This is a genomic window from Mesorhizobium sp. M2E.F.Ca.ET.209.01.1.1, from assembly GCF_004010375.2.
In the GTDB taxonomy this organism is placed as follows: domain Bacteria; phylum Pseudomonadota; class Alphaproteobacteria; order Rhizobiales; family Rhizobiaceae; genus Mesorhizobium.
The window spans coordinates 1-43269 of record NZ_SADP02000007.1 but is presented as its reverse complement, the minus strand read 5'-3'; the positions used below and the strand labels follow the sequence as shown (position 1 = coordinate 43269).

Genomic DNA, 43269 nt, shown 5'->3' with positions numbered 1-43269 from the left:
CGTTCCATTCGGACGCGCTGATTGCCGAATTGCAGGACGCGCTGGTCGAGACCTGGGATGCGCTCGGCATCCCCTATGCCGGCTCAGGCCGTCCCGCCGTCGCCAAGACCGACCGCATCATTCCGCTGCTTGTTCCGAAGTCAGGCGGCTGAAGCCCGTTTTAATCTCTACTCCGGCGGCCATCCGCTGCAACTTTCTGCGCTTCTACAGCGCCGCGCGTCCATTTCGGACGCGCAAAGGACGCTGTAGCAATTTCAATTTGGCGCATGATCCTTTCCGAAGATCGAATCCGATCTTCGGGGTCATGCGCGTGCTCACCCTGAATGTCCGCTGCGCTCCGGTTCTCGAAAGTCACACCGGCTGACTCACCGGAGCGAGTTTCAATCCGGGCTTCGTCGACGGCTCGGCTACACAGTCTTCATCCACCTCGCCAGGCGATGCGCCGCTTCCTCGAGCTGATCGAGGCGGCGGTGGAAGCATAGTCTGAGGAAGCTCTCGCCGCCGGGACCGAAGGCGGTGCCCGGCGCCAGGCCGACATTGGCATTGTCGACGATGTCGAAGGCGGCTTTTCGAGAATCGGTGAGACCGTCGACCCTGAAGAACAGGTAGAAGGCGCCCTGCGGCACGGTGAAACGCGCCTTGCCGGTTTCGCCCAGTATATCGCAGACCAGATCGCGCGCGGCATGCGCGCGCTCCACCTGTTCGGTGATGAAGTCGTCGCCCTCGTCGAGGGCGGCGACAGCGCCGCGCTGCATGAACTGCGCGACGCCCGAGGTCGAGTACTGGATCAGGTTCTCGAACACCTGCTGCAAGGCTGGATGGGTCTTGATCCAGCCCACGCGCCAGCCGGTCATCGCCCAGTTCTTGGAAAAACTGTTGACGAACAGGATACGGTCCTCGGCCGTGGCGATGTCGAGGAAGGACGGCGCGCGGCCATGACCATAGTGGAACAGCGAATAGATCTCGTCGGCGATGATCCAAAGGCCCCTTGCGCGGGCAAGATCGAGGATCGCCTGGAGCGTCTCCCTGTCGGCCGTCCAGCCGGTCGGGTTCGACGGCGTGTTGATGAACAACAGCTTCGTGCGCGGCGTGATCGCGGAGGCGATCTTGTCAACGTCGCAGGACCAGCCATTGCCGGACTGGTCGAGCGTGACCGGCACCGGCACGGCGCCCGCCACGCCGGCGGCAGCGGCGAAATTCGGCCAGGCGGGAGAGAGGTAGATCACCTCGTCGCCGCTGCCGGCGATGGCGTCGATGGCCAGCTGGATGGCATGCATGCCGGATCCGGTGACGATGAACTCCTCCTCGGCGAAGATCTTGCCGAAATGCCTGGCGTAGTAGCGCGCGAGCGCCTGCCGGAGCTCGGGAATGCCCTTCTGCCAGGTGTAGAAGGTCTCGCCACTGGCGAGCCCGCGGGCAGCGGCATCGCTGATGAAGGAAGGCGTCGGCAGATCGCCCTCGCCGGCCCAGAGCGGGATCAGCCCTTCGCGCAGGCGGCCATGGTTGATGACGGCGACGATGCCGCTTTCGGGTGCGGCGCGGGCTTCGGCGCGCAAGGTCTCGGTAATGGTCATGGCAAATCCGTGTTCGTGTCGTCAGCGCTCTTATCAGATCGCTAAACGAAAAACCCCGGCCGCCTGGAGCCGGGGTTTTGGTCCAGAGGTTCCACTCTGCGTTACTTCTTGGCGAGCAGATCGCGGATTTCGGTCAGCAGCGCGACATCGGCCGGCGGCGGCGCGGCAGGAGCGGCAGGCTTCTCGCGCTCAAGCCGCTTGCGCAGATTGTTCACCGCCTTGACCATCAGGAAGATGATGAAGGCAAGGATCAGGAAATTCAGCACCACAGTGATAAAGCTGCCATAGGCGAAGACGGCGCCTTCTTTCTTGGCATCGGCCAATGCGGCCGAATGGACGTTCGAGGACAGCCCGAAGAAGTAATTGTTGAAGTCCAGCCCGCCGAAAATCGCGCCGACGATCGGCATGATGATGTCGTTGACCAGCGAATCAACGATCTTGCCGAAGGCGGCGCCGATGATGACGCCGACGGCCAGGTCCATCACATTGCCCTTGGAAATGAACTCCTGGAATTCTTTCAGCATTCGACCCTCCTTGCCGTGACGGGCCGCGCTGCCGCCTCACCGATTGTCCTTCGGCGCTGGCCCCAGCCCACAATAACAAAAACCCCCGGCTGCAAAACCGGAAAAACAGCGGAGGCACCGGTTTGTGCTACGCTTCGTCATCGGCCGCATATGCGCCGAAAGCCGCGATGGACTTGGGCCCCGAGCTGTGGTTGCGTCAGGGCGGTCGAGCGTTTCATCGAAATGCCCGGCCGCTTTGGGTATTTGTTCTGACGCAATTCCGGACGGCAAATCGCCTGGTAATTTTGCCCGGAATTGGTTGGGCAGGCCGGATGGGAGACCGGCCAGGGAGGAAGCGCGGGCCGTGCAAGGCTGGTTCGTCGTCATCATCGCGATCGCCTATGTGACGCTGCTTTTCGCCATTGCCAGTGTCGGCGACCGGCGTGCCGTCGCCACTGGGCTCGGCCGGGCGAGGCCGTTCATCTATGCGCTCAGCCTGGCCATCTACTGCACCTCCTGGACCTTCTTCGGCTCGGTCGGCCTTTCCTCCGAGCGCGGCCTCGAATTCCTCGGCATTTATACCGGCCCGGTGCTGGTCTTCGTGTTCGGCTTCCCGCTGCTCAACCGCCTGGTCCGACTGGCGAAAAGCGAGAAGATCACCTCGATCGCCGACTTTCTCGGCGCCCGCTACGGCAAAAGCTTCACCGTCGCGGCGATCGCGACGCTGATCGCCACGATCGGCGCGGTGCCCTATATCGCGCTGCAGCTCAAGGCGATCTCGGGCTCGGTCAGCCTGATGATCGAGCACTATACCGGCTCGCCGCCCAGCTTCGATCCTTTTGTCAGCGATATCTCGCTGGTGGTGGCGATGCTTTTGGCGCTGTTCGCGGTGCTGTTCGGCACGCGCCACGCCGACGCCACGGAGCATCAGGACGGGCTGGTTCTGGCGGTTGCGGTCGAGACCATGGTGAAGCTTGCCGCCTTTCTCGCCATCGGGCTGATGGTGACGTTCCTGATCTTCGGCGGCCCCGGCGATATGTTCGCCAAGCTCGCCGCGAACGGTCAGGTACGCCAGGCGATGAGCTACAACACCTCTTTAGCCACCTGGCTGGTGCTGACCACCTTGAGCGGCTTTGCTATCCTGATGCTGCCGCGGCAATTCTATGTCACCATCGTCGAGAACCGCAGCGAGGCCGAACTGCGCACGGCGACCTGGCTGTTCCCGCTCTATCTCGTGGCGATCAACCTCTTCGTGCTGCCGATCGCCTTTGCCGGCCTGTCGCTGGTCGGCACCAAGACCAGCAGCGACCTTTATGTGCTGTCGCTGCCGCTGCTCGGCGGCCATGACGTGCTCGCCATGGCCGCCTTCGTCGGCGGCCTGTCGGCGGCGACCGCGATGGTGATCGTCGAAAGCGTCGCGCTGTCGATCATGATCTCCAATGATCTCATCATCCCGCTGTTCGTGCGCCGCGTGATCAAGACCAGTTCTTCCGAGAACGAGGACTGGTCGACGCTGATCCTCAACGTACGGCGCGCTTCCATCTTCATCCTGCTGTTCATCGCGTTCCTCTATTACCGCGAGAGCACCAACAGCGCGCGGCTGTCCTCGATCGGCCTGATGTCGTTCGCGGCGATCGCACAATTCGCGCCGGCGCTCATCGGCGGTCTGATTTGGCGCCGCGCCAATGGCCGGGGCGCCGCGCTCGGCATGGTCGCGGGCATCGCCGTCTGGGGTTACACGCTTCTTCTGCCTTCGCTCGCCGGGCCCCGTTCCTACATCGTCGTCCATGGACTGTTCGGCTTCGAGGCGCTGAGGCCACAGGCGCTGTTCGGCACCGTCGGCGAGCCGCTGAACCACGGCGTGCTGTGGAGCCTCTCGGTCAACGCCCTGTTCTTCGTGCTGGGGTCGCTGTCGCGCGCGTCCGTGCCGCTTGAGCGCATCCAGGCGGCGATCTTCGTGCCGCGCGAGGCGGGCCCGATGCCAAGCCTCAGGCGGTTTCGCACCGCCGTCACCGTCAACGATCTCAAGGACACGATCTCGCGCTATCTCGGCGTCGAGCGCACGGAGCGCTCCTTCCAGTCCTTCGAGAAGAGCGCAAGCGTTTCGCTCCACGGCAAGGAGCAAGCGAGCATGGATGTCATCCGCTTCTCGGAGCAATTGCTGGCAAGCGCCGTCGGCTCTTCCTCGGCGCGGCTGATCCTGTCGCTGCTCTTCCGCCGCAACGACCGCGATTCCAGGGATGCCTTCAAGCTGCTCGACGACGCCACCGAAGCGCTGCAGCACAATCGCGACCTTTTACAGATCGCGCTCGACCAGATGGAGCAGGGCATCACCGTCTTCGACCGCGATTTCCGGCTGATATGCTGGAACCGGCAGTACCGGCTGCTGTTCGACCTGCCGGACGAAATGGGCCAGGTCGGCGTGTCGCTCGACCGGATCCTGCGCCATCTTGCCGAACGCGGCGATATTCCCGCCGACCAGCGCGTGACGATGCTCAACCGGCTAACCAGCTTCGCCGGGCCATGGCAGATGGAGCTGAAGACCAGCGGACGCATCCTGGAGCTGCGCTCCAACCCGATGCCCGACGGCGGCATCGTCGCCACCTATGCCGACATCTCCGGCCGCGTCGAGCAGGACCTGGCGCTGAAGCGGGCCAATGAATCGCTGGAACAGCGGGTCAAGACCCGCACCATCGAACTCACCCGGGTCAACGAGGAACTGGCGCAAGCGCAGATGCTGGCCGAGGAGGCCAATCTCGGCAAGACGCGCTTCCTCGCCGCCGCCGGCCACGACATCCTGCAACCGCTGAACGCTGCCCGGCTCTATTGCTCGTCGCTGATCGAGAAGGCCGGCAAGGGGCCGGCCGGCAAGGCGGCGGTCAACATCGAGTCCTCGCTGGAATCGGTCGAGACCATCCTCGGCGCGGTGCTCGACATCTCGCGGCTCGACGCCGGCGCCATGAAGCCGGAAGACACCGCCTTCAGCCTCGGCGGACTGCTCAGCCAGATCGGCAATGATTTTCGCCCGCTCGCCGCTGAAAAGAAGCTCGAGCTCACGATCATCCCATCCTCGCTCGGTGTCATGACCGACCGCAATTTGCTGCGCCGGCTGATCCAGAACCTGGTCTCCAACGCAATCAAATACACGCGCCAGGGCCGCATCCTGGTTGGGGTCAGAAGACGCGGCGAACTGGCCGAGATCCAGGTGATCGACACCGGCATCGGCATCGCCGGCGACAAGCTCAACACCGTTTTCCATGAGTTCACGCGCCTCGATGAGGGCGTGCGCGAAGCGGAAGGGCTTGGCCTGGGGCTCTCCATCGTCGATCGCATCGCCCGGGTGCTGAGGCTCGAAATCCGCATTTTCTCCAACCCAGGCAAAGGCACGCGCTTTTCCGTCATCCTGCCGGTCGCCGCAGTCGCGGCGCCGCCGCGCGAGATCGGCAGGGCGCAGGCCCGCTCCGCATCGACGCTTGCCGGGCTCAATGTGCTCTGCATCGACAATGACGCGCGCATCCTCGACGGCATGCGGCTGCTGCTTGAAGGCTGGGGCTGCCGTGTCGAGACGGCTTCGGGATCGGCAGAGCTCGTGCTGCTCGGCAGGGCGAGGCCGGACGTCGTGCTGGCAGACTATCATCTCGACGGCGGCACCGGGCTCGATGCAATCGCCAGGCTGCGAGCCGCCTACGGCCAGGACCTGCCCTGCGTGCTGGTCACCGCCGATCGCTCCAGCGAGGTGCGCGCCGCCGCAAGCCAGCTCGACATTCCGGTCGTCAACAAGCCGGTGAAGCCCGCCGTGCTGCGCTCGATGATGGCAAGGGTCAGGCCGCTGGCGCCGGCGGCGGAGTGATTTTATGGACTGCCCTCAGCCACGATGGCCGAGACTTTTGAGATAGGCGCAGAGCATGTCGGCGAGCGCGTCGGCATAGGCTTCGATCTCGCCGGCCGTCCGCTCCTTCTCCGAGAAATCCGCTCCCACGGCGCTCAGCGTCCTCATCATCAGTTCGCCGGCCAGAGCGCGATCGGAATCCGGCGCGTCAGGAAGCGTCTCGCGCACGAAGGCCTCGACGGTCCGGTTCGCCGTCGCCCTCGCCTCCTGCGCCTCCGGCGCATCCCGGTAGAGCGGCGCGGCGTCGTTCAGCGCGCCGCGCACCGCCGCCTCCTCGCATTCCGAGCGGATGAAGGCATGGACCAGCGTTCTTATCCGTTCGAGCGGCGATAGCTCGGCGTTTTCGAGGATGCCGCACAAGAGCTCGGTGGTCTGGCGCCATTCGTCGCTCTGCAGCCGGAACAGCAGCGCCGCCTTGTTCGGGAAATACTGGTAGAGCGAGCCGACGCTGACGCCGGCCCTTTCGGCGACGCGCGTGGTGGTGAAACGCTGCGCCCCCTCGCTCGCCAAAACCTGAGCGGCCGCCTGGAGAATGGCCGCGACAAGCTCCGTGGCGCGCGCCTGTTTGGGCTGTTTTCGGGTGGAAATTGAAGGGCTTGGGCGAATGGTCACGGACGCGCTCGGAAATGCGAATTGGAAACCTGAAGGATTATTCGTATTTTTCGAAGCAACACAAGAACCCGCCCGGAGACAGTCATGACCACCTTGACCGCAACCCCTTTGGCTCCGCTGCTCGCGCGCCTGTTCAAGGAAGCCGATGCGGCGACCAGCCCGGCGATCGCCCGCTACTCACGTGAGGAACGGACGCGCCTCACTCACAGCAAGACCGAATACCGCCAGTTCTACGGCAGCCTGAAGGACCTGTGGCTCGCGGTCTCGCCGGAGACCTCACGCTGCTCTACATGCTGGCGCGCAGCACCGGTGCGCGCATCATCGTCGAGTTCGGCACATCGTTCGGCATCTCGACGCTCTATCTTGCCGCGGCGCTGCGCGATAATGGCGGCGGCCGCCTGATCACGACGGAATTCGAGCCGTCCAAGGTGGTGCGGGCCAAATCCAATCTGACAGAGGGCGGTCTCATCGATCTGGTGGAAATCCGCGAGGGCGACGCGCTGGAAACGCTGAGCAAGGACCTGCCGGACCGGATAGACCTCTTGCTGCTCGACGGCGCCAAGGCGCTCTATCCGAAGATATTGAGCCTCGTCGAGAGCCGGCTCAGGCCCGGCGCGCTGGTCATCACAGACAATGCCGACTTCTCGCCCGACTATCTGGAACGGGTGCGCGCCCCGGCCGGCGGTTACATGTCGACGCCGTTCGGCGACGACGTCGAGCTGTCAATGCGGCTCAACTGAACACGCTCCCAACAATAAACCCATGCTGTCCGTCGGGCAGCCGTAGGCGTTTACGTCAACCAACGCGCAATCCCGGCCTTCGGGCCTCCTGGCTTTCGAGCCTTCGACGCGTAGGTGACATCATGACCATCCTCCCATCGTCCTGGCGCGGGCTGCCGCGCCCGGCCCTGCTCGGCCTCTTCCTGTTCTTCTGCGCCGGTTTCGCGGACGGCGCGCTGGTGCCTTTCTTTCCGCTGTCGGCGAGCAGCGAGGCGAACATCCCGATCGGCGCCATCGGCCTCTTGTTCGCCTGCTATGCCGGCGGCGAACTTGTCGCCGCGCCGCTGATCGGCGGCATCGCCGACCGGATCGGCCGGCGGCCGGTGCTGATCCTGTCGTCGCTCGGTGTCGGTTGCGGCTTCATCGCGCTGTTCTTCGTCCATGGCGTCGCCGCCACCGCGGCCGTGCTGCTCCTGACAGGCATGTGCGAGTCGGTGCTCCACCCGACCATCCTCACCGCGATCGCCGACGTGACCGAGCCGTCAGCGCATCCGCGCTGGTTCGGCATGGCAAGGGTGAGCTCGAGCGCCGGGCAGATCCTCGGCCCGGCCTGCGGCGCGCTGCTGGCGCTCGTTTCGCTCGGCAGCGTGTTCCTGGCCGGCGGCGGCATGCTCATCCTTGGCGGCATCGTCATGATCGTCGCATTCGCCGAAACGCATGGCAGCGGTCGTGCCGAAGACGAAGCGGAGGAAGAGGACGGCCTGTCGGCGCTGCTGCCGGCTTTCCGCGACGGCCGCCTGGCGAAGCTGCTCGCCTGGGTCGTGCTGTTCGAGATTTCCGGCAACTGGATCGAGGCAGTCATCCCGCTCTACGCGCAGGATGCAGGCTCGCTCACCCCGTCCGGTGTCGGCGCGCTATTTGCATATGCGGCCGCCCTGACGGTCGCTTTGCAGATGCTGGTCAGCCGCTTTGCCGAGACGCGGTCGGCCCTCTGGCTGGCAGCCGGCGCAGGCATCTCGACCATCGCCGCCTTTGCGCTGCTGGCGGCCTCGCCGGCCATGATCTCGCTCGTCGCCGCGGTCAGCCTTTGCGCGGTGGGACAGATGCTGGTCGGGCCGCTGGTGCCGACGGCCGTCAACGCGCTGGCGCCGTCGGCGCGGCGCGCCTCCTATATGGCGGCTTCTTCCGTGGCGGTCGACCTCAAGGACTCGCTCGGGCCGTCGATCGGCACCGCACTCTATGCGCTGGCGCCGCGCCTGCCCTGGATCGCCGGCATTCCGCTGGTGGCCATCGCTTCGCTTGGTCTCGGCGCGGCGATCGGGCACGCTCGCAATCCTTCAGGCCCGACCGAGGACGATGCCTCGTCGCAGTTGGGCTCCGCCGTCGAAAATTATCGCTGACGGGCGCAGGCCGCCGACCCGACGCGAAGCGACCGCATCATCGCTTCGCGTCGGGTCGGATCCAGTCAGGGTGAAAAAGCTTCGCCTGAAGTGCATGCGGTCAGCCAACCGGCTGCAACGGGTCATTGCCGATCTTGGAAAGCTGGATGACCGCCTGGGTGCGGCTGTCGACGCCGAGCTTCTGCAATATGGCCGAGACATGGGCCTTGATGGTGGCCTCGGAAACGCCGAGCTCATAAGCGATCTGCTTGTTGAGCAGGCCCTCCGCCAGCATGCCGAGCACGCGCGTCTGCTGCGGCGTCAGCGCCTGCAGGCGCTTGATCAGGTCGGAGATCTCCGGGTCGCGCTCGACGCCGAGCTCGATGCCGGCGGGCGCCGCGATATCGCCGGCGAGGACGGCCTGCACCGCGGCGCGGATTTCTTCCATGCTGGCCGATTTGGAGATGAAGCCGGAAGCGCCGAGATCGAGGGCGCGGCGGATGGTGACGGGATCGTCATGCGCCGACACCACGACCAGCGGCACCGCCGGATGGATGCCGCGGAGCGCAATCAGGCCGGAAAGGCCGCTGGCGCCCGGCATCGACAGGTCGAGCAGCACCATGTCGATATCCTCATTGGCCAGCACCAGCGCCTTGGCGCTTTCGAAATCCCCGGCCTCGTGGATGGCGGCAACATCACCGATACCGGCCAGCGCCTCCTTCAGCGCGCCGCGAAAAAGCGGATGGTCGTCGGCAATGACGAAAGTGTGGCCCGACGGCAAATATTCCTCCCCCGATCCCATCATCATTTTCGTGCTTCTTGCGGGGACCGGAATGATTATGCGGCGGCGCGGCGCTTTTTCAAGCGGCAAAGGCCCCGTGCGGGTTTTCCCCAAGGGGCGGCCCGGCTTTTGTTTGCGCAATTCCGGACGGAAAACCGCTGTGCACTTTTCCTGGAATTGCGCCCCGGCTCAGGTCTTCTGCTGGTTCAGCTTGCCGCCGCCGTCGCCGTCTTCCTTGTCCATGTCCTTGACGATGTCCTTGAAGGTCCGAAAGAAGCGCTCCATGTAGCCCATGGTCCTGTTGAAATCCTCTTCGCTCGGCAGTTGCGATTCCAGCCGGGCGGAGAGCGAATTCTCAAGCTTGGCGACCCGCGCGTCGAGCGCCTTGACCGAATTGTCCAGCCGGTCGATCTCGTCCTGGTAGGCGGCGCGCTCGTCCGCCGCCATCTTGCAGACGAGCTGGCCGGTGCGCTCCTCGCAGATCGACATGGCGCCGGTCCTCGTATCCATGCGGACATAGCCGTTGGCCGACTTCTCCAAACGGTAGTGGTCGGTCTCCTCGGAAAAGGCGGAAGCGGCAACCAACGAGCAAAGCGCCGCGGGGATCAGGATGTGCTGCAGACGCATATCGTCCTCCATGAGCCAGTGAAGGCCGGCTATCACAGGTTTGCGCCGGAAATGGGGAAGAGTCGAGCTTCAAGCCTTTCCCGCTCCTTCGGTTCAGACTATAGCGCGAGAATGTCTCAGATTATCTACAAGATCGCCCCCGAGGCGCTGTGGCGCGAGGCCGAAAAGAACGGGCGCTTCACCGGCGCGCCGATCGACCTCGCCGACGGCTTCATCCATTTTTCCACCGCTGCGCAGGTGCGCGAGACGGCGGCGAAACATTTCGCCGGCCAGAGGGGTCTGCTGCTGGTCGCCGTCGACGCGGCAAAGCTGGGCGACGCGCTGAAATACGAGGTGTCACGCGGCGGCGCGCTGTTCCCGCATCTCTACGCCCCACTCGCTCTCGATGCCGTCCTTTGGGCCAAGCCTTTGCCGCTCGGCGCCGGCGGCCACGAATTCCCGGCGCTGGAGGACGAATGAGCGTGCTCGACCGGATCGGCCAGAAGCTGCTTTTCTCCTTCGATCCGGAAACCGCGCATGGCCTGTCGATCGCGGCTTTGCGCTGCGGGCTGCCGGTCGGAGCGACGGCGCCACGCGACGCGCGGCTCAAGATCAGGCTTTGCGGGCTCGACTTCCCGAATCCGATCGGCATGGCCGCCGGCTACGACAAGAACGCCGAAGTGCCGGACGCGCTGCTAGGGCTTGGCTTCGGCTTCGCCGAAGTCGGCACCATCACGCCGCTGCCGCAGCCCGGCAATCCGAAGCCGCGCATCTTCCGCCTGACGGCGGACGAGGCGGTGATCAACCGGCTGGGCTTCAACAATGAAGGTCATGCGGCCGCCGAAAAACGGCTTGCCGCGCGCAAGGGGCGGCCGGGCATTGTCGGCGTCAACATTGGCGCCAACAAGGACAGCGCCGACCGCATCGGCGACTATGAGCGCGGCGTCGCCCGCTTCGCGCCCCATGCGAGCTATCTGACCGTCAACATCTCCTCGCCCAACACACCGGGCCTGCGGAACATGCAGGCGCGCGAGCAGCTTGGCGAATTGTTGGCGCGGGTGATGGCCGCGCGTGCCGCGGCCGCCGCGCAGCCGCCGGTCTTCCTCAAGATCGCGCCGGATCTCGTCGAGGCGGAACTGGAAGACATCGCCGCCGAGGCCGCCGAGAAGAGGATCGACGGCGTCATCGTCTCCAACACGACGCTGGCGCGGACCGGATTGCGGAGCGGCGGCGTGGCCAATGAAGCCGGCGGCCTCTCGGGAAAACCATTGTTCGAGCGTTCGACCGCGGTTCTGGCCCGGATGCGCAAGCTGCTCGGACCGCAGATGGCAATCATCGGTGTCGGCGGCGTCGACTCCGCCGAGACGGCGCTGGAGAAAATCCGCGCCGGCGCGGATCTCGTCCAGCTCTACACCGGCATGATCTACGCCGGGCCGGCGTTGCCGGGGCGCATCATTGCCGGCATGGCGCGCTTCGTGGAGCGGGAACGGCTCAAATCCATCGCGGAGCTGCGCGACAGCGGCTGCGCAAGCTGGTCCGAACGACTCTGACGCACAGCATCAGGAGGACGGAAGATGGCCGAGATTCTGAGTTCCGTCGTGGACGCGATCGGTGGAACGCCACTGGTCCGGCTCGACCGGCTGACGGCGCAGGCGGGCGTCGACGGCGCAATCCTCGCCAAGCTGGAATATCTCAATCCGGGCTTTTCCAAGAAGGATCGTGCGGCGCTTGGAATAATCGAGGAGGCCGAAAAATCCGGCGCCATCAAACCGGGGCAAACGGTGGTCGAGCTTACCTCCGGAAATATGGGCACGGGCCTCGCGATCGTCTGCGCGGTCAGGGGTTACCCCTTCGTCGCGGTGATGTCGAAGGGCAACTCCGAAGAGCGCGCCCGAATGATGACGGCGCTCGGCGCTGAAGTGATTCTGGTGGACCAGTTGCCGGGGTCGGTGCCGGGGCAGGTCTCGGGCGGCGATCTGGCGCTCGTCGAGCAGGCCGCCAGAGCGGTGACGGCGGAACGAGGCGCCTACCGCGCCGACCAGTTCCATCGCGACGGCAACTGGCTTGCGCATTATCACGGGACCGGCCCGGAAATCTGGGACGCCAGCCATGGCGCCGTCGACGCATTCGTCGACTTCATCGGCTCGGGCGGCACCTATGCCGGGGTGGCGAGGGCGCTCAAGGAACGCAATCCCCTGATCAAGTGTTTCATCGTCGAGCCTGAGGGCGCCGCGGCGGCGGCGGGCGAGACGATCACCCAACCCGAACACCCCATTCAAGGCGGCGGCTACGCCATGCCGGACCTGGCGTTCCTGACCGACGCGCCCGTCGATGGCTATCTTCAGGTTTCCGGCGACGAGGCACGCGAGACCACGCGCCTGCTGGCGCACGCCGAAGGCATCTTCGCCGGCTTCTCCTCCGGAGCGAACGTGGCCGCCGCGCTGCGTCTCCTACGCGGCGATCAAGCGGGCAAGATGATCGCCGTCGTGATTTGCGACTCCGGGCTGAAGTACCTCTCGACCGACCTCTGGAGCTGAGGAACGCCAGCGCTCGGCCGGAGCCGACCAATCGGGGCTAAAATGCGGTGCGCACCCTGAGCCTCAGCACCGCAAGCAAGCTCACGCCGCGCACCAGCAGGAAGACATGCAGCGACGCCCATAGCCCGTTGTTGCCGAAGGCCGGCGCCAGCGTGACGAGCGCGGCGCTGAAGGCGAGAAACGACAAAAGCATCATGTTGCGCATGTCGCGCGACCAGGTGGCGCCGATGAAGACGCCATCCATCTGGAAGGCCAGCACGCCGCTCAGCGCCGTGAAGGCCGCCCAGGGGAGATAAATGTCGGCGACTTCGCGGACCTCCGGCGAGGTCGTGACCAGCGCCACCAGGCTCGCGCCAGCAGTCAGCAGGATAAGGCTGGCGGCGGCCGCGAGGCCAAAACCCCAGATCAGCGTCAGCCGCACCGCCTGCCGGAAGGGAGCAGGCGCCTGCGCGCCGATGGCGCGCCCGGCCAACTGCTCGGCGGCGGTGGCAAAACCGTCGAGGAAATAGCCGGCGACGAGGAAGAAATTCATCAGCACGGCGTTGGCGGCAAGCGTCACAGTGCCGAACTGCGCGCCCTGCCTGGTGAACAGCGCGAAGGCGGCGAGCAGCGAGAAGGAGCGGATCATGATGTCGCGGTTGAGCGACAGCATGCGCCGATAGGCCGGCAAATCGAGGATGCGGCGGCGCGACGGCCGCTCCAGCCTGCGGAAGCGGTTGAGCACGATGGCAAGGCCGAGCAGCATGGCCAGGAACTCGCCGGTGACCGTCGCCCAGGCGACGCCGGCAACACCCCAGCCGAGCTCGAGGCCGAGCAGAAAGCAGAGCATGATGTTGATGCCGTTGAGCACCGCCTGCAGCATCAGCCCGAGCCCGCCTTCGCCCCGCCCCAGCACGTAGCCCAGTATGGCGTAGTTGATCAGCGAGAAGGGGGCGGCGAGCAGCCTGATGCGGATATAGATCGACATGGCCGCGCTGACGCGCGGCTCGGCACCCATGAACCATTGGCCGGCCACGGCAAAGAGCGGCGAAAGGGCCGCAAGTATGACGCCCGCGACGACCGCGATCAGCACGGCGCGCCACAGCACCGCCTGCTCTTCCAGCGCATCGCCGCGCCCGAAGGCCTGGGCGACAAGGCCGGTGGTGCCCGAGCGCAGGAAGTTGAAGGTGGTGAAGACGACGTCGAAGACCAGCGATCCCGCCGCCAGGCCGCCGAGAAGGGCCGCGTCGCTGAATTGGCCGACCACCGCCGTGTCGACGATGCCGAGCAGTGGCGTCGTCAGATAGGCAAGCGTCATCGGCACGGCGATCGCCAGCACCGAGCGGTTGGTGACGGCGAAGGACCTGACATCGGCTTCAGTCGCGTCCAAGGGGATTGCTGCCTGTTTGATTGCGGCTTGATCGAGGACCCGATGTGCCCCAGTTTGCCGGCGTCACGCAACCACATCCGCCGGACTGCCAACCGAATTCCAAACCTGGCGCAGCCCCCGATACATGCCGCTACAGATCGTCCATCACCCCGACTATGACGCCGGCTTCGCCGTCAACCATCGCTTTCCGATGAGCAAATATCCGCTTTTGATGGAGGCCCTGCGTATGCGCGGGCTGGCCGCGCCGGGCGCGCTTTCGATGCCGGAACCGGCGCCGGCGTCACGGCTGAAGCTGGCGCACGCAGCCGACTATGTCGACCAGGTGATCGCCTGCCAGGTGCCGCAGGTGATAGAGCGCGAGATCGGCTTTCCGGTCGGCCCGCGCGTGTCGCTACGGGCTCAGCTCGCCACGGCGGGGACCGTGCTGGCGGCCAGGCTGGCGCTGAAACACGGCATCGCCTGCAACGCCGCCGGCGGCAGCCATCACGCCAGGCGCGCGCAGGGCGCCGGCTTCTGCACCTTCAACGATGTTGCAGTCGCCGCGCTGGCGCTGCTGGCCGAAGGCGCCGTCGAAAACGTGCTGATTGTCGATCTCGACGTGCATCAGGGCGACGGCACGGCCGACATTCTGAAAGACGAACCGCGCGTCTTCACCTTTTCCATGCATGGCGAGCGCAATTATCCGGTGCGCAAGATCGCTTCCGACCTCGACATCGCACTGCCGGACGGCACCGGCGACGCCGCCTATCTCGAGCGGCTCGCCACCATCCTGCCGGAACTGTCCAGGCAAAGAAGCTGGGACATCGTCTTCTACAATGCGGGCGTGGATGTGCATGCCGAGGACAGGCTCGGCCGGCTGGCGCTGAGCGACGATGGCCTCCGCGCCCGCGAAGACATGGTCATCGGCCATTTCCGTAAACACGACGTTCCGCTATGCGGCGTCATCGGCGGCGGCTACTCGACCGATGTACCGGCACTCGCCGCGCGCCACGCCATTCTCTTCGAGGTGGCTGCCCGATACGCAGCGGATTGCTAAACCTAGGCAGTAGGCAATAGGCAGTAGGCAATAGGGAAAGACAGTCCCTACTGCCTACTACTTCCTGTAGCTGGCGATCCGAAGCAGGATGAACACCGGAACGACGATCGCGGCGCCGAGCAGGATATAGCCGAGGAAGCGGTCGATGGCGTGGAAGCCGAGATTCCACAGATCCACGAAGAACTGACGGATACCGTAGAAGACGTCCATCGGCGACCAGCCGAAGGCATGCATGACGAGGCCCACGAGAAAGGAGACCACGAGCAGCTTCAGGAACACCCTGAGCGGCGTGTCGCCAAGAAAGCGCGTCAGTGCGGACAAGGCCATTCTCCGGTTCGAGCCGCCCGATTCGGCGGCGCGGTACCAGAGATACGCACTCGGCTGTCTACCATCAAGCCGACGGCATGCGAGAGGGAGCCTGCGTCAGCCGCCGGCCGGCAAGTTGGAGAGCTCCAGCAGTTGGCTGAGCGGAGAACCGGCGGGGATAGGACGGTTGCCGAGCCGCTCCTTGAGCGAGTTGTCGCAGAGATGGATGCAGAGCGTGCGCGGGGTCACGATGTCCCCGATCGAAAGGCCAGGGTCGAGCAACAACGAGACCTGGGCGTAGTGGACCGGATAGAATATGTCGATGGTCGAGGCGTGATCGATGACGCTGGCCTTGCCGGCAAAGTAGGTCATCGCGCAGGGCCCGAGCATGCCCCATCCATAGTGCGAGATATCGATCGGCACGCCTATCGCCTTGCGCCAATGGTAGCGTCGGCGTTTGCGCTCGCCGAGCCAGGGGGCGATGAAGTAGGGATCATCGACCATCTTCAGCGCCTCGCGCAGCATGTCGCTGTCCGAGGGCAGTTTCAGCACGGCGCCGTTGAGTTCGGTGTCGGTCTGGTAGCCGAAAATGTAGGCGGCTTGCGGAATCGGCTTCAGGCAATAGACATCGCAATCGACATAGAGGCCCATTCCGGCCTCAAGGATTTTCAACCGGTAGAGGTTGGAGAACAATGAAGGACTGCCGTTGGATCTATAGGTGACGATGCGTTCCCTCGGCATCAGCCGGGAGGCATCGAAAATCTCGACACCCTCGGGCACATTGTCCGGCTCGTCGTAACAGTGAAGACGAACCTGGTGCCCGGCGAGCAGGAAGGAACGCAGACAGGCAGCATGGATTTCGCCGAGCGCGCGGCCGATCCAAAGGGCGTTTACGACGGGTTCCATCGGTGTCATGCGGCACGCCTAGCCGCGATGGCGCTTGCCTGAGCAATGAATTCGCCGACGATCTTTGGCGGTGATCGCAATTCGCGCATGGCATCGCGATAGGCCACCGCACGACTTTCGAGTTCCAAGATCGGTTCGCGCAGATCGCTCATCAGGTCCAGCGAGCGGGCCGTATACGGTCGAAAACATTGCTTCGCGGCCGCGCTGAGGGAGTTCGCCGGCACGCCAACGGGTACCGAACCCGCATAAGCGCACTCGACATATTTCATCAGTTCGACATTGAACCGCGTGCCGCACAAGAGGAAGTGCGTGAAGCGAGCGGCAAGAGCGACAAAACGCTCATGGGTGATGTCGTGCCGCGGCGGCCGGCCTTGTTCGGGATAGCCTGGATGCTTCAGGTCGTGGACGAGGTGTCTCAGCAACGGAGACCAGCGCCGCCTGCGGCGCAAGGCGTAGCGGACCGGATAGAGCTCTCGTGAATTGGCGCCCGAAAGGAAGAGCCTGCGGCTGCGGCCTCGAAGAGGGGCGTCGATCTCCCGCGCCGAATCGTAAGCGAATGGAAGACGGGCAACGCCGGATGTCTTGAGCCGCCTTGTGAAAGCCAGGAACGGACCTTCGGGGTCGTAGGTCGTGGCGTAATGGACACCGGGAAGGTCGGCGCAATTGAAGATGAAGCGGACGTTGGGATTGACCGTGTCCGGCATGTCGGGGTCGCTGATCCGAAAAAAGATCGGAGGCCGGCTCTTCGCGGGACGTTCGAGGTAACGCCTGAGGCGCGCTACGTCTGTCTGCTCGACACGGTTGTCGACGACGCCGGTGTCGAAATCGCCAGCATCCAGCCCACTGATCGGCCTGACTTCCCAGCCGAGCGGCCGCGCAAAAGCCGGGCCGACGCCCGGATAGATCGCCTTTTCGTAAGGATGAGTGTCGGAATAGAAATAGATGATCCGCAACACGATGCCCCAGACCGCCGCAGTCGCGGGCACCGTTGCCTGGCAGGCAGCGTCCTTCGCGGCAAGCTAAACCCCGGCTTTTGTAATTCATGTCGAGAGATTCGGGCAATGCCGCTCATGCTTTCGCCGGGACAGCGACAGCTTCGGTCCGGTGGCACGGATGACGCCGGCTCCGCGAAAAGCCTAATTTTGCGTAAATCCAAACGTAGCAAATCGCTGCAAACAGTCGCGCGGCGCCGGCCTCGGCCTCAACCTTGTCCGGCAGATCGCTGAGCTGCACGGCGACACGGTCAGGATCCTAAGCGGCTCGGAGCGGGGCGCCCGCGTGCGCATCGAGCTGCCCACCTCACCGTCGTAGGAGGTTCCGTTTTGCCGATTGCTTGAGGCGTCGGCGTCATGGTAACGAGGGGTCGCGCGGGTATGATGTAATGGTAGCCTGTCAGCTTCCCAAGCTGAACGCGCGGGTTCGATTCCCGCTACCCGCTCCACCTTATAGCGCAAGGGTTAGTGCCGAATTCCTAAATGACAATGCAATGGTGGTTTTACAGACGGTTTTACAATTTTTGTTCCAATGATGTTCGACCGCGGTTGGGTTCTACCAGCTAGATAGAACGCGTTCGTGATTCGAAGAGGCCGCCATATGGCTGATTTTACGCAACTGGTGTCGCTCCTTCGGGAGCAGATGAACGCTACGTTGTCTCGGTCGGACGTTTTGAAGCCGCTTGCTTGGCTGATAGCTCTCTTGGTGGCTTCACTCGCGCTTTCTGCGTGGGTTCGTGGCCCGGAGTGGCTTTTAATAGCTGATTCGGTAATGCTTTTTTGCACAGTCATCCTCTATCTCGGCGCCTACACGTTCTGTCTGATCTCAAACCCTGACGCACTCCGCTCAGAGAAATATTCCCTTCAAAAATTTGCGCTAGAGCATCAATTGATCGGAGATAGCACTGCCGGTCTCTTTCGAGCCGATGAGGCGGTCTCGCCCGCCAAGGCGATAGAAGGTGGAACCATAAAGCAGACTAAGGATCGGTCATGAGAAGACGGTTCGTGATCGGTATCGACAGCCTGGATGCAGATCAAGAGAAGCAGTTTCGGGACTATATTGGCCCTAAAGGGGCTTGGTGGCATTGGATCGAGAACCTATGGCTCCTTACAACTAAGAAGGACAACGTTTCTGCCAAGGAAATTAGAGACAAAGTAAGGGCTATTAATCCGACGGCTCGGGTCGTCGTTTTTGAATTTCCCGAAGATATTACCTGGGCCGCGTCCTCGAGCACCAACGCATCCGGGAAGAAATTGGCCGACTGGCTGAATACTCCCTGGGGTGACCCTTAAAGGTCAATTCGTCGCCTCGTTCAGCTTCCGGATCCGCTCCTTGATAGCGGCGCTGCGGCTGACGTAGCGGCGGATTATGCGGGAGACGGTCTCTTCCTCCCAGGCCATGATCTCGGCGATCTCGCGTTCGGTAAGGCCGGCGATGTAGAACTTCGTGCAGGCGGTGCCGCGCAGGTCGTGGAAGTTGAGGTTTTCGCCTTCGGGCCACGCGTCCTTCTTGGCTTTCACGAAGGAGCTGCCGAGCCCGTCCTTTACCCACGGCCGGCCCTTGCTCGACGTGAGGATCACCGGCGAGCGGCGCGGTATCCTGGCCAAGACGTCGCGCAGCGCGTCGTAAAGCGGGATCACCGCCTCTCGCCGGTGCTTGCTCTTGCCGGTCGTGATGGTGATCGCGTCCTCGCCGACATGCGACCAGGACAGGCGGATCAGGTCGCCGACGCGCAGGCCCGTGTGCGCGGCAAGGTCCACCGCCAAGGCCACCTCCTTCGAGCAGACGGCCTTCAGCGGGCCGATGAAGCCGTGCCTTTCAGGCAGAGTGCGGTTCCTGAAGGGCGAAGAGACGCTTCGCCACGCGATGCTGCGCGATTTCTGGGAGGATTACGATGGCCGTGGCTAAGAAAGACCAGGAGCGCATCACCTATGCCTGGATGTACGGCCAGCAGGCGCGCAAGGATGGCAAGGAACGGATCGTGCCGGACTATTCAGCCGGTGGATGAGGCGCTAGTACACTAAAGAAATTACCGTCGCGTGCTGCATCGAAGCACAATTTACTGCGGCTGGTCCCCTTCTTGAACGCTGCTTCGAAAGCAGCAAAACCCCGGTTATAATCCTTTGAGCCTTGGTATTTGATGAATTTGCTCATAGAGCCGTATATAGCTGTTACAGGGCACGTACCATAAGCCGCCATTATGTATCCGCCCTCGTACGCCGCGGACCTTCCTTCAGCATTCGCAATAAATGGAAAAACCGCATTGAACGCGATTGCCACAATAACAGTGACGCCAACCCTCATTCTGTATGTTCCCCCATTAATAGAACTTTGCCCAGCTAAATCTATTGCCTTCAGCGCTCACGGGTCAAGCGCTCTCCCTGCTCTGATCATCGCCCGCGCGATCGCGAGCTCAGCCTCGACCTTGGCGTTTTCCTTCTGGGTCATATTGTCGGCCGCAATCAACCGGCGTAGCGCGCGCTTGGCTTCCTCATGCGTCCAGCCGGACTCGACCATGCAATCGACGATCGCTTGGAAGCCGGGCTCCATGGCTTGCTGGCAATCGATCTCCCGATCAGCGTATTCGTCAGGCTGCTTGGGCGGGCTGATCATGTGTTGAGAAAGGCTCGGTTTCGACATTTCCCAGACCTCGGCCCTCAAACCTCGCCGCGCCTTCCCTTTTCCTTTCGAACTTCTGGCATAATAATTTGACCTATCCTATTGACGACATCGCGTAAAAATTTTCGACGGTTGTCCTCACCGGCTATTTCAAATAGTTTTTCAATAGACTTCATCGTTCTTTCAAATTCTGCCACGTCTTCCTCGTGTTTATAACGATATTCACCGATCCACGTCTTCGACATAGTCGTCATCATCCGCAAGTCTTGTTATATATTTCTGGCGCCATTCGGGGTATATTTCATTCAACTTTTCGATTGCTTTATTGATAAAGTCAACGGGGTAATACTTAAGGACGTATCCGTCAGATTCTTCTCTCATAAGCTACCACCTCCTCCACCTATCAGGAAACAGAACACGATTGTAAACGCAAGCAATGTATACCGGCCGCCGGCGCGCGAATCCCCAGCCGGCATCCTTGCTGCATCGTGCATGCTCACAGACATCCCCGATCGGCCCACTGGGGCGCTTCGCAATCGTCCCTCAGGGAGGCGTCGGTTCCTCGGTCCATGATGAAAAGATTCCATAAACCGGCTTGACGGCCAAGGAATTTGTTCTCTTTTCGTTCCTATTCCGGAACCCTACAGCCCGAAGTACCGCGACTATCCGCTGTCGAAGCTTATCGACACGCTGCGCATGGTCCGTGTGACCTGCCGCTAACAGCAAGAGGCAGCACGATTACCAGCCTTCGGACCTGATCCAGATTTTCGGCGACGTCGACATCCGGCAGAGTGTCTCCGAACAGGGCATCGGGCCTTGCACTTACCTTGCAAGACCCGATCCCATATCGCTCAAATCTTAACGGCCGCCTGAGCTACAGCCAGATATTGATCCAGTAGCGCTCGCGCCAGCAGCGACGGCGCCAACGGCCATGATGCCAGTAGCGGCGGCAGACGTGCCTCCAGCCGCGCCGGCGGCGACGCCGGCGGTGGCGCCAGCGCCAATCTCCGTGATGGTGACGGCGGTGGGAGACCAGCTCCAGTTCGGCCGGATCGTCGCCTTCGAAGACCGCGTTGTCCGGCTTGTCGAGCTCGTCCAGGATCCCGTTGCCGCCGGGAATACCGGCAACAGCCTTGCTAGGCCCCGCCAGGCTTGCAAGTGCCGCGGCCCCCGCAACGCCAAGCATTCCAGTCAGAAACAACCGACGTTCCATCAAAAACCTCCCGAGCTGTTGAGCATCGGCGGCTCTTCCCTCACCCGCAACGGGCTCCAGTGAGCGACCGATCGGTTTGAACGTAGAAGTAGCGTTCTCGTTCCATCACCCCACTTCTCGCAAGATGAAGTCGTGCAGCATTTTCGCGGCGGGCGAGAGCACGCGATTCTTGACCGTGATCAGGCTGTAGGGCCGGACCTCGATATCGAACTCGGTCTGAACCACGTCGATGGCGCCGGCCAACCCGTCGGCCCCCTGGATGAACCTGGCGACCTGGATCGAGACCGGCGCGATGGCGTCGGATTGCGCCACCATCACCAGGGTGAGCAACAGCGACGAGGTGTTGAGGATGCGGTCGGGCAGCGGAATGTCGCGGTTCAAAAAGTTGCTTTCCATCGCTTGGCGCAGCGGCGAGCCGCCGGACTGGAACACCCAGTCATAGGCTGCCGTGTCTTCCAGCTTCACCATCTTGCCGCTCGCCAGAGGGTGGCCGCGGCGCACGATCAGGCAAGCCTTCTCGACGCCGATGACGCGCGATTCGAAGAGCCGCGGGTTAAGGTCGTCGGGAATGCGCGCGATGATGAAGTCATGGCGCGAGGCAATCAGCTCGCGGGCAAGCACGTTGGAGGTCTCGACCTGCATGGTGATCTCGATGCGCGGATAGATGCGGCGGATTTCGCGAATCGCCGGCACGGCCAACTCGATTGCCGGAGCCGTCACCGCGCCGAGGAACACAGAGCCGCCCTTGCCGGCCTTGAGCTCGGAAATCTCGCGATCGGCCTCCCGCATCTCAAGCAGGATCGAGCGGGCGCGCCGCGCGAGCGCCTTGCCATAAGGGGTCAGCGTCACGCCGCGCGGCAGCCGCTCGCACAATCTGACGTCGAGCACCGCCTCCATCTCGGCGATCATGCGGGACGCGGCGGGCTGCGAGATGTTCATGACCTGCGCGGCGGCGCTCACCCGTCCGTGATCGTCCAGCGCGGTGATCATGCGCATGTGGCGGAGGCTCAGGCCGCTGCGCAGCAGCGTCTCGCCGTCTCCCGGCGATTTCTCGTAACCACCTGAAATCGCGCCGAAATCTTGCATTGCCGCCATGATCCTGGACCTCCGCAGCGGGTTTCCGTTCAACCCTCTAAGCCATATCAGTTTCGATATAGCAACCACCAAAGATCGCATTTGACAGTTATGTCAAAGGGCCACACCCTTCGCGCGTTCCGAGGCGCAGGGGTCGGTAACGAGCGAATTCGTATCGATTGAAACTGCGTCGCGGGGCCGATTGGGAGGATACCGGAGATCGATAAAGCCGACAGAGGCGCGCCAGCGCATCTGCCCGGCTGCGCGGCCCGCGAAGCCCCGAGGTCGCGACCATCAACCAGGGAGAGTAATCGTGAAGATCATCAAGACGCTGGCCGCCGTGGCGGCCCTTGGCATTGCCGCTATGAGCTATTCGGCGCACGCGGCCGACAAGGGCCTCATCGGTGTGCTGATGCCGACCAAGACCTCGCAGCGCTGGATCAACGACGGCGATGCCGTCAAGTCCCAGCTCGAGAAGCTCGGCTACACGGTCGACCTGCAATACGCGCAGGACGACATCCCGAACCAGCTCAGCCAGCTGGAAAATGAAATCACCAAGGGCCCGAAGGCGCTGATCATCGCATCGATCGACGGCACCACCATGGCGGACGCGCTGCAGAAGGCCAATGATGCCGGCGTCGTCGTCGTCGCCTATGACCGCCTGATCAAGAAGACCCCGAATGTCGACTACTACACCACCTTCGACAATTTCGGCGTCGGCGTGATCCAGGCGAATTCGCTGGTCAAGGGCCTCAAGGAGCGCTTCCCGAACACCAAGCCGTGGAACGTCGAGCTGTTCGGCGGCTCGCCGGACGACAATAACGCCTTCTTCTTCTACAACGGCGCGATGTCGGTCCTGCAGCCGCTGATCGATGACGGCTCGATCAAGATCAAGTCCGGCCAGATGGGCATGGACAAGGTCGGCACGCTGCGCTGGCTCGCCGCCACCGCCCAGGCGCGCATGGACAACCTGCTTTCGGCCAACTACTCGGACGGCAGCCGCGTCGACGGCGTTCTGTCGCCTTATGACGGCCTGTCGCGCGGCATCACCGCCTCGCTGCGCGCCGTCGGCTACGGCACGGATGCCCAGCCCTGGCCGATCGTGACCGGCCAGGACGCCGAGACCGCCTCGGTCAAGCTGATCATCTCGGGCGAGCAGTATTCGACGGTGTTCAAGGACACCCGCGAACTGGCCAAGTCGACCGTGGAGCTGGTCGACAAGGTGCTCTCCGGCGGCAAGCCTGAGGGCCTCGACACCAAGACCTATAACAATGACGTCAAGGTCGTTCCCTCGATCCTGCTGACGCCGGTTGAGGTCGACAAGTCGAACTACGAGAAGCTGGTCGTCGAGTCCGGCTACATCAAGGCCGAAGAGCTGAAGTAATCCAGTCTTACAGGAAGGGGTCCTGCGCGGCCGCAGGACCCCTTTTCGTTCAAAAACGACCCCGGTATTGTTTTGCCGGCTTCTGTGGCGTCACGCGCCGCAGTATGTTGATTTCGCGCATGAGCCCTTCCGGAGTCCGACCGGAGCCTTGCGCCCAAGGAGCAGACCCGATGGCCTCGACGATTTTGGAGATGCGCGACATCACCAAGACGTTCCCCGGCGTGAAGGCGTTGTCGAACGTCAATCTCAGCGTCGAGGAAGGTGAGATCCACGCCATCGTGGGCGAGAACGGCGCCGGCAAGTCGACGCTGATGAAGGTGCTGTCAGGCGTTTACCCATCCGGGACCTATGATGGCCAGATCGTCTTTCGCGGCCAGGAATGTCATTTCAAAGGCATTCACGACAGCGAGCATATCGGCATCGTCATCATCCACCAGGAGCTTGCCCTGGTGCCGATGCTGTCGATCGCGGAAAACATCTTCCTCGGCAACGAGCACGCCACCTATGGCGTCATCGACTGGGACGCCAACGAGACGCGCACGGCCGCCCTGCTCAAGAAAGTCGGGCTGAAGGAAGATCCCAAGACGCTGATCACCAATATCGGAGTCGGCAAGCAGCAGCTGGTCGAAATCGCCAAGGCGCTCAGCAAGGAAGTGAAACTCCTGATCCTGGACGAGCCGACGGCCTCGCTCTCAGAAAAAGACAGCCAGGCGCTGCTCGACCTCCTGCTCGAGTTCAAGCGCCAGGGCATGACCTCGATCCTGATCTCGCACAAGTTGAACGAGGTGAACCGTGTCGCCGACAAGGTGACGGTGATCCGCGACGGGCGCACCATCGAGACCTTGCCGAGGAAGGACATCTCGGAAGACCGCATCATCACCTCGATGGTCGGCCGTTCCCTCGACGACCGCTACCCGCCGCGCGAGCCGCAGATCGGCGAGGTCATCCTCGAGGTCAAGGACTGGTCGGTCTACCACCCGATCCACGCCGAGCGCCAGGTGATCAAGAACGTCAACCTCAATGTGCGCAAGGGCGAGGTGGTGGGTATTGCCGGGCTAATGGGCGCCGGCCGCACAGAATTCGCGATGAGCCTGTTCGGCCGCTCCTATGGCCGGCACATCACCGGCGAGGTGTCGCTCCACGGCAAGCCGCTCGACCTCTCGTCGGTGAGCAAGGCGGTGGAGAACCGCATCGCCTATGTGACCGAGGACCGCAAGACCTATGGCCTCAACCTCATCGACCACATCAAGCACAATGTGACTTTGGCCAACCTCTCCGGCGTTTCCAGCCGCGGCGTCATCGACGACATGCGCGAGATGAGCGTCGCCAACGACTACCGCAAGAAGACCAACATCCGCGCCTCCAGCGTCTATCAGCTGACCGGCAACCTGTCGGGCGGCAACCAGCAGAAGGTGGTGCTGTCGAAATGGCTGTTCGCCGATCCGGAAGTGCTGATCCTCGACGAGCCGACGCGCGGCATTGACGTCGGCGCCAAGTACGAAATCTATACGATCATCGCCCGCCTCGCCGCCGAGGGCAAAGCGATCATCGTCATCTCGTCGGAAATGCCCGAATTGCTCGGCATCACCGACCGCATCTATGTGATGAACGAAGGGCGTATCGTCGGCGAAATGGCGGCAAGCGACGCCAGCCAGGAAAAAATCATGCGCGCCATCGTTCGCGGAGAAGGAAAAAAAGCATCATGAGCACAGAAAGCGCTCCCGCACCGCAGAGCGGCACAGCCGAGGACGTCAAGCAGGGTCCGCGCATCGCCGTGTCGGCGCTGACGACGAATCTGCGCGAATACGGCCTGATCATCGCGCTGATCGTCATCATGCTGTTCTTCCAGTACACGACGTCGGGCACGCTGTTCAAACCGGTGAACCTCTCGAACCTGGTGCAGCAGAACTCGTTCATCATCGTGATGGCGCTGGGCATGCTGCTGGTGATCGTCGCCGGCTATATCGACCTCAGCGTCGGATCGGTGGCAGGCTTCATCGGCGCGCTCGCGGCGATGATGATGGTGATCTGGCCGCTCGGCATATTCTCGAATCCGCTGGTGGTGTCGATCGTCTGCCTGATCGTCGGCGCGCTGATCGGCGCGGCGCAAGGCTACTGGATCGCCTATCACAAGATACCGAGCTTCATCGTGACGCTGGCCGGCATGCTGATCTTCCGCGGCATCTGCCAGGCGCTGCTTGGCGGCGGCTCCTCGGTCGGCCCGCTGCCGGACAGCTTCAAGGCGCTGAGCTCCGGCTTCATTCCTGACGTGATCGGCCCGCTGACGCTGATCCCGCCGACGGTCAATGCCGCCGGCAAGACCATCGTCGGCAGCGGCTTGACGCTACACATGACGACGATCGTGCTCGGCCTGATCGCGGTGCTCGCTTACGCCTATTTCGGCTTCCGGACGCGGCGCAAGCGCGAGCGTCACGGCTATGAGGCGGAGCCCTTCCCGCTGTTCGTCGTCAAGACGCTGGTCGGCAGCGTGCTGGCGCTGTTCCTGGTGTTCCAGTTCGCGAGCTACCGGGGCCTGCCGGTCGTGCTGCTGGTGATGGGCGTGCTCATCTCGCTGTTCGTCTTCGTCACCAAGCGCATGACCATCGGCCGCCGTATCTATGCCATGGGCGGTAACGCCAAGGCGGCGCAGCTGTCGGGCATCAACACCGAAAGGCTAACGTTGATGGTCTTCATCAACATGGGCGTGCTGTCGGCTCTGGGCGGCCTGATCATCGCGGCGCGCCTCGGCCAGGCCGTGCCGGCCGCCGGCCTCGGCTCAGAGCTCGACGTCATCGCGGCCGTCTTCATCGGCGGCGCCTCGGCAATGGGCGGCGTCGGCCAGGTGATCGGCGCCGTGGTCGGCGGCTTCATCATGGGCGTGATGAACAACGGCATGTCGATCATGGGCGTCAATGTCGACTGGCAGCAGGTGGTCAAGGGTCTGGTGCTGCTCGGCGCCGTGATTTTCGACGTCTACAACAAGAACAAGGCTTAACGGCCGGAACAAGTTCAGGAGGAATACGGGTTCCAGATCGCGACGCTGCCGGCAACCCGTCGGCGCCAAGAAGTCCAGGCAAGGACCGAGCTCGCGAACGCAATCCGGACGAAGAGTTTCAACCGTGGTGGGGATCGCTCCTCGCCGCGCCGGGTAAGGCTTGCCCGCGGGCGGCCGCTAAATGAGAGAGGATTCGAACATGCTGATCTCCCAGATCCTCGACGACGCCGAGACGATCCGCGTCGTCGCCCGCAATGGCGGCGGCAAGACCAGGGTCATCAATGGCGCGCGCAGCGTCTATTCGCTGGCGATGGAGGCCGCGCGCACCGGCATCGGCCTCGAAGCGCTGATCGAGCGCAAGGGCTATGGCGAGACGGTCGATCTCGATGCCGTCTACAAGAGGGGCCGGCTGGTTTCGCCGATCAACCATCCGGATCCGGCGCATCTGCATCTCACCGGCACCGGGCTGACGCATCTCGGCTCCGCGGCGACGCGCGATTCCATGCACAAGAAGCTCAGCGAGGGCGGGGAGGAGGAACTCACCGATTCCATGAAGATGTTCCGCATGGGTCTGGAAGGCGGCAAGCCGGCCAAGGGCCAGGTCGGCGTGCAGCCGGAATGGTTCTACAAGGGCAACGGCACGATGGCGGTTGCGCCGGGCGCGCCGCTGATGTCGCCGGCCTTCGCGCAGGACGGCGGCGAGGAGCCCGAGATCGCCGGTATCTATGTGATCGGCGACGACGGCGCGCCGTTCCGCGTCGGCTTCACGCTGTCGAACGAGTTCTCCGACCACGTCACCGAGCGGGTGAACTATCTGTTCCTCGCCCACTCCAAGCTGCGCAACGCCTCGTTCGGCCCCGAGATCCTGATCGGCGACCTGCCGGCCGACGTCCGCGGCGCATCGCGCATCTGGCGCGACGGCAAGCTGCTGTGGGAAAAGCCGTTCCTGTCGGGCGAAGCGAACATGTCGCACACCATCGCCAATCTCGAGCACCACCACTTCAAATATTCCGCTTTCCGCCAGCCGGGCGACGTGCATGTGCACATGTTCGGCACCGCGACGCTCTCCTTCGCCGACGGCATCAGGACCGAGGCCGGCGATACGTTCGAGATCGAGGCGCCGGATTTCGGCCTGCCGCTGCGCAATCCGCTGGAGATCGAAAAGCCGGTGAAGGTGGCGGTGAAGGCGCTGTAGGATAGGACCGAGATTGGGGGAGAAATGAAACGCATCCGGCCGAGCTTGGCGTTCACAGGCTTGGTACTGGCGCTCGCCTGCTCCTCCTTGACCGCTTACGCCGCCGGAAAATGCAGTCCAATAACCTATCGTGAAGCCCGGTCGGCAATGTCGAGCCGTCTTCTGGCCACCGGATACTCAAGGACGCAGGCGGACTTTCTCGTGCGCAATGCGGATCGCATGACATCCGCGCTGCCCGCAACTGCGCTGAACGACAGCGGACAGGCTTGCGGCATCGACTCCGCGAGGGCCCATGTCCTTGGATGCCTCGACAGGCAACTGTTCCCATTGGGCGCGGGCTCAAGCTCTCCGCTTGATGAAACGAAGCAGACCAAGGGATTTTGGGGCAGGAAGCGTCTGACCGTTCGAGAGCTACTCTTTATCGGCCATTTCCATGCCTGCCTCGGCGCGGCGGAAGAATATCTCTTTCGCCACTGACAGGGCCAGCGAGGATCACCGCGCCGCGCGAAAATGCTTGGAAAGCTTCAAGCCCTGCGCCTGGTAGTTCGAGCCGAGATCGGTGCCGTAGAGCGCCTGCGGACGCTTCAGCATGTGCTCGTAGACGAGACGGCCGACGATCTGGCCGTGGTCGAGGATGAAAGGCACTTCGTGGCTGCGCACTTCGAGCACCGCGCGGCTGCCGCTGCCGCCGGCGGCGGAGTGGCCGAAGCCCGGATCGAAGAAGCCGGCATAGTGGACGCGGAACTCGCCGACCAGCGGATCGAAGGGTGTCATCTCGGCGGCGTAGAGCGGCGGCACGTGCACGGCCTCGCGGCTGACCAGGATGTAGAATTCGTCAGGGTCGAGCACGATCTCGCCGGCGCCGCTCTTATAGATCGGCTCCCAGAAATCGACCACATCCTGCGCGGCGCGCTTGTCGACGTCGACCAGGCCGGTGTGGTGCTTGCCGCGATAACCGACAAGCCCGTCCTTGTCGCCGTCGAGGTCGATGGAGAGCGCAATGCCGCCGCCGGAAATGTTGGGCGGCTCGGTGGCGACCAGCATCTCGGCACGGTGGAGGTCACGCAGCTCGCTTTCCGAAAGCACGGCATTGCCGATGCGGAAACGGATCTGCGACAGCCGCGAGCCGGCGCGGACGACAATCGGGAAGGTGCGCGGGCTGACTTCGAGATAGAGCGGCCCGTGATAACCGGCGGCGATCTTGTCGAACTCGTGGCCACGATCGGTCATGACCCGCGTGAAGATATCGAGGCGGCCGGTCGAGCTCTTCGGATTGGCCGACGCCGAAACCTCAGCCGGCAATGCCAGGCTTTCCAGCAAAGGCACGATGTAGACGCAGCCGGTTTCCAGCACCGCGCCCCCGGTGAGGTCTATCTCGTGCAGCTTCAGCCGTTCGAGCTTGTCGGCGACCAGATGATCGGGACCCGGCAGGAAGGAGGCGCGCACGCGATAGGCCTTGTCGCCGAGCCTCAGATCGAGGCTGGCCGGCTGGATCTGGTTGGCGTCCAGCGCGCGCGGCGACTTAAGCGCGTTTGCCTTAAACAGCGCCGCGATGTCCTGATCCGGAAGAATGCCTGTCTGCCGCAAAGGCTGGCTCCGTTCACGAGGCCGGGCGAGGACCTTAGCAGGCACTTGCCGCCCGGCTGGTACAAACCTCTTAATGAAGCCGGCAATTGACGCAAGCGCGGCGCTCATTTAAAGGGTCGTTATCCCGTGGTGATTTGGCCGGTCGGCTTGCAGCCACGTTAAACAAGTCGCTAAAGGACCGTCGAGCCGCAAGGCTATATGGACCGGTTGCGACTTCGCGGCCGGTTTTTTTGTGTCTGGAAGCAGGGCTATGAGCACCAAGAAGCGCAACTGGAAACCTCAGACGGCACTCGTGCATGGCGGAACATTGCGTTCCCAGTTCGGCGAGACGGCGGAGGCGATGTATCTCACGCAGGGCTATGTCTACGAGACGGCGCAGGCGGCGGAAGCCCGCTTCAAGGGCGAGGAGCCGGGCTTCATTTATTCGCGCTACGCCAACCCGACCGTCGATATGTTCGAAAAGCGCATGTGCGCGCTGGAAGGGGCCGAGGACGCCCGCGCCACGGCCTCCGGCATGGCCGCCGTTTCCGCCGCACTGCTCTGCAGCGTCAAGGCAGGAGACCACATCGTTGCGGCGCGTGCCCTGTTCGGCTCCTGTCGGTGGGTGGTGGAGACGCTGGCGCCGCGCTACGGCATCCAGTCGACGCTGATTGACGGCACCGACGTCGCCAACTGGGAAAAGGCTGTTCGCCCGAACACCAAGCTGTTCTTCCTGGAAAGCCCGACCAACCCGACGCTGGAGGTGGTCGACATCGCCGCGGTCGCCAAGCTTGCCAATTCGATCGGCGCGCGCGTGGTCGTCGACAACGTCTTTGCCACGCCGCTGCAGCAGAAGCCGCTGCAGCTCGGCGCCCATATCGTGGTCTATTCGGCGACCAAGCATATAGACGGCCAGGGCCGCTGCCTCGGCGGCGTCATCCTGTCGGACAAGAAATGGATCGACGAGAACCTGCACGACTATTTCCGCCATACCGGCCCCAGCCTGTCGCCGTTCAATGCCTGGACGCTGCTCAAAGGCCTGGAGACACTGCCGCTGCGCGTGCGCCAGCAGACGGAGAGCGCCGGCAAGATCGCCGATTTCCTGGCCGGACGGCCGGAGATCGCCCGTCTCATCTATCCGGGCCGCGCCGACCATCCGCAGGCGGATATTGTGAAGAAGCAGATGTCGGGCGGCTCGACGCTGATCTGCCTCGACGTCAAGGGCGGCAAGCAGGCGGCCTTCGCCTTCCAGAACGCGCTCGACATCGTACTGATCTCCAACAATCTCGGCGACGCCAAGAGCCTGATCACCCATCCGGCGACGACGACGCACAAGAACCTGAGCGACGAGGCGCGGGCGGAACTCGGGATCGGGCCCGGCACGCTCAGGCTCTCCGTCGGCCTGGAGGACACCGACGATCTGCTGGAGGACATCGAGCAGGCACTGAAGGCGGCCAAGTAGTCCTGTAGATACCGCCGAAGATCGACCGAGACCTTTCAGGCGATCTCCTCGAGCTCCGTCAGCGCGCGGGTTCGGATGGTCATGGCGTTGCCCCGCCATTCGACAGCGCCGCCGAACCAGGCGCGCGCCCAGATGGCGGGCAGCATGACGTCGCGCACGATCATCGCGGTGACGCTGCGCGGCGACAGGCACCAGCCCTTGGCCAAGGCGAGCAGGCATTCCGGCAGGTAGGCGATCGCCGGCACGCACAAGGCCGTGGTGGGAAGGCTGACGCCGGCGCCTGCCGCGGCAATCAGCGCCAGCAGCAGCGGCACCGCGGCGCCCGTCAGGATCTCCGGCGCGAAGAACAGCGGGAACGTGACCCGGCGCAGCCGCGCCCAGCGCGCCTGGCGCGACCAGATCTCGGCGAACCGGCGCTGGCCGAGCGGCTGCTCGAAAGGCGAGGCGACAAGATTGACGCGCAGGCCCAGGCCGTTGACCAGCTTGGTGGCGGCGGCGTCCTCGGCGATCTCGGCGGCCAAGGCCTGGATGCCGCCATTGGCGTCCAGCATCGGCTTGTTCCACAGCATGCTCTTGCCCTGGGCGAAGCCGAGGCCGAGCGCCTCGCCGGCATATTGCCACCGCGCCTGCAGCGTGTTGAGGAAGGCACATTCGACTTCGGCCCAAAAACCGTCAGGACGCGAGCCGATCGGCGTCGAGCAGACGAGGCCGGTGTCCGGCCGCCATGCCGCCATCAGGTGCTGGACATAATCCCTCGGCATCAGAACGTTGGAGTCGGCGAGGATCACCCAATCGTGCCGTGCCGCCTGCCAGCCCTTGACGCAGTTGTTGAGCTTGGGATTGGCGCTGACGCGGTCGTCACCGATCAGCAGCCGCGCCGAAACCTCCGGGTGGCGCGCGACCGCCGCCTCGATGAGCCTGACCACCGGGTCCTCGGCATGCGCGACGCAGAAGATCAGCTCGTAGCGCGGCCAGTCGAGCGAGAAGGAGCGCTGCAAGGTCTCTTCGGTGAACGGCTCGACACCGCGCGAAGGCACGATGATCGATACCGGCGCCCGTGTGCCGGAGGGCGGCGCAATGACATGCCGCCGCCTCAGCCGCGACGAGGCGAGCAGGATGCTGGCGAGATTGGAGAGAAGAAGGGCTGACGAAGCCAGGCCGGCTGCGATAGTCAGTTCCATCGAGATCTGGTCACTCCCGATCGAGAGTTTCACCGTTTCACAGAAACGGCGAACCACTCTATCTCTTTGTTTTCACGCAATTCCGGACGGAAAACCGCTCACACTTTTCCTGGAATTGCTCCTGGCCTAACGCGGCCGTTTCATCAGTCGACAGAGCGCCCGAGTCGCCCGGCACGGTTTGTGCACACCAACATTGTCATGTGTCACTTAAATGACATTGTTTTTCGGCACGTGCGCTACAACGCTGGCAGGCGGACTTCCGCTTTCGCGTAATAACCGCGACGTGTGACAAATGTTTCCCTGCAGCGGCAACCGGAGTAGCCCATGTATCGCGCCGTGACGCGCAATATCGAAGTGCTGGTCAGGCCCTTCTATCTGGAGGATAGATCCGATCCGTCGGAGAACCGCTATGTCTGGGGCTATCAGGTGACGATCGACAACCGCTCCGACGATTTCGTGCAGCTTTTGTCGCGCTACTGGCACATCACCGACGGCCAGGGCCGTGTCGAGGAGGTGCGCGGCGCAGGCGTCGTCGGCGACCAACCGGAGCTCAATCCCGGCGACAGCTATCAATACACCTCGGGCTGCCCGCTCTCGACGCCGTCGGGCATCATGGTCGGCCACTACACGATGCGCAACAGCCGAGGCGAGACGTTCGATATCGCTATTCCGGCATTTTCGCTCGACATGCCGGGGACAAGGCGGACGGTGAATTAGGCGTCGGCGATTGGCGCATTTCTCCCCGTTCTACGGGGAGAAATGCCCGGCAGGGCAATGAGGGGCAGCGCCGGGCTTCTGAGATTTCCTTGGGGCAAAGGACAGCGAGGCCATCTTCACCAACGTTGGCGCCGCCCCTCAACCGCCCTTCGGGCACCTTCTCCCCGTAGAACGGGGAGAAGGAACGGGCGTCACTCCGCCGCGAACTCGGCCGGGTCGAAGTCGTATTGCGTCGAGCAGAACTCGCAGGCGACATGGATGCCGCCCTCCTCGGTCGAGTCCTTGATCTCCTCAGCCGAGAAGCCCTGGAGGATGCCGTGGATCTTCTCGCGCGAGCAGGAGCATTGGTCGTCGACCGGCACGCTACGGAAGACGCGCACGCCGTGCTCGTGGAACAGCCGGTAGAGCAGCCGCTCGGCGCCCACCGTCGGGTCGATCAGCTCCGTCGGCTCGATGGTGCCGAGCAGCGCCAGCAATTCCTGCCAGGAATTGTCGGCCGGATGGTCCGTCAGCTCGCGGTCGTCGCCGTCGCCGCCCGAAATATCGGGAATGCGCATGCGCTCCGGCGCCTGAGGCAGGAACTGCGCCAGGATGCCGCCTGCCCGCCACTGCTCACGTGCGCCGCCCGGGCCGGGCGTGACCAGCTTGGCGACCGACATCTTGATATCGGTCGGGATCTGCTCCGACTGCCGAAAATAGGTGCGCGCGGCATCCTCCAGCGAGGTGCCGTCGAGCTGGACGATGCCCTGATAGCGCTGCGTATGCGCGCCCTGGTCGATGGTCAAAGCCAGCACCCCATTGCCGAGCAGCGCCTGCTGCGAGGTCTCGCCGGCGGCGATCAGGGACTGCAGCCGGTCGGCGTCGAAGCGCGCATAGGCGCGCAGCGCATGCGGCGTGGTGAAATCAGCCACCAGCATGTCGACCGGCCCGTCGGTGCGGGTCTGCAGAATGAACTTGCCTTCGAATTTCAGCGAGGTGCCGAGCAGCACGGTGAGCACGCAGGCTTCCGCCAGCAGGCGGGCGACGGGCTCGGGATAATTGTGGCGGCTCAGAATAGCGTCGAGCATCGGCCCGAGCTGCACGGTGCGGCCGCGCACGTCGAGCGGCGCGACCTCGTAAGGCACGACGTGGTCGTCGCCGGCGAAGCCGAATTCACCGAGTTGGGGTTTATGCTCAGCCAAGGTCTGGGTTTCCAACATGACAAAACTCCGGGGCGCAGCCATGCAACCCGATGAGCCGCATGCGTCGAAGCGCGTTCAATTTACGTGATGGCCCGCAGATAGGCATCACCTGTCCCCAGATCAAGTTGACCCCGATCGGGCCGGAAGCGGTCAGGTCGGCCCTTCTCAAGCGCCCAGGCACCAGGCCAGCACCGCCTTCTGGGCGTGCAACCGGTTCTCGGCCTCGTCGAAGACCACCGAATGCGGCCCGTCGATCACCTCGTCGGTGACCTCTTCGCCGCGATGCGCCGGCAGGCAGTGCATGAACAACGCATCGGGCTTGGCCTTGGCCATAAGCGCCGCGTTGACCTGATAGGGCAGGAAGACGTTGTGGCCGCGAGCACGGTGCTCCTGGCCCATCGAGACCCAGCTGTCGGTGACGACGCAATCGGCCTGGTCGACGGCTTCCTCGGCGGATTTGGCAAACCGGACCTTGCCGCCATTGGCTTTCGACCAGTCGACATATTTCTCGAAAGGCTCGCTGCCTTCCGGCACCGCGACATTCAAGTTGAAACGGAATCGCGCCGAGGCTTCGAGCAGCGAGTGCAGCACATTGTTGCCGTCGCCGGTCCAGGCAAATGTCTTGCCGGCCACCGGACCGCGATGCTCCTCGAAGGTCATGATGTCCGCCATGATCTGGCAAGGATGCGTGTCGTCGGTCAGTCCGTTGATGACGGGAACCGTAGCGTTCTCGGTGAGCTCCAGCAGCCGGTCATGCGAGGTGGTGCGGATCATGATGGCGTCGACATAACGCGACAGCACTTTTGCCGTGTCGGCGATGGTCTCGGAGCGTCCGAGCTGCATCTCGGTGCCGGTCAGCATGATCGTCTCGCCGCCGAGCTGGCGCATGCCGACATCGAAGGACACGCGCGTGCGCGTCGACGGCTTGTCGAAGATCATCGCCAGCACCTTGCCATCGAGCGGTTTGGAGCGCTCGCCCGCCTTGAGCCGGGTCTTTCGCGCCATCGCGTCGTCCAGCATGATGCGCAGGTCGCCCGCCGAAACGGCGGATAGGTCGGTGAAGTGGCGGACGCTCATCGGCAGGTTCCAGAAATTACTTCGCGGCTTCGGCCGCTATCGCGTCGGTCAGGCCCTTGGCACCGCCGCGGATGCGCTTCAGCGCCTCGCCGATCTCCTCGTCGGTGACGGTGAGCGGCGGCAGGAGGCGGATCACGTTGTCGCCCGCCGGCACGGCAAGCAGGTGCTGGTCGCGCAGCGCCATGTTCACCTTGGTGTTGGGCATGGCGCATTTCAGGCCAAGCATGAGGCCGGTTCCCCTGATGCCCTCGATGACATCGGGAAATTCATCCGCGACCGAGGCCAGACCTTGCTTCAACAACAGCGCCTTGCGCTGCACGTCCTCGAGGAAGCCGTCGGCCAGCACCACGTCGAGCACGGCATTGCCGACCGCCATCGCCAGCGGATTGCCGCCGAAGGTGGTGCCGTGCACGCCGGCGGTCATGCCGGTCGCCGCCTCGTCCGTGGCGAGGCAGGCGCCCATCGGGAAGCCGCCGCCAATGCCCTTGGCGATCGCCATCAGGTCGGGCGTGACGCCAGCCCATTCATGCGCGAACAGCTTGCCGGTGCGGCCGATGCCGCACTGGACCTCGTCGAAGATCAAAAGCAGGCCGTGCTGGTCGCAGAGCTGCCGCAGCCGTTTCAAGGACTGCGTCGGCACCGGGCGTATGCCCCCCTCGCCCTGCACGGGCTCGATGAGGATGGCCGCGGTCTCGGCCGTGATCGCCTTTTCCGCCGCGTCGATGTCGTCGAATGCAACCTGGTCGAAGCCTTCGACCTTGGGCCCGAAGCCCTCGAGATATTTGTACTGGCCGCCGGCGGCGATCGTCGCCAGCGTGCGGCCATGGAAGGCACCTTCGAAGGTGATGATGCGAAAACGCTCGGGATGGCCCTTGACGAACTGATAGCGCCTGGCCGTCTTGATGGCGCATTCCAGCGCCTCGGCGCCCGAATTGGTGAAGAACACCTTGTCGGCAAAGGTGGCATCGACCAGCCGCTCGCCCAGCCGGCGCTGTTCCGGGATCTCGTAGAGATTGGAGACGTGCCAAAGCTTGGCGGCCTGTTCGGTGAGCGCCGCGACCAGATGCGGATGGCTGTGGCCCAGCGAATTCACCGCGATGCCGCCCGCGAAGTCGAGATATCGCTCGCCCTTGTCGGTGACCAGCCAGGTCCCCTCCCCACGGTCGAAAGCCAGGGGTGCGCGGGCGAAGGTCTCGTAAAGCGCCGAACCGCTCATTATATGCGTCTCCGGAACCGGAAATCAAAAAAGCCGCCAATGCGGCGGCCTTTGCGGCTTATCATGTTTTTCGGCCATGAAGTCAACGAAAACGTCACGCAGAAGCGCGTGGCAAGCCCTGACGCCACGCCGGCTCATGAGCAGGCCGGCAAGTTGGGGAAAACCGTAAAAACCGAATCGGTGTTGCCTTTGGGACTCTTGTCACCGAGTCAGCGCATAAGGTATTTGTAGTCGAGAAATAACTATATTTCGTGCGGCGGACCTAAATCACCCGGTACATGTGGTGTCGTTTGCCCGGCGAGAGCCGGCTCGGGAAAGGATTCTGGTCGCCGCACGCATTAGCAGGAGCGCGGTCACATGAACTGGACTGACGAGCGGGTAGAACTTCTCAGGAAATTGTGGTCGGAGGGTCTGAGCGCAAGCCAGATTGCCGCACAGCTTGGCGGAGTGAGCCGCAATGCCGTCATCGGCAAGGTGCATCGCCTGAAGCTGTCGGGCCGCGGCCGCGCGACGGCTGCCCCGGCACGCCAGAAGAAGGTGACGCAAGGCGCCTCGATGCAGAAGTCGGTGGCTCGCGCCGCGAGCCCGGCGCGCCATGTGACCGCCACCATCGGCGCCACCGCGCTGCAAGTGCAGTTCGACGCCGAGCCGGTCGCTCGCCACTACGTCCGTCCGGTCGAGAACGTCGTGGTGCCGATCTCGCGCAACCTGCAGCTCGTCGAGCTGACCGAACGCACCTGCAAATGGCCGAACGGCGACCCGCTCTCGGAAGACTTCAGCTTCTGCGGCAACGACGCCGCCGAGACGGGACCGTATTGCAAGTATCATTCCCGGGTCGCGTTCCAGCCGGCGGCGGAACGGCGCCGCGCTCGCTGAATAGCGAATAGCGAATAGCGAATAGCGAATAGCGAATAGCGAATAGAACGGCTTGGCTTCTGTGATAGGGAGCAAGCCGTTTTTTCGTCGTTCCCTACTCGCTACTCCCTATTCGCTATTCGCTATTCATTTTTTCACAGCCATCCGTTCTTCTTGAACCGCCAATACAGGAACGAGCAGATCGAGGCCATCACCAGCAGGATGACGGGATAGCCATACTCCATCTTCAGTTCCGGCATATCGGAGAAGTTCATGCCGTAGATGCCGGCGAAGGCTGTCGGCACCGCCAGGATGGCGGCCCAGGAGGCGAGCTTCTTGGAGATCGCGGTTTCCTGGCTCTGTCCGACCAGAAGACTGGCTTCGAAAGCGAAAGCCAGAACCTCGCGCAGGGAGTCGATCTTTTCCTGCACGGTGCGGATGTGGTCGGTCACGTCGCGAAACAGCGGATGCATGGCGGCATGGATCTGCGGCAGATCGGCGCTGGTCAGCCGGCGGCAGACCTCGACCAGCGGCAAGGCCGCATTGCGAAGCCGCAGCAGATCGCGGCGCAGCATGTAGAGGCGCTCGATATCGGAACCAGTCATCGGCTTCAAAAGCACCTTGTCCTCGATCGCCTCGACCTCGTCCTCGATCTGCTCCAGCACCGGCATGTAGTTGTCGACGATGAAATCGAGGATGGCGTAGAGGACGAAGTCCTCGCCCTTGGCCAGCGAGTGCGGACAGCTTTCCCAATGCTGGCGCACGGCGGCGTAGGAGGTCGACGGACCGTGCCGGACGCTGACAATGTAGCCGGTGCCGACGAACAGATGCGTTTCGCCGAAGGTGACGCGGCCGTCGATCAATTGCGCGGTGCGGGCGACGATGAAGAGGGCGTCGCCATATTGCTCGATCTTCGGGCGCGCATGTGGGTGCTCGGCATCCTCGATCGCGAGGTCATGCAGGTGGAATTGCGCCTGCACCCTGAGCAGAAGGTTGCGGTCGGGCTCGAGCAGGCCGATCCAGACGACATGGCCGGGTTTGGCTGCCCATTCACCCGCCTGTTCGATGGCGATGTCGGCGACGCGCTTGCCGCTCAAATAGACGCTTGACGCTACGATGCCCGACGTTGGGGCCGGGGTCAGGTTTCGAACTTGTTCCATCGCAAACCTCCCGAGACTGCGACTGACAAAATCGCTCTGCCTGGAAGAGCTTAGCCTAAATCAGAAAACCGTTCGAGAGGCGCCCGTTCACTTAGCCGGCACCGCGCCGGGCAGCACCACCTTGTCGGTCTTGTCGCCCTTCGGCCGGTCGGCGGGCATCTGGTCGCCGGTGACGATGTAGTAGATGGTCTCGGCGATGTTGGTCGCATGGTCGCCGATACGCTCGATATTCTTGGCGCAGAACAGAAGATGCGTGCAGGGCGTGATGTTGCGCGGATCTTCCATCATGTAGGTTAAAAGCTCGCGGAACAGCGAGGTGTACATGGCGTCGATCTGGTCGTCCCGGTCGCGCACGAAGCCGATCCTCTCGACCGAGCGCGAGGCGTAGACGTCGAGCACTTCCTTGAGCTGCGTCAGCGCCATGTTGGCAAGCGCCTCGATACCGCGGAAAAGGCTGTTCGGCTGGCGGCCGTCGACCGAGGCCACGCGCTTGGCGACGTTCTTGCCAAGATCGCCGACACGCTCGATATCGGCCGAAATGCGGATCGCGCCGACGATCTCACGCAAATCCGTCGCCATCGGCTGGCGCCTGGCGATGATGATGATGGCCTTGTCGTCGATCTCGCGCTGTCCCTCGTCGAGGACGATGTCGTCCTGGATGACCTTCTGGGCAAGGCCATGGTCGACATTGACAAGGGCCGCGACAGCCTGCTCGACCATGCGCTCGGCATGGCCGCCCATCGCCGCAATGCGCTTGGACAGGAATTTCAGCTCTTCATCATAGGCACTGACAGTATGGACGGACTGCATCGATATGCCTTCCCGGTTTGTGCCGGCTGGTGCGTTCCCTCAATCTGTCGCTGATACGCGAACCGCATGACAGAAAGAAGAAATCTCGGTTGGCAACCGGTACACGATCAGCGAGCCGGCAAATGAACCGTGAACGCCGCACCCTTGCCGACTTCCGACTTGATCGACAATCTTGCGTTATGACGGGTCAATATATGCTTGACGATCGAAAGGCCAAGCCCGGTGCCTTTCTGGGTGCGACTGTTTTCGACATCGACGCGGTAGAAGCGCTCGGTTATGCGCGGGATGTGTTCTTCGGCGATGCCCGGGCCGTAGTCTCTTATGATGACGTCGATGCCTGGGTCCTGACCGTCCTCGACGCGTGCCATGGAGACGGTCACGCGTCCGCCTGACTGGCCGTATTTGCAGGCATTCTCCAGGAGATTTTCGAAAACCTGGAAGAGTTCGTCGCGGTCGCCGGGGACGGAAACCGGGCCATCGATGAAGTCCCGCTCGATGACGATGCCGTTTTCCGCGGCCAGCGGTCCGAGGGAATCGATGACGCTATCGATCGTCTGGCGAAGGTCGACCTCCGTGCCCGGCCGCAGATAAGGCTTCATCTCCAGCCGCGAGAGCGAGAGCAGATCATCGATCAGACGGGCCATACGTCCCGTCTGGTTCTGCATGATCTGCAGGAACTGGTCGCGCGCCGCCGGATCGTTGCGGGCCGGCCCGCGCAGCGTCTCGATGAAGCCGGCGATCGAGGCGAGCGGCGTGCGCAATTCATGACTGGCATTGGCGATGAAGTCGGCCCGCATGCGATCGATGCGGCGTGTCTCGCTCTGATCCTTGAACACCAGCACATAAAGGCCTGTGGCATGGCCGACCGTTGACGCGCTGACCCGGTATGTCCGCTCCACCGGGAGCTTTTCGGTGTAGTCTACCACATCGGCGGCGACCTCGCCCGACAGGATGCCGTCCAGCAGCGCCTGCATTTCCGGCGCGCGAAACTTCAACGCCAGCGACATGCCCGGCGCCAGCCCGCCGAAGGCCGCGAAGGCGGCGGCGTTGGCGTGGACCATCGCGGCGGAATGGTCGAAGATGATCAGCGGATCGGCGACCGCGGCCGCCAGAAACTCGCCGGAAAGCCGCTGCAGTCCGCTGGCCTCGATCGCTGCTCCTGAATCTGCCGATCGGCGTTCGGCATCGACAGGCAGCATCGCGGCAGCCGCCAGCACTACTAAGGCCAGGACCGGCACGTAAACGGACGCGCCGGCGAAGCTATAGACGGCAAGGATCGCGACAATGCCCGCGCCAAGCAGCCAGCGATTGCGCCACAACCGCGCCGCCAGGGCTTGTCCCTTACTGTCCTGCCCCGCGCCCGTCTCAGCCATAGGCCCGCGCCACCCCGCATCCCGTCGACCGGTCAGCAGTCTGCCGGACCGGCCTGGCGCATGCCTGAAAATCAGGATCGATTTTCGCGAAGGTTCATGCGCAAAATCAACACGCTACAGCGTCTTTGCGCTCGGAAGGGCGCTTTGCTGCACAGGCTCCATAGCATGAGTCCGCAAACTGGAAAGGTTCGTCTGGATGAAAAAAGCCAAGCAAACGGCTGAAGCAGTGCCGGCCACGGCACCGATCAAGATCAAGATCGGCGGCAAGGAGCGCGAGTTCGACATCGACAATCCGGTGCTGCCGGACTGGATCGTGGACAACAAGCTGACCGCCGGCGGCTATCCTTACGACAAGAAGATGAAAAGCGAAGACTACGAAAAGGAGCTCGAAGGGCTGCAGATTGAGTTGGTCAAGGCGCAGGCCTGGCTGCAGACGACCGGCAAGCGGGTGATGGCGCTGTTCGAAGGCAGAGACGCGGCCGGCAAGGGCGGCACGATCTTCGTGGTGCGGCAATATATGAACCCGCGCACGGCGCGCAACGTCGCGCTGACTAAGCCGACGCCGACCGAGGCCGGGCAATGGTACTACCAGCGCTATGTCGACCATTTCCCGACAGCCGGAGAATTCGTGACCTTCGACCGCTCCTGGTACAATCGGGCCGGCGTCGAGCCGGTCATGGGCTTCTGCACGCCGGAGCAGCACGAGAAATTCCTCGACGAGACGCCGCATTTCGAGCGGATGATCTGCAACGAGGGCATCCATTTCTTCAAATTCTGGCTGAATATCGGCCGCGAAACGCAGCTGGAGCGGTTTCATGACCGCCGTTGGTCGCCGCTGAAGAACTGGAAGTTCTCACCGATGGACGTCGCAGGCATCAGCAAATGGGACGACTACACCAAGGCGCGCGACCAGATGATCGAGCGCACGCACAAGGAATTCTCGCCCTGGATCATCGTGCGCGCCAACGACAAGCGCCGCGCCCGGCTTGCGGTGATCCAGCGCATCCTGCTGTCGCTGCCCTATGACCGCCGCGACCTCGATGCCGTCGGCAAGCCCGACAAGAAGATCATCGGCGAAGGGCCGGGGTTCCTGAAGGACTAAATCAATTCCGTAAGTTACAGCGCCGCGCGGCTTTCGGCTCGCGCGGCGCTGAGACTTTCATGCGGTCCGCTCAGGCGGCCAGGCGGGCGATCCGCTGCAGCCGCTTCAGCGTGGTGTCATCCTGAAGCGCCTGCTGGAACAGCGTGATCTCGTGGTCGATACGATCGCACAACACCGCCGTATCGCCCTTGAGAAGGCTACGCGTCTGCAGCAATGCCGCCACCGGCTTCTTGGCGAGTTGTTTCGCCCTCGCCAGCGTTGCTTCCTCGGCGCTGCCTTGCGTCACGATCTCGCCGACAAGGCCGAGGGCCTTGGCATCCTCGACGCCGAGCGTGTCGCCCAGGCAGAAGAAGCGGAAGGCGCCCGCATAGCCGAGCTTCTGGGGCGCCAGGATGCTGGTCGCCGCGTCCGGCACCAAGCCGAAATCGACGAACGGCACCCTGAAGGTGCTGCCCTTCGAGGCGATCACCATATCGCAGTGGAACAGGATGGTGCAGCCGACGCCGACGGCATCGCCGTCGACGCAGGCAAGCACCGGCTTGGGGAAGGTCGCCAGCATGCGGAACATGTCGGTGACGGCGGCGATCAGTTCCCGGTGCTTGGTGGCATCGAGGAATTCCGAGAAGTCGCCGCCAAGGCAGAAACAGCCGGCAAGGCCACGCAGCATGACGACACGGACCTCGTCATTGACGGCCGCCTCGTGGAAGGTCCTGGCAAGGCTCGCATAGGCATGCCGGTCGAGCACCGGCCTTCCGTCATGCGAGGACACGGTGACGACCAGCGTGCGGCCGCGCAGTTCCGGTTCGGGATGGAAGCTCATGACCACCTCCCCGCTCACGACGCCTGCTTCAGGCCGAGCAGGCCGGGATAGCCCCGGTTCAGCACCGGCAGGAAGTGGTTGCGGCGCTGGCGCACGATATCGAGCGTATGCTCGGTGAAAGTGAGCAAGGTCGCCACCACCTGCTGGTTGCCATAGGTGCGCTGGTAGCCGAGCGGCTTTGCCAGGAAGTGCAGTTGCAGCGCCCTGAGCACCCACATCGGTTCGAACTCGATGATGACCTGGTCGACGTTGCGCTTCAGTCCCCACTCGACGAAGCCGGCGATCAATTCGGTGCCGACCGTCGAGACGCCGCGCTTGCCGTCGCGAAAGCCCGGGGCCACCGCGTAGCGGGTCAACTCCCAGACATTCGGTCCCGAGGGGGACGGCCCCTCGCAGAGGTCCGACAACACGTCCGTCAGAAGATGCGGCCGTGTCGTCGGCAGCATGCGCTGGTAGCCGGCCAGTTCACCGTTGCGGATCACAAGGTGGTGTTCGGCCTCGTCGTGGTCGAACTGATCGATCTCGAGCTGGTCAGGACGGGCGAGATCGGTCCATCCCATTTCCTCGACGAAGATCTTGTGGCGCAGGCGATGCACGGCCTCCCAAAGGTCGGGGCGTTCCATCAATTCCTGAGTGGTAAGGGCGAAAAGCATTAGCCGTCTCCTGGGCTTAAGAGGATGATACGGCCGGGCTTTCCCGAAAATATTACGCGAACGCGTAGGCAAGAATTTTAGGCCAGCACGGCCGACCTGGCTAATATAGCCACGCCTAATGGCCTCCGCGACTGTCCGGACGCGGTTGGGGATGCCCAGTTTGATTTGGCGTTAAGAAATCATTAGCCCTCTCCCAAGAGGGAGATTCGGCTGCGCTTTTCTGAAAATATCACGCGATCGCGTAAGCTGAAATTTCCAGGTCGGCACGGCCGACCTAGCTGTGAGCTTTCAGGAGGTTGTCCATTCGGCCCCGACCGAGAAAGCTGAGGTTGTCGAAGCTTCAGTGATTCCCGGAGGACCGAATGAACATCCACAAGAATGCCCGTCTAACGCCGCTGCGTCGAGA

Annotated in this window: 40 protein-coding genes, 1 tRNA gene, 4 pseudogenes and 1 riboswitch; of the genes and pseudogenes, 21 read left to right on the top strand and 24 right to left on the bottom strand. The window is 63.3% G+C overall.

The genetic code is table 11. From position 1 onward, the window contains the following. Positions 1–152 (top strand): annotated as a pseudogene (locus EN852_RS42335) (5-aminolevulinate synthase); the annotation flags it as partial. A 255-nt stretch (positions 153–407) separates the two neighbouring features. Here EN852_RS42335 and EN852_RS14985 read toward each other — a convergent pair. Both EN852_RS14985 and mscL read right to left on the bottom strand, forming a co-directional pair. Beyond that, the gene (locus EN852_RS14985; protein ID WP_127876059.1) at positions 408–1574 is read right to left on the bottom strand and encodes a pyridoxal phosphate-dependent aminotransferase; all 1167 of its coding nucleotides are present in this window, start codon (positions 1572–1574) and stop codon (positions 408–410) included. 101 nt (positions 1575–1675) lie between these two features. Next, positions 1676–2098, bottom strand: a complete 423-nt coding sequence (mscL, locus tag EN852_RS14980) for a large conductance mechanosensitive channel protein MscL (protein WP_127876060.1) — start codon at positions 2096–2098, stop codon at positions 1676–1678. A gap of 343 nt (positions 2099–2441) precedes the next feature. On the opposite strand from mscL, the gene EN852_RS14975 reads away from it, so the two are divergent. Further along, positions 2442–5927, top strand: a complete 3486-nt coding sequence (locus EN852_RS14975) for a PAS domain-containing hybrid sensor histidine kinase/response regulator (protein WP_189545967.1) — start codon at positions 2442–2444, stop codon at positions 5925–5927. A 15-nt stretch (positions 5928–5942) separates the two neighbouring features. On the opposite strand, the gene EN852_RS14970 is transcribed toward EN852_RS14975, so the two are convergent. After that, on the bottom strand, positions 5943–6578 hold the full coding sequence (locus EN852_RS14970) for a TetR family transcriptional regulator (protein ID WP_127876062.1): 636 nt from the start codon (positions 6576–6578) through the stop codon (positions 5943–5945). Positions 6579–6662: 84 nt separating this feature from the next. On the opposite strand from EN852_RS14970, the pseudogene EN852_RS14965 reads away from it, so the two are divergent. Together EN852_RS14965 and EN852_RS14960 are read left to right on the top strand one after the other, a co-directional pair. Beyond that, a pseudogene (locus EN852_RS14965) lies at positions 6663–7318 on the top strand (O-methyltransferase). Positions 7319–7440: 122 nt separating this feature from the next. After that, the gene (locus EN852_RS14960) at positions 7441–8697 is read left to right on the top strand and encodes an MFS transporter (protein ID WP_127876063.1); all 1257 of its coding nucleotides are present in this window, start codon (positions 7441–7443) and stop codon (positions 8695–8697) included. A gap of 100 nt (positions 8698–8797) precedes the next feature. Here EN852_RS14960 and EN852_RS14955 read toward each other — a convergent pair whose 3' ends face one another. Further along, positions 8798–9457, bottom strand: a complete 660-nt coding sequence (locus tag EN852_RS14955; RefSeq protein WP_127306323.1) for a response regulator transcription factor — start codon at positions 9455–9457, stop codon at positions 8798–8800. A gap of 189 nt (positions 9458–9646) precedes the next feature. Then, positions 9647–10084 (bottom strand): hypothetical protein, encoded by a 438-nt coding sequence (locus EN852_RS14950; protein ID WP_127867480.1) that lies wholly within the window; start codon positions 10082–10084, stop codon positions 9647–9649. 111 nt (positions 10085–10195) lie between these two features. Between EN852_RS14950 and EN852_RS14945 the strand changes: the two genes are divergently transcribed. Genes EN852_RS14945 through EN852_RS14935 form a run of 3 tightly spaced genes read left to right on the top strand, consistent with a single transcriptional unit; the run spans position 10196 to position 12600 of the window. Further along, positions 10196–10543, top strand: coding sequence for a DUF952 domain-containing protein (locus tag EN852_RS14945; protein WP_189545957.1), 348 nt, complete (start codon positions 10196–10198; stop codon positions 10541–10543). After that, positions 10540–11613 (top strand): quinone-dependent dihydroorotate dehydrogenase, encoded by a 1074-nt coding sequence (locus EN852_RS14940; RefSeq protein ID WP_127876064.1) that lies wholly within the window; start codon positions 10540–10542, stop codon positions 11611–11613. Before EN852_RS14945 ends, EN852_RS14940 begins: the two co-directional genes overlap by 4 nt. A 24-nt stretch (positions 11614–11637) precedes the next feature. Then, positions 11638–12600 (top strand): cysteine synthase family protein, encoded by a 963-nt coding sequence (locus EN852_RS14935; RefSeq protein ID WP_127876065.1) that lies wholly within the window; start codon positions 11638–11640, stop codon positions 12598–12600. A gap of 37 nt (positions 12601–12637) precedes the next feature. Here EN852_RS14935 and EN852_RS14930 read toward each other — a convergent pair whose 3' ends face one another. Continuing rightward, a complete protein-coding gene (locus EN852_RS14930; RefSeq protein ID WP_189546004.1) occupies positions 12638–13975 on the bottom strand; it encodes an MATE family efflux transporter in 1338 nt (445 codons plus the stop codon). A gap of 118 nt (positions 13976–14093) precedes the next feature. Here EN852_RS14930 and EN852_RS14925 point away from each other — a divergent pair, with 118 nt between their 5' ends. Beyond that, complete coding sequence (locus tag EN852_RS14925) at positions 14094–15005, top strand: histone deacetylase (RefSeq protein WP_127876066.1); 912 nt, start codon at positions 14094–14096, stop codon at positions 15003–15005. A 57-nt stretch (positions 15006–15062) separates the two neighbouring features. On the opposite strand, the gene EN852_RS14920 is transcribed toward EN852_RS14925, so the two are convergent. The 3 genes from EN852_RS14920 to EN852_RS14910 form a co-directional block, all read right to left on the bottom strand. Next, positions 15063–15332 carry a DUF6460 domain-containing protein gene (locus EN852_RS14920; RefSeq protein ID WP_181166832.1) on the bottom strand — a complete coding sequence of 90 codons (270 nt, stop codon included), beginning with the start codon at positions 15330–15332 and terminating at the stop codon, positions 15063–15065. Between the two features lie 96 nt (positions 15333–15428). Next, positions 15429–16226, bottom strand: a complete 798-nt coding sequence (locus EN852_RS14915; RefSeq protein ID WP_127876067.1) for a galactosyltransferase Lgt5 — start codon at positions 16224–16226, stop codon at positions 15429–15431. Beyond that, positions 16223–17203, bottom strand: coding sequence for a hypothetical protein (locus tag EN852_RS14910; RefSeq protein ID WP_127876068.1), 981 nt, complete (start codon positions 17201–17203; stop codon positions 16223–16225). The genes EN852_RS14915 and EN852_RS14910 overlap by 4 nt, the downstream gene beginning before the upstream one ends. 196 nt (positions 17204–17399) lie before the next feature. Between EN852_RS14910 and EN852_RS14905 the strand changes: the two are divergent. The 4 genes and pseudogenes from EN852_RS14905 to EN852_RS14890 all read left to right on the top strand — a co-directional run. After that, positions 17400–17528 (top strand): annotated as a pseudogene (locus EN852_RS14905) (ATP-binding protein); the annotation flags it as partial. A 56-nt stretch (positions 17529–17584) separates the two neighbouring features. Beyond that, positions 17585–17658, top strand: a tRNA-Gly gene (locus EN852_RS14900). A gap of 152 nt (positions 17659–17810) precedes the next feature. Next, positions 17811–18203, top strand: a complete 393-nt coding sequence (locus EN852_RS14895) for a hypothetical protein (protein WP_127876069.1) — start codon at positions 17811–17813, stop codon at positions 18201–18203. Positions 18204–18214: 11 nt separating this feature from the next. Beyond that, positions 18215–18502, top strand: a complete 288-nt coding sequence (locus EN852_RS14890; RefSeq protein ID WP_127876070.1) for a hypothetical protein — start codon at positions 18215–18217, stop codon at positions 18500–18502. Positions 18503–18505: 3 nt separating this feature from the next. On the opposite strand, the pseudogene EN852_RS14885 reads toward EN852_RS14890, so the two are convergent. The 5 genes and pseudogenes from EN852_RS14885 to EN852_RS14870 form a co-directional block, all read right to left on the bottom strand. Next, positions 18506–19006, bottom strand: a pseudogene (locus tag EN852_RS14885) (tyrosine-type recombinase/integrase); the annotation flags it as partial. A 565-nt stretch (positions 19007–19571) separates the two neighbouring features. Next, on the bottom strand, positions 19572–19823 hold the full coding sequence (locus tag EN852_RS14880) for a hypothetical protein (protein WP_127876120.1): 252 nt from the start codon (positions 19821–19823) through the stop codon (positions 19572–19574). Between the two features lie 44 nt (positions 19824–19867). Continuing rightward, positions 19868–20026: a hypothetical protein gene (locus EN852_RS40855; RefSeq protein ID WP_189545955.1), complete on the bottom strand. Its 159-nt coding sequence runs from the start codon at positions 20024–20026 to the stop codon at positions 19868–19870. A 677-nt stretch (positions 20027–20703) separates the two neighbouring features. Beyond that, positions 20704–21042 (bottom strand): protamine-2 (modular protein), encoded by a 339-nt coding sequence (locus tag EN852_RS14875; protein ID WP_127876072.1) that lies wholly within the window; start codon positions 21040–21042, stop codon positions 20704–20706. A 105-nt stretch (positions 21043–21147) separates the two neighbouring features. After that, positions 21148–22137 (bottom strand): LysR family transcriptional regulator, encoded by a 990-nt coding sequence (locus EN852_RS14870; RefSeq protein WP_127876073.1) that lies wholly within the window; start codon positions 22135–22137, stop codon positions 21148–21150. Between the two features lie 292 nt (positions 22138–22429). Here EN852_RS14870 and chvE point away from each other — a divergent pair, with 292 nt between their 5' ends. From chvE to EN852_RS14845, 5 genes are all read left to right on the top strand, one after another. Beyond that, positions 22430–23500, top strand: a complete 1071-nt coding sequence (gene chvE / locus EN852_RS14865; RefSeq protein WP_127867490.1) for a multiple monosaccharide ABC transporter substrate-binding protein — start codon at positions 22430–22432, stop codon at positions 23498–23500. 170 nt (positions 23501–23670) lie between these two features. Next, positions 23671–25206 carry a multiple monosaccharide ABC transporter ATP-binding protein gene (gene mmsA, locus EN852_RS14860; protein ID WP_127876074.1) on the top strand — a complete coding sequence of 512 codons (1536 nt, stop codon included), beginning with the start codon at positions 23671–23673 and terminating at the stop codon, positions 25204–25206. After that, positions 25203–26495 carry a multiple monosaccharide ABC transporter permease gene (mmsB, locus tag EN852_RS14855; RefSeq protein WP_127867492.1) on the top strand — a complete coding sequence of 431 codons (1293 nt, stop codon included), beginning with the start codon at positions 25203–25205 and terminating at the stop codon, positions 26493–26495. The genes mmsA and mmsB overlap by 4 nt, the downstream gene beginning before the upstream one ends. A gap of 199 nt (positions 26496–26694) precedes the next feature. Next, complete coding sequence (gene araD1 / locus EN852_RS14850; RefSeq protein WP_095819746.1) at positions 26695–27690, top strand: AraD1 family protein; 996 nt, start codon at positions 26695–26697, stop codon at positions 27688–27690. 24 nt (positions 27691–27714) lie between these two features. Continuing rightward, the gene (locus tag EN852_RS14845) at positions 27715–28167 is read left to right on the top strand and encodes a hypothetical protein (RefSeq protein WP_127876075.1); all 453 of its coding nucleotides are present in this window, start codon (positions 27715–27717) and stop codon (positions 28165–28167) included. A 15-nt stretch (positions 28168–28182) separates the two neighbouring features. On the opposite strand, the gene EN852_RS14840 is transcribed toward EN852_RS14845, so the two are convergent. Beyond that, positions 28183–29277, bottom strand: a complete 1095-nt coding sequence (locus EN852_RS14840) for a 2'-deoxycytidine 5'-triphosphate deaminase (protein WP_127876076.1) — start codon at positions 29275–29277, stop codon at positions 28183–28185. A 116-nt stretch (positions 29278–29393) separates the two neighbouring features. Continuing rightward, positions 29394–29471, top strand: a riboswitch (SAM riboswitch). 56 nt (positions 29472–29527) lie between these two features. On the opposite strand from EN852_RS14840, the gene EN852_RS14835 reads away from it, so the two are divergent. Next, entirely contained in the window at positions 29528–30718 is a 1191-nt protein-coding gene (locus EN852_RS14835; protein WP_127876077.1) for an O-succinylhomoserine sulfhydrylase, read from the top strand. Between the two features lie 35 nt (positions 30719–30753). On the opposite strand, the gene EN852_RS14830 is transcribed toward EN852_RS14835, so the two are convergent. Further along, the gene (locus EN852_RS14830; RefSeq protein WP_127876078.1) at positions 30754–31899 is read right to left on the bottom strand and encodes a ceramide glucosyltransferase; all 1146 of its coding nucleotides are present in this window, start codon (positions 31897–31899) and stop codon (positions 30754–30756) included. Between the two features lie 324 nt (positions 31900–32223). On the opposite strand from EN852_RS14830, the gene apaG reads away from it, so the two are divergent. Continuing rightward, complete coding sequence (gene apaG, locus EN852_RS14825) at positions 32224–32616, top strand: Co2+/Mg2+ efflux protein ApaG (RefSeq protein WP_127876079.1); 393 nt, start codon at positions 32224–32226, stop codon at positions 32614–32616. Positions 32617–32807: 191 nt separating this feature from the next. On the opposite strand, the gene EN852_RS14820 is transcribed toward apaG, so the two are convergent. From EN852_RS14820 to EN852_RS14810, 3 genes are all read right to left on the bottom strand, one after another. Next, positions 32808–33839: an Hsp33 family molecular chaperone gene (locus EN852_RS14820; protein ID WP_127876080.1), complete on the bottom strand. Its 1032-nt coding sequence runs from the start codon at positions 33837–33839 to the stop codon at positions 32808–32810. A 123-nt stretch (positions 33840–33962) separates the two neighbouring features. Then, the gene (gene argF / locus EN852_RS14815; RefSeq protein WP_127876081.1) at positions 33963–34874 is read right to left on the bottom strand and encodes an ornithine carbamoyltransferase; all 912 of its coding nucleotides are present in this window, start codon (positions 34872–34874) and stop codon (positions 33963–33965) included. Between the two features lie 16 nt (positions 34875–34890). Beyond that, positions 34891–36090: an aspartate aminotransferase family protein gene (locus EN852_RS14810; protein ID WP_127867500.1), complete on the bottom strand. Its 1200-nt coding sequence runs from the start codon at positions 36088–36090 to the stop codon at positions 34891–34893. 357 nt (positions 36091–36447) lie between these two features. Here EN852_RS14810 and EN852_RS14805 point away from each other — a divergent pair, with 357 nt between their 5' ends. Continuing rightward, the gene (locus EN852_RS14805; RefSeq protein ID WP_127876082.1) at positions 36448–36966 is read left to right on the top strand and encodes a GcrA family cell cycle regulator; all 519 of its coding nucleotides are present in this window, start codon (positions 36448–36450) and stop codon (positions 36964–36966) included. 134 nt (positions 36967–37100) lie between these two features. On the opposite strand, the gene EN852_RS14800 is transcribed toward EN852_RS14805, so the two are convergent. From EN852_RS14800 to EN852_RS14790, 3 genes are all read right to left on the bottom strand, one after another. Further along, positions 37101–38105 carry a magnesium and cobalt transport protein CorA gene (locus EN852_RS14800; protein ID WP_127876083.1) on the bottom strand — a complete coding sequence of 335 codons (1005 nt, stop codon included), beginning with the start codon at positions 38103–38105 and terminating at the stop codon, positions 37101–37103. An 87-nt stretch (positions 38106–38192) separates the two neighbouring features. Then, a complete protein-coding gene (gene phoU / locus EN852_RS14795) occupies positions 38193–38915 on the bottom strand; it encodes a phosphate signaling complex protein PhoU (protein ID WP_127876084.1) in 723 nt (240 codons plus the stop codon). 107 nt (positions 38916–39022) lie between these two features. Continuing rightward, the gene (locus EN852_RS14790; RefSeq protein ID WP_127876085.1) at positions 39023–40288 is read right to left on the bottom strand and encodes an ATP-binding protein; all 1266 of its coding nucleotides are present in this window, start codon (positions 40286–40288) and stop codon (positions 39023–39025) included. A 196-nt stretch (positions 40289–40484) separates the two neighbouring features. On the opposite strand from EN852_RS14790, the gene ppk2 reads away from it, so the two are divergent. Beyond that, entirely contained in the window at positions 40485–41390 is a 906-nt protein-coding gene (gene ppk2, locus EN852_RS14785) for a polyphosphate kinase 2 (protein ID WP_127876086.1), read from the top strand. A gap of 70 nt (positions 41391–41460) precedes the next feature. Here the strand turns inward: ppk2 and EN852_RS14780 are convergent, their stop codons facing one another. Continuing rightward, on the bottom strand, positions 41461–42210 hold the full coding sequence (locus EN852_RS14780) for an enoyl-CoA hydratase-related protein (RefSeq protein WP_127876087.1): 750 nt from the start codon (positions 42208–42210) through the stop codon (positions 41461–41463). A gap of 14 nt (positions 42211–42224) precedes the next feature. Further along, positions 42225–42863, bottom strand: a complete 639-nt coding sequence (locus tag EN852_RS14775) for an acyl-homoserine-lactone synthase (RefSeq protein WP_127876088.1) — start codon at positions 42861–42863, stop codon at positions 42225–42227. Between the last annotated feature and the right edge of the window lie 406 nt (positions 42864–43269).

What these genes read in the sequence shown, in the direction of transcription:
- EN852_RS14800 (WP_127876083.1), bottom strand. Translation starts at nt 38,105, where the DNA reads ATGGAACAAGTTCGAAACCTGACCCCGGCCCCAACGTCGGGCATCGTA.
- EN852_RS14985 (WP_127876059.1), bottom strand. Translation starts at nt 1,574, where the DNA reads ATGACCATTACCGAGACCTTGCGCGCCGAAGCCCGCGCCGCACCCGAA.
- phoU (WP_127876084.1), bottom strand. Translation starts at nt 38,915, where the DNA reads ATGCAGTCCGTCCATACTGTCAGTGCCTATGATGAAGAGCTGAAATTC.
- EN852_RS14940 (WP_127876064.1), top strand. Translation starts at nt 10,540, where the DNA reads ATGAGCGTGCTCGACCGGATCGGCCAGAAGCTGCTTTTCTCCTTCGAT.
- EN852_RS14780 (WP_127876087.1), bottom strand. Translation starts at nt 42,210, where the DNA reads ATGAGCTTCCATCCCGAACCGGAACTGCGCGGCCGCACGCTGGTCGTC.
- EN852_RS14875 (WP_127876072.1), bottom strand. Translation starts at nt 21,042, where the DNA reads ATGGAACGTCGGTTGTTTCTGACTGGAATGCTTGGCGTTGCGGGGGCC.
- mscL (WP_127876060.1), bottom strand. Translation starts at nt 2,098, where the DNA reads ATGCTGAAAGAATTCCAGGAGTTCATTTCCAAGGGCAATGTGATGGAC.
- EN852_RS14870 (WP_127876073.1), bottom strand. Translation starts at nt 22,137, where the DNA reads ATGGCGGCAATGCAAGATTTCGGCGCGATTTCAGGTGGTTACGAGAAA.
- EN852_RS14950 (WP_127867480.1), bottom strand. Translation starts at nt 10,084, where the DNA reads ATGCGTCTGCAGCACATCCTGATCCCCGCGGCGCTTTGCTCGTTGGTT.
- EN852_RS14960 (WP_127876063.1), top strand. Translation starts at nt 7,441, where the DNA reads ATGACCATCCTCCCATCGTCCTGGCGCGGGCTGCCGCGCCCGGCCCTG.
- mmsA (WP_127876074.1), top strand. Translation starts at nt 23,671, where the DNA reads ATGGCCTCGACGATTTTGGAGATGCGCGACATCACCAAGACGTTCCCC.
- EN852_RS14880 (WP_127876120.1), bottom strand. Translation starts at nt 19,823, where the DNA reads ATGATCAGCCCGCCCAAGCAGCCTGACGAATACGCTGATCGGGAGATC.
- EN852_RS14845 (WP_127876075.1), top strand. Translation starts at nt 27,715, where the DNA reads ATGAAACGCATCCGGCCGAGCTTGGCGTTCACAGGCTTGGTACTGGCG.
- EN852_RS14820 (WP_127876080.1), bottom strand. Translation starts at nt 33,839, where the DNA reads ATGGCTGCGCCCCGGAGTTTTGTCATGTTGGAAACCCAGACCTTGGCT.
- apaG (WP_127876079.1), top strand. Translation starts at nt 32,224, where the DNA reads ATGTATCGCGCCGTGACGCGCAATATCGAAGTGCTGGTCAGGCCCTTC.
- EN852_RS14830 (WP_127876078.1), bottom strand. Translation starts at nt 31,899, where the DNA reads ATGGAACTGACTATCGCAGCCGGCCTGGCTTCGTCAGCCCTTCTTCTC.
- mmsB (WP_127867492.1), top strand. Translation starts at nt 25,203, where the DNA reads ATGAGCACAGAAAGCGCTCCCGCACCGCAGAGCGGCACAGCCGAGGAC.
- EN852_RS14945 (WP_189545957.1), top strand. Translation starts at nt 10,196, where the DNA reads ATGTCTCAGATTATCTACAAGATCGCCCCCGAGGCGCTGTGGCGCGAG.
- ppk2 (WP_127876086.1), top strand. Translation starts at nt 40,485, where the DNA reads ATGAAAAAAGCCAAGCAAACGGCTGAAGCAGTGCCGGCCACGGCACCG.
- EN852_RS14920 (WP_181166832.1), bottom strand. Translation starts at nt 15,332, where the DNA reads ATGGCCTTGTCCGCACTGACGCGCTTTCTTGGCGACACGCCGCTCAGG.
- EN852_RS14810 (WP_127867500.1), bottom strand. Translation starts at nt 36,090, where the DNA reads ATGAGCGGTTCGGCGCTTTACGAGACCTTCGCCCGCGCACCCCTGGCT.
- EN852_RS14835 (WP_127876077.1), top strand. Translation starts at nt 29,528, where the DNA reads ATGAGCACCAAGAAGCGCAACTGGAAACCTCAGACGGCACTCGTGCAT.
- araD1 (WP_095819746.1), top strand. Translation starts at nt 26,695, where the DNA reads ATGCTGATCTCCCAGATCCTCGACGACGCCGAGACGATCCGCGTCGTC.
- EN852_RS14925 (WP_127876066.1), top strand. Translation starts at nt 14,094, where the DNA reads ATGCCGCTACAGATCGTCCATCACCCCGACTATGACGCCGGCTTCGCC.
- EN852_RS14915 (WP_127876067.1), bottom strand. Translation starts at nt 16,226, where the DNA reads ATGACACCGATGGAACCCGTCGTAAACGCCCTTTGGATCGGCCGCGCG.
- EN852_RS14790 (WP_127876085.1), bottom strand. Translation starts at nt 40,288, where the DNA reads ATGGCTGAGACGGGCGCGGGGCAGGACAGTAAGGGACAAGCCCTGGCG.
- EN852_RS14895 (WP_127876069.1), top strand. Translation starts at nt 17,811, where the DNA reads ATGGCTGATTTTACGCAACTGGTGTCGCTCCTTCGGGAGCAGATGAAC.
- EN852_RS14775 (WP_127876088.1), bottom strand. Translation starts at nt 42,863, where the DNA reads ATGCTTTTCGCCCTTACCACTCAGGAATTGATGGAACGCCCCGACCTT.
- argF (WP_127876081.1), bottom strand. Translation starts at nt 34,874, where the DNA reads ATGAGCGTCCGCCACTTCACCGACCTATCCGCCGTTTCGGCGGGCGAC.
- EN852_RS14935 (WP_127876065.1), top strand. Translation starts at nt 11,638, where the DNA reads ATGGCCGAGATTCTGAGTTCCGTCGTGGACGCGATCGGTGGAACGCCA.
- EN852_RS14805 (WP_127876082.1), top strand. Translation starts at nt 36,448, where the DNA reads ATGAACTGGACTGACGAGCGGGTAGAACTTCTCAGGAAATTGTGGTCG.